We start from the raw sequence: 52,044 nt of genomic DNA on the forward strand, positions 1-52,044 counted from the left end.
GGCCGCGGAAGTCGACCGCCTGCCCGCCGGTGCGCAGCCCCGGAGCGGTCTCCACGATCGTCGGCCGGTGCCCGGAACGGCCCAGCCAGTAGGCGAGCGCCGGGCCGGCGATACCGGCGCCCGAGATCAGGACATCCATGTCGGTCTCCTCCGTCAAAACTGTTTCCATTGGACTCAGTTACTTCTGTGTACGGTAGACGCAGTTGGCGGGGAGGGCAAGATGGATTTCCTGTGGCAGGAGCGGGCCGGCGGCAAGCGCGGGCCGAAGCCGGCGTTCACCCTGCCTGCGATCGCGGATGTGGCGATCGCGGTGGCGGACGCCGAGGGGCTGTCCGCGGTCTCGATGCAGCGGGTGGCCGCCGACCTGGGCTGCACCAAAATGGCTCTTTATCGCTATTTAGACGGCAAATCGAGCCTGGTGGCGGTGATGTTGGAGCGCGGCATGGGTGAGCCCCCCGACCTGCCACCGGGGGATTGGCGCGCCGCGCTGGCCGTGTGGGCGGAATCGCTCATGTCGGTATTCGCCGCTCATCCCTGGTCGCTGGAGGCGTCCAGCGGCAGTCGGCCGGTCGGCCCGCACGAATTGGGCTGGATGGAGGCCGCGCTGGCCCGGCTGCCCGACGGGCTGACCGGCGCCGAGCGGATGGACGCGGTCGCGGTGGTCGCCGGGCACGTCCGCTCCATCGTGGTGCAACCCGGCGAGAGCGGGATGCTCGCCGCGCTCACCGAGCACGCCGCGCGCTTCCCGGCGATCTCCGCGGCGCTCGCCGACATCGCCGTGCGCGGCGGTCACGACCAGGCATTCCGATTCGGACTCGAGCGGATCCTGGACGGTCTTGAACGCCTCGTGACACAACGGAAACAGGCGAGTGTGAAAGATTCTCGATCGGGGTAGTCCCGGGCCGAAACCTGGGAGGTGAGCCCGTGAGCGGACTCCGGCTCGACGTTGATTTCGTCGACTATCTGATCCTCGCGATCTATTTCATCACTGTTCTGGGCGTCGGGTTCGCAGCCCGGCGGGCGATCCGCAGCAGCTCCGACTTCTTCCTCTCCGGCCGGTCGATGCCGGCCTGGGTGACCGGCTTGGCCTTCGTCTCGGCCAACCTCGGCGCCCTCGAGATCATCGGCATGGCCGCCAACGGCGCGCAGTACGGCCTGATGACCCTGCACTACTACTGGGTCGGCGCGGTGCCGGCGATGGTCTTCCTCGGCATCGTGATGATGCCCTTCTACTACGGCTCCAAGGTGCACAGCGTTCCGGAGTTCCTCCGGCGGCGGTTCAACCGGCCGACCCACCTGTTCAACGCGCTCAGCTTCGCGGTGGCCCAGGTGCTGATCGCCGGCGTCAACCTCTACGCGCTGGCCCTGATCCTGCAGGCCCTGCTCGGCTGGCCGCTCTGGCTGTCCATCGTGATCGGCGCGGCGATCGTGCTGTCGTACATCACGCTCGGCGGTCTCTCCTCGGCCATCTACAACGAGGTGCTGCAGTTCTTCGTGATCCTGGCCGGCCTCATCCCGATCACGGTGATCGGCCTGGTCAAGGTCGGTGGCTGGAACGGCCTGGTGGAGAAGGTGCGGGACACCCAGCTGGGCGACGCCGCGTTGCACACCTTCAGCAACACGGCCACCTCGGACAACCCGCTCGGCGCGAACTGGATCGGGATCATCTTCGGACTCGGGTTCGTGCTGTCGTTCGGGTACTGGACGACGAACTTCGCCGAGGTGCAGCGGGCACTCAGCGCCAAGGACATGAGCGCCGCCCGGCGTACCCCGATCATCGGCGCGTTCCCGAAGCTGCTGATCCCGGTGGTCACCGTGATCCCCGGCCTGATCGCCCTGGTCACCGTGCAGGGGCTGGGTGCCGAGGAGGGCGACCTCACCTACAACAACGCCATCCCGTTGCTGATGCGCGACCTGCTGCCGAACGGCGTGCTCGGCGTGGCGGTCACCGGGCTGGTGGCGTCGTTCATGGCCGGCATGGCGGCCAACGTGAGCGGATTCAACACCGTTTTCACGTACGACATCTGGCAGCAGTACATCCGCAGGGACCGGGACGACAAGCACTACCTGAAGGTCGGCCGGATCGCGACCATCGTGGGCGTGGTGATCGGCATCGGCACGGCGTTCATCGCGGCCGGGTTCGACAACATCATGAACTACATCCAGGCCCTGTTCAGCCTGTTCAACGCGCCGCTGTTCGCCACGTTCATCGTCGGCATGTTCTGGAAGCGGATGACGCCGTGGGCCGGTTTCTACTCGCTGGTGCTCGGCTTCCTCGCCTCGCTGACGCTCTACCTGGGCTACCTGGGTGACGTCTTCGCGTTCAACTCCGACCTGGAGGAGAGCTTCTGGGGCGCGGGCACGGCGTTCGTCACCGCCGTGGTGGTGGCCGTGGTGGTCACCCTGTTCACCCGGAGCAAGCCCGAGGACGAGCTGCGCGGCCTGGTCTACGGCCTGGCCGGTCCGAGCACCGGAGTCGACGTGATCGTCTCCGCGGACAAGGTCTGGTGGCGCAACCCGGTCCTGCTGGGCGCCATCGCGGTGGTGCTCGCCGTCCTCCTCTACATCCCCTTCTGGTGAGGTCAAGATGAATCGGCTCTTCGACGTTCGCGCGGTCATCGGCGGGATCTTCGTGGTCTACGGGGTGATCGTCACCGCGCTCGGCATCTTCGACAGCCCGGCCGAGATCGAGAAGGCGCAGGGCGTCCGGATCAACCTGTGGATGGGCCTGGCCATGCTCGCGCTGGGCCTGCTCATGCTGCTCTGGCTGCGCCTGAACCCGCCGCCGCCGGTGGCGGAGGAACCGGCCGGGGAATCGTCCGACCGCGACAGCTGATCTACGGCGGGGGGCTCGACGGGAGCCGTCTGGTTGCACAGGGTCCTCATACCTTTAAGCCAGGTACCTGTGCGACCGATACCGGGGGCATGGAACCCCTCGCCTCAGTCAGCAGCCTCGCCTCCGGCGGCACGCGTGCCGTTGGGTGGCAGGCGCAGCTCCGTGTCGACTTCGTCGTGAACAAAGTGACCCAGACTCACCGTGGTCAGACCGAAGACCAGGTCAAGCAGGCTCTGCAGGACCAACTGCGGGTCTTCGGCGTGGTGCCGAACGCGAAGCAGATGGCCATCTACGCCGCGGCCATCTCGTCCCTGCCCCAGCTCCCGCCGAACACCAAGCGGTAAACGTTCACCGCGCCGGGAAGCGAAGGATCCGGTCGTCGCCGTCACGCGGATCGCCGCGGCCGTCCGAGTTCGACGTGGTCACCCACAGCGAACCATCGGCGGCCACGGCGACCGTGCGGAGCCGCCCGTATTTTCCGTCCAACTCCGCCTGAGCCGTCCCGCCGCCGAGTGGGACGGCCCATAGTCGTTCGCCCTTCAGCGCGGCCACGTACAACGTGCTGCCGGAGACCGCCGCGCCGCTCGGTGACGCCTCGTCGGTGCGCCACTGCACGATCGGGTCGGTGAACTTCGCGTCGCCGGCCTTGCCCTCGACCTCGGGCCATCCGTAGTTCTTGCCGGGCTGGATGATGTTCACCTCGTCCCAGGTGTCCTGGCCGAACTCGATGCCGTACATCCGGCCCTGCGCGTCCCAGGCCAGGCCCTGCACGTTGCGGTGGCCCAGACTCCAGACCGGTGAGCCCGGCCACGGGTTGCCGGGCGCGGCCTTGCCCGCCGGTGTCAGCCGCAGGATCTTGCCGTTCGGGTCGTCCCGGTCCTGGGCCTGTGGCTCCTCGCCGGCGTCACCGGTGCCCACGTAGAGCATCCCGTCCGGCCCGAACGCGAGCCGCCCGCCGTTGTGCCGCGACCCGCGGTCCAGCCCCTTGAAGATCACTTCCGGGTCGCCGCCGCCGGTCAGCTTGAAGCGCACGATCCGGTTGTCGTCCGCGCCGGTGAAGTACGCATACACCCAGTCGCCGGACAGGGCCAGGCCGAGCAGGCCGCCCTCGCCGCCCGGCTGGACACCCGGGACCGTGTAGACCTGCTTCTTCGCCGCACCCGGCCGGACCTGGAAGATGTGGCCGGTCTCCCGCTCGGCGACCAGCGCGCTGCCGTCCGGCAGGAAGGCCAGCCCCCACGGCACCTCGATCCCGGTGGCGACGGTCTGCGGGGTGGCGCTCAGGTCGGGGCTGCCGCTCGGTTTTGCCGCGCCCGCCGACTCGGTCACGGGGGACGAGATCGACGGCACTGGATCGACGGTCGGTGGTGCGGCGCTCTCGTCGGCGGAGCAGGCGGTCAGCAGGGCGGCTCCGGCCGCCGCGATGGCGAGACGCGTGACGGTCGACATCGTTCAACCCTGCCATGATCATCCGGTAGAGAATGCCCCATAAGCCGCAAAAACGGGCAAAATCCGGAATCGTTGCAGGGGTGCGGCCCAAGATGGTGCCGCGTGGTCGAGTCCCACCGCGCAGGGCGGAGATTTGGGTTTTGCGAGCTTTCCGGCGGCCGGGCACGGCCGTGATCCTCACCCTCACCACCCTTCTCGGGTGTCTGCCGTCTCTCCTCGGGCGCGAACCGGCCCGGGCCGAGACGAGACCGGCGGTGACCTGGGCGGTCTGTCCGGAGGACGAGCAGGTGCAGTGCGGCACCATGCGGGTGCCGGCGAACTGGGCCGACCCGTACGGGACGTCGATCGAGCTGTCGATGGCCCGGCGGCCGGCCGAGGACCCGGCGCGCCGGATCGGTGTGCTGATCGTCAACCCGGGCGGGCCCGGCGGCTCGGCCGTCAACATGGCCCTCGACGGCGAGTTCTTCACCCCGGAGCTGCGGAAACGGTTCGACATCATCGGCCTCGACCCGCGCGGGGTGGGCCGCAGCGCCCCGGTGCTCTGCTCGCAGGCCCTGGTCGACGCGAAACCGTCGCCGCTGGTCGCCGACGCGGCCGCGTTCACCGCGCTCGGCGCCTACAACCGGAAGCTGGCCGCCGACTGCACGACCCGCAGCGGCCCGGTCGTCGAGCACGCCGACACCGGCAGCGTGATCCGCGATGTCGAGGCGCTGCGGCGCGCGCTCGGTGAACCGAGGATCAGCATCTTCGGCGCGTCCTACGGCTCGCTGATCGGCGAGCTCTACGGCGAGACCCACCCGGCCACGCTGCGCGCGGTGGTGCTGGACAGCGTGATGGACCACAGCGTCGACGTGGACACGTTCCTCACCCAGGAGACCGCCGCGGTGCAGGACTCGTTCAACGAGTTCGTCGCCTGGTGCGCCCGGGACACCCGGTGCGTGCTGCGTGGCCAGGACATCCCGAAACTCTGGGCCGCGCTGCTGGCCCGCGCGCAGGCCGGCACGCTCGAGGACCCGTACGACCCGCCCGCCAAGCTCGGCGTCTGGGAGCTGATCTCGGCGGCGTTCAGCGCGTTCTACGATCCGCAGTGGTTCTCGTTCGCGCACTACCTGAAGGACGCGGCCGTGCCCGCGGCGGCCACCGGGCGACGGGCGCGCACGGCCGTGCCGCTCGACCTGACCCCGAACAGTTTCCCGGCGGTGTTCTGCGGGGACTGGGCGCTGCCGGTGGGTGACTTCACCGCGTACCGGAAACGCCTCGACGCCCTCGCGGTGATCGCGCCGCAGGTCCGCGCGTCCCCGCTGGCCCTGTCGGCGGCGGCCGGGTGCGTCGGCTGGCCGGTCCCGCCGTCCAGCCCGCAGCGCCGGCTGTCCCCGGCGAAGATGCCGATGTTGCTGGTCAACGCGCGGCACGACCCGGCGACCGGGTACGTATGGGCCCAGCAGACCGCCGCCCAGCTCGGCCCGAACGCCCGGCTGCTGACCTATCAGGGCTGGGGCCACATCGCGTATTCGCACAGCCCCTGCGTCAAGGCCGCGGTCGAGCGCTACCTGGTCGACCTGACCCCGCCGGCGCCCGGCACCACCTGTCCCGCCGTCGAACCCGCGCCGTTCGGTGTCGGCTGATCGTTGTAGCGGTTGTGTCCGGCCGTCTTCAGCGGTAGGCAGGAATCGACAACCGACACTGTCCTGTCTGGAGGGCCGATGCGGTTCATCTCCGCGTTAGCAGCTGTTTCGCTGACCACACTCGGGTTGACAGCGCCCGCGTACGCACATCCGGGTGCTGAGCAAGTCTCCGGTTCGACGGCTTCCGGGTACGGCGGCGCGATCGCCACCGTGGACGCCACCGCCACCGCGGCCGGTCTCGAGGTGCTGCGCCGCGGCGGCAACGCGGTCGACGCCGCGGTCGCGGCCGCCGCCACGCTCGGGGTGACCGAGCCGTTCGCGTCCGGGATCGGCGGCGGCGGTTTCTTCGTCTACTACGACGCCCGCAAGCAGCGGGTCTACACCATCGACGGGCGGGAGACCGGCCCGGCGACGATGACGCCGACATACTTCGTCAACCCGGCCACCGGGCTGCCGTACGTGTTCGACGAGGCCCGGGTCAGCGGCCTGTCGGTCGGCGTGCCCGGCACGCTGGCGACCTGGGAGTCCGCCGCGAAGCAGTGGGGCACCCGGCCGCTGGGCAGCGCGCTGAGCACCGCCGCCGAGGTGGCCGATCGCGGGTACACCGTCGACGGTGAGTTCCGCCGCCAGGTCACCGAGAACGCGGCCGCGTTCGGGCAGTTCGACGCGAGCAAGGCGCTGTACCTGCCGGGTGGCGTACCGCCGGCGGTCGGCACCACGATCCGCAACCCGGACCTGGCCGCCACGTACCGGCAGATCGCCCGGCAGGGGACCGGGGCGTTCTACCGCGGGGCGATCGGCCGGGACCTGCTGAGGACGGTCGCCCAACCGGCCGTCTCGTCCAGCCCGACGTCGCCGTGGGCGTACCCGATCCGGCCCGGCGTGCTCACCGCCCGGGACCTGGCCGCCTATCAGGTGCGGCACCCGGCGCCCACCAGGTCCGATTTCAAGGGCCTTTCGGTGTACGGGATGTCCACCCCGTCCAGTGGCGGCACCGCCGTCGGTGAGGCGCTGAACATCCTCGAGGCGTCGCCGCTGGACTCCGCGACGACCGTCGACAAGCTGCACTACTACCTCGAGGCGTCCGCACTGTCCTTCGCCGACCGGGGGCGGTACGTCGGGGCGTACACCGCGCCGTCCGTACTCAAGGATCTGATCTCGGACCGCTGGGCGAAGGGCCGGGCCTGCGCGATCGACCCGAAGAAGGCCCTGGCCAAGCCGGTCGCGCCGGGACCGGGCTGCACTCCCGCGACGGCGGCCGCCGCCCCGGACAACGGGATGAGCACCACCAACCTCACCGTCGCCGACAAGTGGGGCAACGTGGTCGAGTACACGCTCACGCTGGAGCAGTTCGGCGGCAACGGGATGGTCGTTCCCGGTCGCGGGTTCATGCTCAACAACGAGCTGACCGACTTCAACTTCACCGGCACGCAGGGCACCGCGCCCGACCCGAACCTGCCCGGCCCCGGCAAGCGCCCGCGCAGCTCGATGTCGCCCACGATCGTGCTCAAGGACGGCAAGCCGTTCCTGGCCACCGGCGCGCCCGGCGGCTCGACGATCATCACCACGGTGCTGCAGATCCTGGTCAACCGGCTGGAACTGGGGATGACCCTGCCGCAGGCGGTCGCCGCGCCGCGGGCCGCGCAGCGCAACACCGCCGGGATCCAGGCGGAGCCGGCGTTCCATACGACGTACGGGCCGGAGCTGACCGCTCGCGGTCACGTCTTCGCCGCGGACGCGCCGGAGATCGGCGCCGCCACCGCTATCGAGTTCACCCGGCACGGCGGCCAGCTGGCCGTCGCCGAACCGGTCCGGCGCGGCAGCGGATCCGCCGCCGTGGTCCATCCGGCGAGCTGAGCCGTGGGGAGTTCGGGCGCCGAACCGGTGCCCGAACTCCTTAGGTGCAGATCGGTTGCGACGATGTCACTGGATGTACATGCGGGACCATCGGGGGGCGGTCAGCCATGATCAAGACGGCAGCTTTTCTCATCGGGCTGATGCTCGGCCCGACGCCGGCCTCCGCCGCACTCCCGGTCCCTGCCGCGCCCGCGGCCCCTGCCGCGCCGCTGTTGGTTCGTCATGTTTCGTACGTACGGGACGGCGACGTCTACGTCAGTGCCGGTCCCGCCGAGAAGCGCCTCACTACCGGGGCCGGATACGCCCGCCCGCGCTGGTCCCCCGACGGCAAGCAACTCGCCGTGCTCCGCGACGGCCAGCTCTGGACCATGAAAGCCGACGGCACCGCCCGCCGTCGCCTGACCACCCGCCCGGCGGCCGCCCCGTCCTGGTCCCCGGACGGCAAATGGCTGGCCTTCGCCTCCCTCTCCTGCACCGGCGGCCCCGGCGTCTACCGCATCTCCGCCACCACCGGCCCGCCGGAAGTCCTGTTCCCCGTCGACTGCCGCAGCGAGCCCCTCCCCGAGACGACGTCGATCTCGGCGGTCTCCTCGGCCCCGGCCTCTGTGGTGGCGGTGTCGGCTTCGCTGGTTGATCGGTTGCGGGCCGACGACGCGGTGGCGTGGTCCCCGGACGGCAAACAGATCGCGTTCCGCGGCGGCGAGTGTGACGCGATCTACGACGCCTGCCTGAGCATCGGCACGATCAGCTCCGGCGCGGAACGGACGGTGGCCGCCTACGGCGGCGGCAGCCTGCAGAACCGTGGCTTCGCCGTGCTGCCGGCCTGGCGCCCGGACGGCGCCCGGCTGGCCTTCACCGCCTACCAGGAGGGCGAGACCACCGCACAGAACGAACCCCTGCACGTGGTCGAGTACGACCCGCGCACCGGCGCCAAGCGCACGATCGGCACCGCCCTCGACCGCGAACCGGCCTACCTCGACCCCACCCACGCCCTGATCACCGCCCGCTACCGCAACGGCTCCTGGATCACCCTGCTGGACCTCACCACCGGCACCCGAACCCCACTCCACCCGGGTTCCCAGCCCACCCCCCAACCCTGAACCCACGCCCCACCGCCGGTAGTGCAGCCCCGAGTGTGTGAAGTTGTGGTGCGCTGCGCGCCGAAAGTCCCCACGCTGGGTCGTGCGGCCGCGAGTGTGTGAAGTTGTGGTGCGCTGCGCGCCGAAAGTCCCCACGCTGGGTTGTGCAGCGGCGAGTGTGTGAAGTTGTGGTGCGCTGCGGGCCGAAAGTCCCCACGCTGGGGTGGCTGCTCGCTGTTTTGGCCGGGGCTGCGGGCCGCCGTATCGTGGGCGCTGCCATGACTGAGACCGCCGCCGTGCCCGGAACCGCAGCTGAGACCGTCCCCGCGGACGCTGACCGGCCGATCCGGACCTTCCACCCCCGCCGTGGCCGGATGAGCTCCCGGCACGCCGACGCGCACGCCGCCCTCTGGCCCACTCTCGGCCTCACCGTGCTCGACGGCGACCGCACCCCGCTCGACCTTCCCGAGCTCTTCGGCCGGGACGCCCCGACCGTCCTGGAGATCGGTTTCGGGATGGGCGACGCGACGGCCGCGATGGCCGCTGCCGACCCGGAGCGGAACTACCTGGCCGTCGAGGTGCACACCCCGGGCATCGGCAACCTCCTCGCGCTGGCCGGCGAGCTGTCGCTGACCAACCTCCGGGTGGCCGAGGGCGACGCCATGCAGCTCGTCCACCGCCTGGCGCCGGCTTCGCTGGACGCCGTGCACGTCTACTTCCCCGACCCGTGGCCGAAGGCCCGCCACCACAAGCGCCGCCTGATCCAGCCCGGCAACGTCACCCTGCTCCGCGAACGCCTGCACCCCGGCGGCGTCCTGCACTGCGCCACCGACTGGCCGGAATACGCCGAGGCCATGGCCGAGACCCTGAACGCCGACCCGGGCCTGCGCCGCCTCCCGTCGACACCGCACCCTCGTCCGGAGACGAAGTTCGAACGCCGCGGCACCGAAGCCGGCCGCCCCATCACCGACCTCCGCTACGCCCGCACCTGACCCACCGGCCACACCACCACGAGCGCTCGCCCACCCGTCCTGGCGAGCACGGGTGACCGCCAGAGCCCCGCAATGCCACCGCGCCCGCCGGGGGAGCGGCCGCCCGCGGGCGGAAGGCGCGTCGCGGTCGGGAGTGCGCGCGGCGCGGCGGCCGTACCAAAGGAAACAGTGAGCGGAAGAACCTCGCGGGGAATTGCCGGTTTTAGCCTTTTCGCACCTCTAGGCTTAGCCCTGGAGGTCGGCCATGCGGCGAGAAGACCCCGGCAACGGGGCCGGACGGTCCGAAAGGGCGCGGGCGGCGGAAGCCGCAGCTCTCGCACGCCCGGCCGACCTGTACGGGGGGACGGCCGTCGACGAGCACACCATGTCGGCGGCCGCCACCGACCCGCGGGCGCCGGCCGGCTGGCAGGTGCCCGGCGGAGTGCACCGGCTGCGGGACGTGCTGGCCGAAGCCGCCGCCCGCCCGGCACTGCATCGCGGGGTGCTGACCAGCGGGACCGCCGACCAGCTCGCCGCGCTCACCGCGCGGGGCGCGCAGACCCCGAGCGCCTGCATCCAGTTCATCGAGAGTGACCGGCTCCGCCTGTACGGCAGCTGGGGCGTCGCCGAGGACTGGGAGTCGATCGCCGACATGCCGCTGGACGGCTCACTCGGCGGGATGGTGGTCCGCGGCAGCGGCGCGATCATCGTCGACGACGCGACGGCGGACGACCGGGTCCCGCCCGGGGTGCTCCGCAAACACGGCGGCGCCTACCTGGGGTACCCGGTGCACGACCGGCACGGGCAGGTGGTCGGCGTGTGCTGCGCCTACGACCTGCGGCCCCGGGAATGGGCGCCGGAGCAGATCACCGCGGTGGCCGAGGCGGCCGAGGTGGCCGCCCTGCTGATCGGCGAGCAACTCGCCCGGCACGAGCTGGAACAGCAGCACCGGTTCCTGGACGCGGTGCTGGACAGCCTGCACGACGGGGTGACCGCGTGTGACGTGGCCGGGAAGGTGGTCTTCGCGAACGAGCGGATGCGCCGGATGCGCGCCGACGACCCGTTGCCGGGCGAGCCTGGTTCGTTGCCGGGCGAGCCCGGTTTGTTCCGGGCGCTGAACGGTGAACGGCTCCGGGACGAGCCGGTGGTCCGGCCCGGGCGGACCAAGAAGACCCGGCACTACCTGATGGACGCGCAGCCGATCCTCGGCCCGGACGGGCGGGTGGTCGGGGCGGTGCAGGCGCTGCAGGACGTCACCCGGCAGCGGCGGGCTGAACGTTTCCGGTCGTGCGAGCTGGCGGTCACCACGGCGCTCGCCGAGGCGCCGAGCATCGAGGCGGCCGGCCCGCGGGTCCTCGAGGCGGTGGTCGCGACCCTGGACTGGGTGCACGCCGAACTGTGGCTGGTCGACACGGCGGCCGAGGTGGTCCGGGCCGTCGCGCGCTGGAGCACGCCGGGCTGGCCGACCGGGATCACGGTGCCGGACGAACTGGAGTACGGCCAGGGGCTGGCCGGCCGCTCCTGGCAGGTCGACAAGCCGCTGTGGATCCGGGACGTGGGCCGCCCGCAGAGCCTGATCTCCCCGGACACCGCGGCCGAACGCCTGCACACCGCGCTGGCCATCCCGGTGCACGACGGGACCGGGACGATCGGCGTGCTGACCGTTTTCGCCGACGCGGTCGAGGACCCCGAGGACGAGCTGGTCGCGCTGATGTCCGGTGTCGCCGCGCACCTCGGGCAGTTCGTCGAGCGGCGCCGGGTCGAGAACCTGCAGCGGCAGCTGGTCCGCAGCAAGAACGAGTACCTGGCGCTGATCGGGCACGAGCTGCGCACCCCGCTCACCTCGATCAGCGCGTACACCGAGCTGCTGCGTGAGGCCGACGAGGCGACCCTGGTGCGGGAGGGTCCGCGACTGATCGCCGTGGTGGAGCGCAACGCCCTCACCCTGCGCGAGATCATCAACGAGCTGCTGGAGCTGTCCGCGCTGGACGCCGGGCATGCTGACGTACGCCGTACGCCGATGGACCTGGCCGCAGTGGTCCGTGACGTGGTGGAGCGCACCCGGGTGGCGATCGGCGCCGCCCCGGTGATCATCGACGCGGACCTGCCCGGGGAGCTGATCGTGCCCGGTGACCGGGACCGGCTGCGGCACATCGTGGAGAACCTGCTGGGCAGCGCGATCCGGTACAGCCCGGACGGCGGGCACGTCGAAGTGACCCTGCGCCACACCGGCCGGGCTGCCGAGCTGGCCGTCTCGGACGCCGCCGCCGACGTGCCGCGCGACGAGCGGGAACAGCTCTTCACTGGCCGGTATCGGACAAGCCGCGGCCATGATCGAGTGTTGCCGGGCAGTGGGCTGGGTCTGACCCTGAGCCGGGCTGTGGTGGAGCGGCACAACGGCAGCATCGAGCTGACCGGCGGCGACAGCGGGACCACGGTGCTGGTCCGGCTGCCGCTGGAGGCCCGCTGACGCGGCCTTGTTCCACCGCGGCCCGTCACGCCGGGGTGTGTTGCCCCGCGGATCGCTGTGCCGCCGCTTTTATGCCGGGGCGTGCTGCCCCGCGGACTGCTGTGCCGCCGCCGAGTCGCGGATCAGGCGCAGCACCCGGGCACGGCTGATCAGCACGGCGGTCAGCACGCCCAGCCCGACCACCGCGCGCGCCGCCATCCCGACCAGGATCTTGGTGTGGTCGTCGGAGTCGCGCCACATGCCGAGGATCGAGGCCAGCATCGGCGCCACGATGACGAGCCGCCAGCCGAGGCTCCAGACGTAGGTCTCCTGGTCGGCGCTGTAGGCCTCGGCCAGCCGCCGGGTCCGGTTGTTCCAGACGAACCCCATGATCAGCACGCCCACGATCCCGACCAGCCAGATCGCGCTCGCGACGCTGACCAGCGATCCGCTCCGGCCGGTCAGGCGCAGCACGCCGTTGGCCAGGTCGGCGATCACGGCCAAGGCGATCAATCCGATCAGCGCACCGGTGGCCTCGGCCCAGGCGCCCGGCGGTCTGTCCGGGACGATCGTGGTGGATCGACAGGTGTGCCCCTGCCCGGCGTGCTCGAGTGCGGTACCGCATTTATCGCAACGCATATGTTCCCCCCGTTCGGCCGACTACATTAGCAATGCGTGAGACCACGTTGACCAGCCGTAGCGGATTGTGACCCAGCTCGCACCGATCAAATTTCTTCGGTACGAGGTAAAGCCCGCGACGCCCGCCCCACTCCCGCCCCAAGCGCGAGTCACGACCCTCGGCTGGCCCTCAGCGGTGTCTCCCGACCCGGGAAACACCGCTGAGGGCCAGCCCGCGGAAGTAGGCTGGCCCTCAGGGGTGTCTCACCCCCACTGACACACCCCTGGAACCCAGCCGAGGCCGGAATGAGCTCCACGGCCAGAGCGGAAGCGGCCTCGGCTGGTGCTGGTGGCTGTCTCGAGCGGGTTGAGGCGACCGTGAGCGCCAGCCGCCCGGCCCCGGACGGCTGGTGGTGGCGGCTGCCTCAAGGCCGTCGAGGCGACCGTGAGCACCAGCCGAGGGGCCTGCGCGCGGCGCGGTCAGTCAGTCAGTCACGGGTTCAGGCAGGACGTCTTTGCTGGGCCGGCCGGTGTCCAGGTAGAGGGTGGTCACCGCGCCGAGCAGCAGCAGACCCCCGACGATCGTCGGCACGGCCAACGGCTCGCCGAGCAGCACGACCGCCAGCAGTGCGGCGGCGAGCGGTTCCAGCAGGGTCACGACCACGGCCACGCTGCCGGTGGTGTGCCGCAGTCCGGTGTAGAAGCATGCGTACGCCAGGGCCGTGGTGATTACGCCCAGGTAGGTCAGCAGCGCGAGGGTCTCGCCGCTCGGCGTGAACGTCACGCCCTGCGCCAGCGCGATCGGCGCCAGCGTGATCGCGCCGATCGTGCAGGACAGCGTGGTCAGGACGAGCGGCGGGACACCCTGCGTGGTGCGCCGGCTGAGTGCCGTCGCCCCGGCGTAGACGGTGCCGGACGCGACCGCGGCGAGCAACCCCAGGGTCTCGGCGGAACCCGTGCCGGCGACGGCCGAGATCAGCACCAGGCCGATGATCGCCGCCGCGGTGGCCCCGAGTTCGGCGTTGCCGGGCCGTTGCCGGGTGCGGATCGTCTCCCACGCGCTGAGCAGCACCGGAGCGAGCCCGAGACTGACCACCGTGGCGACGCTGACCCCGGTGAGGCGCACCGCGAGAAAATACAGGGCCTGGTACGCGGCGAGCCCGACCCCGCCCGCGATCACCGCCACCGGGGCGGACCGGAACGCCGCCCCGATCTGCCGCCGGGAACCCCGCCCGAGAATCAGCATGGCCCCGGCCGCGAACAGCAGCCGATAGAACCCGATCGCGACGGCGCCGAGCCCGGTACGCCGGGCGACGACCTGGACGACGACGCCCGCGGTGCCCCAGAGAACCCCGGCGACGGACAACTGCAGCAGGCTCAGCCGAGCACCGGCCGAGGAGCCCGAAAGCCACGGGTGGCGCGAGGGGCGCGAAGGCCGCGGGGAATGCGAGGGGCGCGAGGAATGCGAGGAATGCGAGGAATGCGAGGAATGCGAGGGGCGGGACGGGCGCGAGGGAAAGAACGAGAACACGATTGCTCCGCTGGTGTGAGTCGGTCTGGACCGGCAGCGGAACGCAGCCCAGAACAGCCGTCCGAGCTCAGCCCGGACGGCGCGGCACGCGCTCCACTCAGCGGCGCGGCGGCGACAGAACGCCGGAGAACTGACTCACACCACCCACCCTAACGACCCACCCCGGGCAGCGAGCCCGGGGTGAGCACGGCAGAGGGTGGGACCCGGCCAGGCCGGGCGGCCGGCGTGGCCGGGAGTTGCAGGGTGCCGCGGGAACGGTCAGGCGGCGGTGGTGGACCACATGGCGGTGAAAGCGGCCGCCTCGCCGGCCAGCCAGCTCTCGACGTCGCCCGGCCGGGCGGCCGGGCTCAGGCGGTGGGTGACGCCGCGGCGCAGGTCGACGAGGACCGGCTCGGCGTCCGGGAGGATCTGCTCCATGTGGCGGGCCATCAGGTGGAGCATGGCGGTGAGCAGCTCCGGGTTCGGCGGCTCCTCGTCGAAGTGGATCCGGACCGCCTCGCGGTGGCCGTCGGCGAAGCGCAGCCCGAAGTGCGGGTTGATCTTCACGGCGAGCGGGCCGACGCTGGCCAGGGCGTCGCGGGTCTGGATCAGGGTGATCTGCTCGGGATCGCCGAGGGACGTGAGGTAGGTGCGGGCGCCGGCGCGCAGCGACTCGTACAACGGCTTCCAGCGGTCTTTCACCAGGTCGACGACGCCGCCGAGATAGCTCCCGCCGGTGCGGAACGCGATGTCCGCCTTGAGCGCCTTGACCAGCTGGCTGTGCGGGTTGAAACCGGTGCGCCGCTCCCGCTGCTTGCGCAGCCCGCCGACGAACGTCGCCTTCGCGGGACCGGTGCGGGAGATGTACCGGGTGAAGCCGAGCATGGTGGCGTAGGGCGGGATGACGGGCACGGGGTTGGTCGAGATCGTGGACAGGGTGGACGTGGTCACGTCGGTCTCCTCACTCGCGCTGCACAGCCGGAATCACCCGAAGGATCAGCCGAAGATCAGCAGCTCAGGGCCCCTCTTTCGTACATACATACTAATCGAGGGGTACGACATTCCCAACCGCTCAACCATCGATCAGGGGGGATCTGGGCGGACGGGCGTCGTCCGTGGCAGAGAATGGCGGGGTGGCCCTGATCCGGTGTGATTTCGACTCCGAGGCGCTGGAACTGCGCACCTCGATGACCGTTCTGCTGCCCGACACCCGGGCCGGTGATCCGCCTCCGGTGCTCTATCTGCTGCACGGGCTGTCCGACGATCACAGCGCGTGGAGCCGGTTCACCTCGGTCGAGCGGTACGCCGCCGCGCAGGGGCTGGCCGTGGTCATGCCGCAGGTGCACCGCAGCTTCTACGCCAACGAAGCGTACGGAATGAGGTTCTGGGATTTTCTCTCCGCCGAGCTGCCGGCCAAGGTCGGGGAGTTCTTCCGGGTCTCCGGGCGGCGCGAGGACACGTTCGTCGCCGGGTTGTCGATGGGCGGCTACGGCGCGATGAAGTGGGCGCTGCGCGAGCCGGAGCGGTTCGCGGCGGCGGCGACGCTGTCCGGTGCGCTCGACCTGGCGTACATCCAGGATCATGACCTGCGGCCGCACATGCGCGCCCTGGTGGCGCGGGTCTTCGGTGATCGCGTGGTGGCCGGCGGCGACGAGGACCTGATGCACCTGCTGCGCGAGGCCGACCCGGTACGCCTGCCCCGGCTGATGCTGCGCTGCGGCACCGAGGACCACCTGCTGGCGCAGAACCGGCGGTTCGCCGCCGCGTGCCGGACCAACGGGGTGGAGCTGGACGCGGCGTTCGGGCCGGGAGAGCACGCCTGGGACTACTGGGACGCGCAACTCCCGGCCGTCATCGACTTCCTGTTGAACCGGACGAAAACTCGAAAAGACTGAATTAACCGGAAAAAGCCGGAAAAACTAGTTCTCGTCCCGCGTCTGCTCGGCCAGGAATCGCTCCAGCTCCGCGCCGAGCTCCTCAGCGGTCGGCAGCGCCTGGTCGGAGTCGACGAGCAGGTTGTTCTGCCGGCCGCGCAGGAACGCGTCGTACTGCGCCTCCAGCGAGGTGACCAGCCGGGCCGCCTGCTCGTCGTCGGCGATCTGCTTGTCCACTTCCTCGCGGACCAGCTCGGCCGAGTCGCGCAGCTTGCCGGTCGGCAGGGCCAGCCCGGTCACCCCGGAGACCGAGTCGAGCAGCAGCTCGGCGGCGGCCGGATAGCCGGTCTGTGCCAGGTAGTGCGGAACGTGCGCGGCGTACCCGAGCGCGTCGTGCCCGTTCTGCCCGAGCCGGAACTCCAGCAGGTTGCCCACGCTGGCCGGCACCTGGACCCGCTGCAGCCAGGACTCGTGCTGACCGATCAGGCTGCGGTCGGTGGCGTGCGCGGTGAGGCTGACCGGCCGGGTGTGCGGCACGGCCATCGGTATCGCGTTCAGCCCGACCGTGACCTTGACGCCGAGCTTCTCGATCAGGCCGGTCACGGCCGCGATGAAGCGCTCCCACTGCAGGTCCGGCTCGGGGCCGGCGAGCAGCAGGAACGGGGTGCCCAGCTGGTCCTTGACCAGGTGCAGGGCGAGGACCGGGTCCTCGTAGCTCTCGAAGTGATCAGCCACGAAGATCATCGGAGGGCGGCGGGACCGGTAGTCGAGGAGCTGGTCCAGGTCGAAGGTCGCGACGACCTCGCTCTCCAGGTTCTCCAGGAGGTTCTCCCGGGAGAGCTGGATCGCGCTGCCCGCGTCGACGAACCCGGTGAGCGCCTGGATGAGCACCGGGCCGTCCAGGGCCGGCAGCTCGCCGGCCACGTCGTAGAGCCCGTGTGGGTCGAGCACGCTGCGGACCTCCTCGAAGACGATGCCCGCTGACGCGGGCTTTCCGCTGGGAACAGCGAGGCCGGGGAGTTCATTCCGGACCGCTGCGGGACCATGCCCGAATCATGGCGTACGAACAGCGCCCGTCAGGCGTGCCGCAGTGGATCGTGCCGGATTTCCGACGCTGCCCGCGCTGTGGCGGTGAACACGAAAAGTTCCCGGGTACGAGCAACCGACGTGCGCCCGGTCGCCACTATGGGGGTAGGTCGCCGCCTCGCCCCCCAGGAGTGATCGTTGAGCCAGCACCCGGTACCGGTCTCCCCGCCCACCGACGACACCTCCGTCCCGCCCGGCACCCTCTGGTCCCGGATGAAGGCCGACCCGCAGTACGCCGCCGAGCACCTCGCGCTGGACGCCGTCCGCCGGCTCGGCCCGGAAGCGGCCGGCTGGGCCGCCCGGATCCGCGCCGACCGCCCCGGCATCACCCCGGACGAGCTGGCCGGCCTGGCCGTCAAGCACTTCACCACACTGGCCCGCCTCTCCGGCGCGGTCTCCGGCGCGGCCGGCCTGCCCGGCGCGGTGCTCGACGTCGGTGTGCTGGCCTGGACCCAGGCCCGGATGGTGCTGCACATCGCCGCGGCGTACGACGCCGAACCGGCCGCACCGGAGCGCGCCACCGACCTGCTGGTCCTGCAGCGGGTGCACAAGGTGGCCGAGACCGCGCGGACCGCGCTCGGGGTGGCGGCCGGCCGGGAACGCGCCAGCCGGATCTTCACCGGCTCGCAGGGCGGCCCGCTCGGCGGGACGCTGCTCAAGCTCAGCCTCAAGCTCGCCCAGATGGCCGGAGTGCGCGCGGCCCGCAAGATGTTCGCCAAACTCGTGCCGGGCGCCGGCGTGGTGCTCGGCACCTGGGTGAACTCGGCCGCCACCAAGGACCTGGCCCGCCGGGCACGGGAGCACTACGCGGCCCGGTGAGCGGCGCGGAGTGATCGGGTAGCGGCCGGGTAGCGGCCGGGCGGATGCACTAAGTCCCCGGTGCGTCCGCCCGAACCTGAAGGACGTGCTGGGGATTCGGAAAGCCACCGCCGTCATTCTGCCCATGATCGCCGGGCCGCTGCTGCTGGCGGCCTGCGCCTCGACACCGGCCCCGCAGGCCGCGCCGTCGCCGAGCGGCACGGCCTGGCTGCTGATCGCCACCGGCAGCGTCACCCCGTCGCCCACGGTGACGTTCGCGCCGCGGGCCACCTCGGCCGCCGTCACGCTGTCGCCGACCACGTCGCCGTCGCCCACCCCGCGGCCGAGCGGCACCTCCTGCAACCCGGGTACGTACCTGGGTGGCGCGATCAACGGGATGACGGTCACCACGAGCAAGACCACTGCCGTGGTGAAGTGGTACAACCCGGGCGGCCGGACGCTGGTCCAGTATCGGATCATCGCGGTCAGCGAGGACCTGGTGACCGGCCCGCAGCCGGAGGTGCCCGGGTGGATCACCGTCACCCCGACCGGGTGCGGCTGGATGACCGCCACGGTGACCGGTCTCACCCCGGCGACACCGTACGTTTTCTCGGTCGACGGGGTCTGGACCAGGGAAGGTCTGGACGGCACGTACGCCGCCACGGTGGCACGGTCGAGAGTCACCAGTACGGCCTGAACTAAGGTTTCCGGCCATGGAGAGCATCGTCGACACGGTCGTACTGGTGGCGATCGCGGTCGTCGGGGCGGCTCTCGCGCGCCGGCTGGGTTTCGTGGCGCCCCTGGTCCTGCTGGTGGCCGGGCTCGCGCTGTCGTACGTACCGGAGTTTCCGGAGGCGCACCTGGAGCCGGAGCTGGTCCTGATCGGGATCCTGCCGCCGTTGCTCTACGTGGCCGCCCTGCAGACCTCGGTGCCCGCGTTCCGGCTCGCGCTGCGGCCGATCCTGCTGCTCGCGGTCGGGCTGGTGCTGCTCAGCGCGTTCGTGATCGGGTTCGCCGTCCATTGGCTGCTCCCGCAGGCGCCGCTGGCGGCCTGCATCGCACTCGGCGCGATCGTCGCGCCGCCGGACGCGGTATCGGCCACCGCGATCGCCCGCCGGGTCGGCCTGCCCCGCCGGGTGGTCACCATCCTGGAGGGCGAGAGCCTGCTCAACGACGCCACCGCGCTGGTGCTGGTGCGGGTGTCGGTGGGCGCGCTGTCCGGCATCGGTGTCGGGTTCTGGGACATCACCGGCCAGGTGGCCCTCAAGGCCGGCGGCGGCCTGGCGATCGGCATGGTCGCCGCGGTCGGCGCGGCCAAGCTGCACAAGTGGATCGAGGATTCGCTGCTGGACGACGCGGTGTCGCTGCTCACCCCGTTCGTCGTGGTGATCGTCGCGGAGGAGCTGGGCGCGTCCAGCGTGGTGGCCGTGGTGATCGCCGGGCTGTACCTCGGGCACCGGATCCCGTACCTGCTCTCGGCCACCTCCCGGCTGCAGATGGACGCGGTCTGGCGGCTCACCACGTTCCTCCTGGAGGGGGTGGTGTTCCTGCTGGTCGGCCTGCAGCTGCGGTCGGTGCTGCAGAGCATCGAGACCGACTGGGCCACCACGGTGCAGGTCACCTCGCTGGTCTTCGGCGCGCTGGTGCTGCTCCGGTTCGTCTGGATGTACCCGGCCACGTACCTGGCCCGGCTGATCCCGCGGGTCCGCAACCGGGAGGCCCGCCCGCCGATCACCGTCCCGACCGTGATCGCCTGGGCCGGGATGCGCGGCGTGGTCACCCTGGCCGCCGCGCAGACCCTGCCCCCGCTCACCCAGAAGGACGTCCCGTACTACCCGCGGGAGCTGTTCATCTTCATCGCGTTCGCGGTCATCGTGCTCACCCTGCTGCTGCAGGGCACCACGCTGCCCGCCCTGGCCAAGGCGCTCGGGGTGCGCGAGGACACCAGCGCCCAGGACGCCCTGGCCGAGGCCGGAGTGCAGCACTCGGCCAGCCGGGCCGCGCTCGAGGCCCTCGAGGTGCACGCGGACGGCGCGCCCGCCTCGGTGGTCGACAGGTTGCGTGGTCTGGTGGAGAGCCGGTCCAACAACGCCTGGGAGCGGCTCGGCAATCAGCGTGACGAAACACCCTCGGTGGCGTACGGGCGGCTCCGGCGCGAGATGATCAGAGCTGAACGGCACGTCTTCAAGATCGCCCGGAACGAGGGGCGGATCCCGGAGGAGGTGCTGGTCCGCGCCCAGCGCGAGCTCGACCTGGAAGAATCCCAGCTGCGACGGAGTGAAGAGTGAGCTGCCAGCATCTCAAGGAGTCCGGCGAGCCGGAACCGCAGAGCGCCTACGCCGGGGGCTGCCCGCAGTGCGTGGCCAGTGGTCACGAGGACTGGGTCCACCTGCGGCTCTGCCTCAGCTGCGGTCTGGTCGCCTGCTGCGACTCGTCGCCGCGCCAGCACATGTCCGCCCACCACGCGCAGACCGGTCACCCGGTGATGCGGTCGTTCGAGCCGGGCGAGACCTGGCGCTGGTGCTACGAGGACGAACAGCTCGGCTGAGGCGTCACACGCTCGCGGTGGCGATCAGCTGTTCCAGGGCGGCGGTCGTGACGACGGGCGGGCGGGCCCCGGCGTAGACCGCGGCGGTCTGCGCGGCGATCGCCGGCCAGTTGTAGTCGTCGCGGACCCGGAGCCGGGCCTGCCAGGCCATGGCCCGGGTGTGCTCGCGGTCGGCCAGCACCCCGGCGACCGCGCCGGCCAGCGCTGCCGGATCACCCGGCGGGAAGCGCACCCCGGTCACCCCGTGCTCGACGATCTCGGCCAGGCCGCCGGTCGACGACACCGCGACCGGTGCGCCGGCCGCGGCCGCCTCCAGGGCCACCATCCCGAACGGCTCGTAGACGCTCGGCACCACGTAACAGTCCGACGCCGCCATCAGGGCGGTCAGATCGTGGCCGGTCAGGAATCCGGCGAAGGCCACGGCGGGCCCGGCGAGACGTTCGAGCTCTTTCCGGTACGGCCCGTCGCCGGCGATCACCACCCGCAGCCGTGGGAAGCGTTCCCGCAGCTCGGGTACGGCGGCGAGCAGATGCTGCACACCCTTCTCGTAGACCAGCCGGCCGGCGAAGCTGACCAGCTGCGCGTCCGGCCCGGCGTACGTGGCGCGGGCCGCGGTGACCGCCCGCGGCCGGGCTCGCCAGCGCAGCGCGTCCACCCCGTTGCGGACCACCTCGGTGCGCTCCACCGGCACGCCGAACAGCCGGGTCACCTCGTCCCGCATGTACTCCGAGCAGACGATCACCCGGTCCGCCTCGGCGCACAGCCAGCGCTCGATCTCGTCGATGGTCCGGTTGTGCGCGTCCGGCAGCCAGCCCTGGTGCCGGCCGGACTCGGTGGCGTGGATCGTGGCGACCAGCGGGACGTCCAGGTGGTCGCGCAGGGTCACGGCGGTGTGCGCGACGAGCCAGTCGTGTGCGTGGATCACGTCGTACCGGGTGCGGTGCGCGGCGGCGGACCGGACCGCGTGCAGGGCGGCCCGGGTGAGCGCGTGGTTGAACGCGGTGGCCCAGGTCAGGAAGTCGCCGCCGGTCACCTCGACGGAGGGCGGGTCCTCGGCGGCGCGGATCACCCGGACGCCCTCGGCGTACTCCTCGGAGAGCGCGCCGGGCGCCTGCCGGGTCACCACTGTCACCTCGTGCCCGGCCGTCACCAGGGCGCCGGCCAGCGCGTGCACGTGCCGCCCGAGCCCGCCGACCAGCAGCGGCGGGTACTCCCAGGAGAGCATCAGGATCCGGCTCACGGCGTGTGCCTCGTTTCGACTCGGAGGGTTTCGGCGACCGCGAGGGCGTCGAACGGGCGGCCCAGGGCGCGGTGCGGCGCGTCGCCGTGCACCGCCTCGCCGATCGAGCCGACGCCGCACTCGGTCAGGTGGGCGGCGAGGCCGTCGAGCAGGCCGTCGACCGGGTGGCCGGTGGCCGCGCAGGCGTCCGCGTAGGCGCCGATCAGCCACGGCCGGACCAGGCCCTGTTCGGGGTGGGCGCCGTCGTAGCCGTATTCGTCCGGTGCGAGGGTGCGCAGCCCGAGCGGGGTGAGCAGGGCGTCGCCGGCGGCCCGGACCGCGGTGCCGGCGTTGCCGCGCATCGGCGCGTGCGGCAGGGACCAGCCGAACAGCTGGTAGGGCCGCAGCGTCGGGTCGTCGTGCTGGGTGCCCGCGCCGAGCGGGTACGGCGCCGCCGGCCCCTCGACCACGTCGTGCAGCCACCCCTCGGGCGCCGGGAACCGCCGCAGGAACGACTCCCGCGCCCGGGCGTGCTTGCCCCGCGGCTCGCTGTCGTCCCGCCCGCCGTCCGCGAGCAGATCCGCGAGCGCGGCCAGCGCGTTCACCCACAGCGCGTTGATCTCCACCAGCTTCCCGCTGCTCTGGCTGGTCCTCAGGGGTCCCTCCGGCTGCCGGAGGCACCCCTGGCAGCCAGCCGCTGCCTGGTCCTGACCGCCCGCCGGGTCCCGGCACTGGCTGGTTGTCAGGGGTGTCTCGAGGGGCCGGAGGCACCTCTGAGAGCCGGCCACTGCCTGGTGCGGACCGCTGGCCGGGTCCCGGTGCTGGCTGGTGTTCAGGGGTGCCTCGACGCCGTCGAGGCACCCCTGGCAGCCGGCCGCGAGGGTGAGCAGGCCGTCGGCCGGGTCGAGGGTGAGCGGGGAGTCGCCGCTGAGGGACTGGCGGAGGAGGCGGCCGAGGGGGACGGCGAGGCGGCGGGCCAGGTCGCTGTCGCCGGTGCGGGTGACGTGGCGGTCGGCCGCGTGCACCAGCCAGAGCGGGGCGTCGAGCGCGCTGACCGGGCGCTCGGCCGCGGCGAGCAGCAGGTCCCGGCCCTCGTCGGCGCGGCCGGTGTCCAGGAAGAGGCCCTCGTAGGCGGCGAGCGACGCGGGCGCGCCGGACCACGGATAGCCGTCGGCCAGCGCCGGCCCGTCCGGTCCACGGATCACGAAGGTGTCCGCGGCCAGGGCGAGAGTCCCCGCGTACCCCTCGGCTTTGGCAGTGGTGACCAGGCGATGCGCCCGGTCGCGCGCGGCGGCCAGGACCACCCGCGGCGCCGGCGGCCGGTCGGCGAGGTCACCGGCCCACGCCGAGATCTCCAGGGTCTCGCCGGCGGCGGCCGACCGGTGGAACGAGCCGGCCAGCCAGAGGTCCTCGACCCGCGAGCCGGTACGCGCGCCCAGATGCCACTGCCCGGTGCCCTGCCAGCCCGGCCCGGCCAGCCGGTACGCACCCTCGACGATCACCCCGTCGGCGACCGGTTCGATCCGCAGCGCCGGCCCGTCGGCCCGCCGGGTGCCGGCCGCCTCGCGCCAGGTGCACATGGCGGCGGCGGTGAGGCCGACCGGGCCGGGCGCGCTGAGCACCCGGTGGACCACCGCGAGCGAGGGACGCAGCGCCAGCTCGCGTTCGATCACCACGTCGCCGATCCGCCAGCGCCAGCGCGGCAGCCCGTCGGCCATCGTGAACGTCTCCAGCAGACGGTGCCCGGCCGGGTCGAGCGCCCCGGACTCCCACGCATGGGTGTAGAGCGGCACTTTCGCGCCTGTGTGAAGCGTCACGGTGAGGTCGAGCGCGGCCAGGGCCACGTGCGGTGCCCGGCCGGGTCCGGCGACGGCCAGCAGCGCGTGTTCCGGACGGGTCCGCAGGCCGCTCACGGTGCCGGTGGCCCAGCCGCCGAGACCGTCGGTGACCAGCCATTCCCGGCCGGTTCCGGCGTCTTCGCCAGGGGTGCCGCAGAGCTGCGGCCCGAAGGTCAGGGGATCAATCCGCGGCACGTCGCCTCTATGCTCGAATTCGGAACACGCTAAAGCCCCTTAGGGGGATAAAATGCTCTTAACCGGACAGTCGGGCCGACGGTATCAGTCCCCTCCGCGAGAATGAACCATGACGCGGCCGGGCAGGATTAGACGTTCCTGCGGGTGGGCATCAACCGCGGGGCCGGTCGTGACTGACCGTGGGCCGAGGGGAGCGCAATACATGCAGGTCTGGCCTGGTCACCGGTACCCGTTGGGGGCGACCTACGACGGGACGGGCACCAACTTCGCGATCTTCTCCGAGGTGGCCGAGGCGGTGGAGCTGTGCCTCTTCGACGCCACCGGGAACGAGCGCAAGGTGTTGCTGCACGAGCAGGACGCGTTCGTCTGGCACGCGTACCTGCCCGGCGTGGAGCCGGGACAGCGGTACGGCTACCGGGTCTACGGGCCGTACGAGCCGCACCGCGGGCTGCGCTGCAACCCGCACAAGCTGCTGCTCGACCCGTACGCGCGGGCGATCGACTCGGACATCGTCTGGCACCCGTCGATGTACGCGTACGAGATGGGCAACCCGGACCAGATGTCGGACCTGGACTCGGCGCAGTACATGCCGAAGGCCGTGGTGGTGAACCCGTACTTCGACTGGGGCAACGACCGCCGGCCGGACATCCCGTACCACCACTCGGTGATCTACGAGACCCACGTCAAGGGTCTGACCCAGCGGCACCCGGACATCCCCCGGGACATGCGCGGGACGTACTCGGCGATCGGGCACCCGGCGACCATCGAGCACCTGAAGAGCCTCGGCGTGACCGCCGTCGAGCTGATGCCGGTGCACCAGTTCGTGCACGACAACCGGCTGGACGACCTGGGCCTGCGCAACTACTGGGGCTACAACACGCTGGGCTTCTTCGCGCCGTACCACGGGTACTCGTCGACCGGCACGCTCGGCCAGCAGACCCAGGAGTTCCGCGGCATGGTGAAGGCCCTGCACGCGGCCGGGATGGAGGTCATCCTGGACGTGGTCTACAACCACACCGCGGAGGGCAACCACCTCGGGCCGACGCTCTCGCTGAAGGGCATCGACAACCGGACGTACTACCGGCTGGTCGAGGACCAGCCGCAGTTCTACATGGACTACACCGGCACCGGGAACAGCCTGAACGTGCGCAGCCCGCAGAGCCTGCAGCTGATCATGGATTCGCTGCGCTACTGGGTGACCGAGATGCACGTCGACGGTTTCCGGTTCGACCTGGCGTCCACCCTGGCCCGGGAGTTCTACGACGTGGACCGGCTGTCCACGTTCTTCGAGGTGGTCCAGCAGGACCCGGTGGTCGGCCAGGTCAAGCTGATCGCCGAGCCGTGGGACGTCGGGCCGGGCGGCTATCAGGTCGGCAACTTCCCGCCGAACTGGACCGAGTGGAACGGCAAGTACCGGGACACGGTCCGCGACTTCTGGCGCGGTGAGCCGGCCACCCTGGCCGAGTTCGCCAGCCGGATCACCGGCTCCGCCGACCTCTACCAGGACGACGGCCGCAAGCCGTTCCACTCGATCAACTTCGTCACGGCGCACGACGGGTTCACGCTCAACGACCTGGTCAGCTACAACGACAAGCACAACGAGGCGAACGGCGAGGAGAACCGGGACGGCGAGAGCCACAACCGGTCCTGGAACAGCGGCATCGAGGGTCCGACCGACGACCCCAAGGTGCTCGAGCTGCGCGCCAAGCAGCGCCGGAACTTCCTGGCCACGCTGATGCTCAGCCAGGGCGTGCCGATGATCTCGCACGGCGACGAGCTGGGCCGGACCCAGCAGGGCAACAACAACGCGTACTGCCAGGACGACGAGATCAGCTGGATCGACTGGGAGAACGCCGACGAGCAGCTGCTGGACTTCGCCCGCAAGCTGACCGCGTTCCGGCACCGCCACCAGGTGTTCCAGCGCCGCCGGTTCTTCACCGGCCTGCCGGTCACCGCGCGCGGCGGCGGCGACCCGCTGCCCGACCTGGAGTGGTTCACCCCGGACGGCCGGCAGATGGCCGGCGACGACTGGGGCAACGACTTCGGCCGGGCGGTCGCGTTGTTCGTCAACGGCGAGGGCATCCGGGAACGCGGCCAGTACGGCCAGCGCCACGTGGACAGCTCGTTCCTGCTCTTCTTCAACGCGCACGACGCGCCCATCGAGTTCGCCACGCCTCCCCCGGAGTACGGGGAGAAGTGGGAGAAGGTCATCGAAACCGCCGAGCCGTCCCCGGATCGCCCGTCGGTCGTGGAGGCCGGCCACAGGCTCTGGGTGCCGGACCGGTCCCTCATCGTGCTGGACAGGACGAACTGATGCCCCCGAGAAGTACCTACCGAGTGCAGGTCCGCCCCGACTTCCCGTTGAAGGCCACCGCCGAGCTCGCCGACTACCTGGCCGACCTCGGGGTCAGCCACCTCTACACCGCGCCGCTGCTGACCGCGACGCCCGGCTCGGAGCACGGCTACGACGCCGTCGACCACACCCAGGTCAGCCCGGACCTGGGCGGCGGCGAGGGGCTGCGCTCGCTGAGCACCGCGCTGAAGGCCGCCGGGCTGGGCCTGGTCGTGGACATCGTCCCGAACCACGCCGGCGTCGGCGTGCCGAAGGCCAACCCGACCTGGTGGGACGTGCTCAAGCGCGGCCAGGAGTCGGCCTACGCGGCGTACTACGACATCGACTGGTCGCGCGGGCGGCTGCTGCTGCCGGTGCTGGCCGACGAGCCCGACGCGCTCGACCACCTGAGTGTCGAGGGCGACGAGCTGGTCTACTACGACAAGCGGTACCCGATCGCCGAGGGGACCGGCGGCGGCACGCCCCGCGAGGTGCACGACCGGCAGCACTACGAGCTGGTCAACTGGACCCGGGGCGACAAGGAGCTGAACTACCGGCGGTTCTTCGCGATCGTCGAGCTGGCCGCGCTGCGCGTCGAGGACCCCGAGGTGTTCGCCGCCACGCACGCCGAGATCCTGCGCTGGGTCGACGAGGACATGGTGGACGGCATCCGGGTGGACCACCCGGACGGGCTGCGCGACCCGGCCGGCTACTTCGAGCGGCTGCGCGCGGCGGCGCCGCAGACCTGGCTGGTGGTCGAGAAGATCCTCGAGCCGGGCGAGCAGCTGCCCCGCTGGCCGGTCGACGGCACCACCGGGTACGACGCGATGGCCGAGGTCAACGGCGTGTTCGTGGACCCGGGCACCGAGCCGTTCTTCGACACGCTCGATCACTACCTGACCGGGGCGACCACGTCGTACCAGGATCTGGTGCACCAGACCAAGCACACGGTCGCGACCACGCTGCTCGCGGCGGAGCTCGACCGGCTGGCCACCCTCGCGCCGGAGATCGACGGTGCGGCGCGCGGCCTCGCCGAGCTGGCCGCCTGTTTCCCGGTCTACCGGTCCTACCTGCCGGCCGGTGTCCGGCACCTCGCCCAGGCGCGGTCCGAGGCCGGGCGGCGTCGTCCGCAACTGATCAGCGTGCTCGATCAGCTGACCAGTCGGCTGCGCAACCCGAAGGACGAGCTGGCCATAAGGTTCCAGCAGTTCACCGGCGCGGTGATGGCCAAGGGCGTGGAGGACACCGCGTTCTACCGCTGGACCCGGTTCGTGGCGCGCAACGAGGTGGGCAACGACCCGACCGATTTCGGCGTCACCCGGGACCGGTTCCACGAGGCCGCCGAGACCCGGCAGCGGGACTGGCCGGCCGCGATGACGTCGCTGAGCACCCACGACACGAAACGTTCCGAGGACGTCCGGGCCCGGCTCGCGGTGCTCTCCGAGGTGCCCGGCGACTGGACCGAGGTGGTCCGCCGCTGGACCCGGGTCGCTCCGCTCCCGGACCCCGCGCTGGCCCATCTGATCTGGCAGGTCGCGGTGGGTGCGTGGCCGCTGTCCAAAGAGCGACTTCTTGCGTACGCCGTGAAAGCGGCCCGGGAGGCCGGCGCCGCGACGACCTGGCAACATCCCGACGAGGGCTTCGAGGCCGCCCTCCGCGAGATGGTCGACAAGATCTACGACGACCCCGCGCTGCACCGCGAGGTGTCCGATTTTGCCGCCTCGATCACGCCGCCCGGCTGGTCCAACTCGCTGAGTCAGAAGCTCGTGCAGCTGACCATGCCCGGCGTGCCGGACGTGTACCAGGGCACCGAGCTGTGGGACTACTCGCTCGTCGACCCGGACAACCGGCGGCCCGTCGACTTCGGCGCCCGCCGTGACCTGCTGGCCCGCCTGGACGACGGCTGGCAGCCGCCGGTGGACGAGACCGGCGCGGCGAAGCTGCTCGTGGTCAGCCGCACACTGCGCCTGCTGAAGCAGCGGCCCGAGCTGTTCACCGGCTACCGGCCGGTCTTCGCCGAGGGGGTCAACGGCGAGCACGTGCTCTCCTTCGACCGCGGCGGCGTGGTGGCGGTGGCCACCCGGCTGCCGGTGGGATTGTCACGCCACGGGGGATGGCGGGACACCCACCTGTCACTCGAAGGCCACAGTTGGACGGAAGTGTTCACGAATGCCAGCTACGGTGGCGATCGCCTGGCTGTCGCCGAGCTGCTACAGACCTATCCCGTCGCGCTTCTGGTGAAAGAATGACTACCTTCGAGGTATGGGCGCCGGAGAAGTCGCCCCAGCTGCGCCTGGACGACCAGGTGCACCAGATGGAGTCCACCGACGGCGGGTGGTGGCGACTCGACGTGCCGTCGGCCGGCCCGGGAACGGACTACTCCTACGTCCTGCCCGACTTCGCGACCCCGGTGCCCGACCCGCGTTCGGCCTGGCAGCCGCAGGGTGTGCACGGGCCCAGCCGGGTCTACGACCACGACGCGTTCGCCTGGACCGACCGGGCCTGGACCGGCCGGCAACTGCCCGGCGCGGTGCTCTACGAGCTGCACATCGGCACGTTCACGCCGGCCGGCACGTTCGACTCGGCGATCGAGCGGCTCGACCACCTGGTCGCCCTCGGTGTCGACCTGGTCGAGCTGCTGCCGGTCAACGCGTTCAACGGCCAGCACAACTGGGGCTACGACGGGGTCTGCTGGTTCGCGCCGCACGAGGCGTACGGCGGGCCGGACGGGCTGAAGCGGTTCGTCGACGCCGCACACGCCAAGGGGCTGGGCGTGGTGCTCGACGTGGTCTACAACCACTTCGGGCCGAGCGGGGCGTACGCGCCGATGTTCGCGCCGTACCTGAGCGCCGGCGCCAACACCTGGGGCAGCTCGCTGAACCTGGACGGGCCGGAGTCCGGTGAGGTGCGCCGGTACATCGCCGACAGCGTGCTGATGTGGCTGCGCGACTACCACATCGACGGCCTGCGGCTGGACGCCGTGCACGCGCTGCACGACGAGGGCGCCGAACACCTGCTGGAGCAGCTCGCGGTCGAGGTGGAGTCGCTCTCCACCGCGCTGCGCCGGCCGCTCTCGCTGATCGCCGAGTCCGACCTGAACGACCCCAAGCTGATCACCCCGCGCGAGGCCGGCGGGTACGGCCTGCAGGCCCAGTGGGACGACGACGTGCACCACGCGCTGCACTCGCTGCTCACCGGGGAACGCCAGGGGTACTACGGGGACTTCGGGTCGCTGGACTGCCTGCGTACCGTGCTGGAGGGCGCGTTCTTCCACGCCGGCACGTGGTCGTCGTTCCGCGGCCGCAGGCACGGGCGCCCGGTCGACCGGCAGCGCACCGCAGGCCACCGGTTCGTGGCGTTCCTGCAGAACCACGACCAGATCGGCAACCGGGCGATCGGCGACCGGCTCACCGCCACGCTGTCGCCGGCGCTGCTCAAGGTCGGCGCGACGCTGCTGCTCACCTCGCCGTTCACGCCGATGCTGTTCATGGGCGAGGAGTGGGGGGCGAGCAGCCCCTGGCAGTTCTTCACCAGCCACCCCGAGCCGGAGCTGGCCGCGGCGGTGCAGAACGGCCGCCGGCGCGAGTTCTCCCGGCACGGCTGGGACGAGGCCGACGTGCCCGACCCGCAGGATCCGGCCACCTTCGAGCGGTCCAAGCTGGACTGGTCCGAGCTGGGCAAGCCGGGGCACGCGGACATGTTCACGCTGTACCAGCGACTGATCAAGCTGCGCCGCGAGGTGCCCGACCTGACCGATCCGTGGCTGTCCGAGGTCGAGGTGTGGCACGGCGACCAGTTCGTGGTGATCCGGCGCGGGCGGCACGCGGTGGCGGCGAACCTGGCGTCCACCGCGCAGACGGTGAGCCTGCGGGCGGTGCCGTCGGCGGTGCTGCTGGCGACGGCCGAGGGCGTGGTGCTGGAGCGCGACCGGGTGGTGCTGCCGCCGGAGAGCGCCGTGGTGGTCCGCACCTCCCGCTGACGGGTTTCCGGGGTGTCTCCGCAGCGCGGAGGCGCCCCTGGCGGCGCGCTTCGGGCCCGGTGGCGGGCGGGCCTCGCGTGAGACCACCACGGGACGCGGCTTGTAGCCTGCGGACGGCCGCTCCGTATTCGTACCGAAAAGGGGTTTGGTGGAAGGCGAGCCGCGCGTCGCGCAGCGGGTGGTGACCGGGGCGATCCGCGCGTATCGGAAAGTGTCGCCGCGGCTGCCGACCCGATGCCGATTCGAGCCGACGTGCAGCGCTTACGCACTGACCGCCATCGACCGGTACGGCGTGCGCAAGGGGCTGCGGCTGGCGGCCGGGCGGCTGATCCGATGTGGTCCGCGCGTCCCTTTCGGTACCGGGGACCCCGTTCCGTGACGTGATGGTGGCACCATGGCCCCGACCGCGAGAGTTGGGGGAGGGCCATGGGGGACAGTGCGGAGGATTCCGGGGGAGCCGAGGCTCCTGGTGGCGCCCCGCCGCGGGTGGGCCCGCTGCTGAGCGGTGCGCTGCGCGGTGACGTCCCGCCGCAGATCCGCCGGGTCTGGAAACTGCGCCGGCGGACCGTTGAGGACATCGCGGCCCGGGACATCGCGGTGCAGGAAGCCGTCGACGAGGGACGGATGCCGCAGCCCCTGCCGCTGGCACCGGCCTCGGAGACCGACGCGTCGCCGCAGCCGATGCCGGATCGGCCGGAGCGGTTCACCATGGCCGCGTTCCGGCTGGCGGCGCTCGGGCTGGCGCTGGTGCTGGCGGTCGGGCTGACCATGGTCCGGCTGCTGGTGGGCGGGCCGCCGTCGCTCGCCGAACTGCGCGCGCAGTCCGGGGTGGACAGCTGGCCGGTGCTGACCGTCGGGGTCAAGGACGACCAGTACGGGACCGCCTACCACGACCCGGCGACGGATATCTGGTCCGGGTTCGACATCGACATCGCCTACATGATCGCCGAGGATCTCGGGTTCGGCCGTGACCGGGTGAAGTTCTACGGCATGGAGTCCGAGGACCGGGCCCGGATGCAGGCGACCGACGAGAACGGCGCGCGGGTCCCGGTCAAGATGGTGATCGCGAGTTACAGCATCACCAAGGATCGCGAGGACATGGCCGGGGTGACATTTTCCCAGGCTTACCTCTACACCGAGCAGTCCGTCATCACGCTGAAGGGCCACAAGGCGGTCTCGTCGCTCGAAGACCTGCGGGGCCAGGACGTCTGCACGCTCTCCACCTCGACCAGCGAAGCCGCGCCGAAGCAATTCGGCGCCAACGTGTTCCGGAAGAACCGGGTCCGGGAGTGCTTCGCGATGCTCGACAAGGGTGAAGTCGACGCGGTCAGCACGGACGCGGCGATCCTGGCCGGGTGGCAGGCGAAGTTCCCGAAGAAGTACGAGCACTGGGACTTGGGCCTGGACCCGACCGAGGCGTGGGGCGTCAACGTGGGGGAGAACCCGGCGCTGAAGAAGCTCGTGGACATCACGCTGTACCGGTCGTACCGGGACTCCCGCGACGACCGGTGGGAGAAGGCCTACGAGAACAACCTGCAGGTCGAGGTGGCCGAGAACGGGACCACGCCGATCGCGGTGGCCGAGCAGCCCCGGGTGGTCCGTCCGGACGTGCGGGAACTCCCGTGGGAGGACCTGCTGCAGTGAGCGACATCTTTGTTCCCGGGCCGGTGATCGCGCCGCGGCGGCGGCGGTCGCAGCTGAACTGGCTGCTCACCGTGCTGCCCGCGTTCCCGCTGATGCTGCTGGTGCTGCGGCTCTGGTATCTCAGCCGGCAGGACCTGCCGACCATGCTGCTGCTGGTCCAGTACATCAACCCGCTCGGCATGGTCAGCGCCCTGTTCATCACGCTCAGCTGGGCCGTCCCCGCGGTGATCCTGACCCTGCGGGTGCTCGGCGGCATCCTGCTGGTGAGCAAGCCGGAGGACGCCGGGCGCTCGCCGATCTCGATCGCCGCGCTGCGGATGCCGGACTGGGTGGTGCTGATCGCCATCATGATCGCCGCCTTCACCTGGCAGCTGCGGCTGCTGCCCACCCTGGAACTGATGATCGTCGCGGTGCTCGGCCTCACCGCGGTGCAGCGGCTGCGTGCCGAGCCCTGGCTGATGCGCTGGATCACCCTGGGCGTGCCGATCCTCACCGGCGCGCTCGTCCTGATCTTCGTGTGGCCGGGGGTGGTCGCCGCGGTGCGCGGCGGCGACTACGGCACGGCCCTGATGCTCGCGGTCCCGCCGCTGCTCGGCCCGCTGTTCACCGGCCCGGTGCCGGCCCGCTGGGCGCGGCTGGTCACCCACTGGCCGGCGGTCGGCGCGGCCCTCGCGCTGCCGATCGTGATCGGCGTGACGTTCCTGCGCGCGCCGGTGCTGCCCAGCAGCGCGATCGAGGTCGGCCCGGCGGGCGAACCGGCCCGTGAGGTGATCCGCGGCCAGCTGATCGCGGTCGACGACACCTCGACGACCATGCTGCAGCCCGGCGGCGAGGTGATCTTCATCCCGAACGGCGAGGTGCAGTCCAAGACGCTCTGCCCCGAGCCGGTGAATCCGCCGGAGAGCGCGGTGGCGGTCCGCGGCTGGGCGGTGGAGGAATCAGTACTGGAATGGATCGCGCCGACACGGAAGGTGACTGAAATCGATCCCAGGTGCCTGGGACGGCCCCGTGACCGGGCCGGAGAGTAGTTTGAGCAACGACATGTGCGACATGCCGCCTACCACGTGCAGACAGCCAGCCATCGACCTGGCAGGCTGCACGCCATGACCTTGCACCTGCGGTGGGCGGCCGTCACCGACCAAGGACACGTCCGGAGCAACAACGAGGACGGTCACTACGCCGGTGATCGGCTTCTCGTTGTCGCCGACGGCATGGGCGGCATGGCCGCCGGCGATCTGGCCAGCCGGATCACCGTGGAGTCCATGGAATCGCTCGACGCGCCGATCGACACCGAACATCAGATGGACGCGCTGCACAAAGGGCTGGAACTGGCCAACCGGCGGATCGCCGAGACGGTGGCCGCCGACCCCTCGCTGCAGGGTATGGGCACCACGCTGACGGCAGTGCTCTTCAACGGCGAGCGGGCGGCGATGGCCCACGTCGGCGACTCCCGGGCGTACCTGCTCCGCGACGGACGGCTGAACCAGCTGACCAAGGACGACACGTACGTCCAGATGCTGGTCGACCAGGGCCTGATCAAGCCGGAGGAGGCGGCCGCGCACCCGCGGCGCGCCGTCGTCACCCGGGTGCTGCAGGGCGAGCCGGTCAGCCCGGCGTACGTCATCGTCGAGCCCCAGCCGGGCGACCGGTGGCTGCTCTGCAGCGACGGTCTCACCGGTGTGGTGACGGATGCGACCATCGAAGAAGAGATGCGTACCGTGCCCGACCCCAAGGCCTGCGCGGAGAGGCTCGTCGATCTCGCGTTGCGCGGTGGAGGCCCCGACAATGTCACGGTCGTCATCGCCGACGTGACCGACGGGGACTGAGCCGGTATTTTCATCCGGCCGCGGGCCATCCGCGGCCCGGAGACTGGTGGTGATCACGACGGCGCGCTTGATCGGGACACTGGCGCTCACCCTCGCGGTGGTCGCGGTCGGTGAGCTCGTGGGTGCGCCCCGGCTCTACACCGACACCGCGCAACTCGCCGCGGGCGCGATCGCGGCCTGGGCCTGCCTGATCTCGGCGCGCAGCCGAGCCGGCATCCCACGCCACTGGCGGTGGCTCGCGGCCGGCGGGCTGGCCGCGTGGTCCTCGGTCCGGCTGTGGTGGGTGGTCCAGGACCTGACCGGCCAGGACCCCTTCGCCGACCGATCGATCTTCGACATCGGCTTCGTGGTGCTGCCCGGCTGCATGCTGATCGGGCTGCTCACCGTGGTCCGGACCCGGCCGCGGCCGATACCCACGTCGACCCGGCGCGACCAGGTGGCGTTGCTGATCGACGCCGTCCTGATCACCGGGTCGGTGCTGGCGCTGGGCTGGTCGACGGTCCCGGCCACGCTGCTGGACCGGATAGCCGCGTGGGACACGCTGGCCTGGTGGGCGGCCGCCTACCCGATCGCCGACCTGGTGCTGTTCGCCATGGTGGTGCTGCTGCTGACCACCCGGCCGGACTCGGCAGCCGGACGGCGGCCACTGGTCCTGATCGGGGCGGCACTCGTGGCGTTCGGGACGGCCGACAGCATCCGGCTGTTCGGGCTCGGCCCGTCCTGGCTGGAGGCCGCCGGGCACCTGCTCGGACCGGCGATGATCGCGCTGGCGGCGCTCAGCCCGGCGCGCCAGGTGCCGCTGCCACCGGATCGGACCACGGCGCAGCGGGACTGGTTCCACCTGCTGCTTCCGTACGTGCCGGTGCTGGTCACCGGGGTGGTGCTGCTCGCCCGGACGGCGACCGGGCACCCGCTGACGTCGTTCCAGGCGTACCTGGGCTGGCTCGGGCTGGGCCTGGTGGTGACCCGCCAGATGATCATCATTCTGGACAACGTGGTGCTGCTGAACCGGGTCGCCGAGACCCAGCGGCGGCTGCACCACCAGGCGTACCACGATCCGCTGACCGGGCTGGCGAACCGGGCGCTGTTCCGGGAACGGCTGGTCCTGGCGCTCGACTCCACCCAGCACCGGGGGACGCCGGTGGCAGTGCTCTTCGCCGACCTGGACGATTTCAAGCTGATCAATGACACGTACGGGCACGCGATGGGCGACCGGGTGCTGCACGCGATCGGGGAGCGGCTGCGCGCTTCGGTACGGCCGCAGGACCTGGTGGCGCGCCTCGGCGGCGACGAGTTCGCGGTCGTGCTGGACCAGAGCGACCTGGCGTGGCAGCAGGCGACGGCGGCCACCGAGCGGGGTGCGGTCTCCGCGCTGCGCCGGGTGGTGGGGCGGCGCGGGTACGTGCTGTCCGGCGCCGGGATCCGGGTGACCGGGGACGCCCGGGCCGGAGTGGGCCGGTGGCGTGGTGCCGGACGGGCGCCGGTGCCGCGGTCGCCGGGCCGCCGTCGTACCGATCTGGGGTCGCCGTTGCTTCCGGCGCTCTCCTCCTCGGCTGTCGTGAACGGGTCGGCGCCGGTGAACGCGTTGACCCCCGCGGCCTCGCCCGTCGTGCCTGCCTCGGCGGCCTCGCCTGCCTCGCCTGCCTCGGCGGCCTCGCCTGCGGACCTCGCGCCCTCCACCACGGCGGCCTCGCCGGCGGATCTGGCGGCTCTGGCCATCTCCGCGGAGGAGCGGGCGTGGGCGGCCGAGGCGGACGGGGTCGGCGAACGGGTGCTGGCCGCGCTCCGCGAGCCGTACCTGATCGACGGCCGCTCGGTGAGCGTCGGCGCCAGCATCGGCCTGGTCGCCGCGGAACCCGGCGACCGGCTCTCCGCCGACGTGCTGCTGCGCCGCGCCGACGCCGCGATGTACGCGGTCAAACGCCGCGGCAAGGGCGCCATGATCCGCTACACCGGCCGGGTGCACGGCCCGAACGCCGACCTCCCACGGCTGCTGGCCAACGCGCTCACCGGCGGCAGCCCGGCCGAGTCCGGCTTCGAGGTGCACTACCAGCCGATCGTCCGGCTCAGCGACCGCGCGACCGTCGCCGTCGAGGCGCTGGCCCGGTGGACCGACCCGGTCGCCGGCCCGGTCCACCCCGACGTCTTCGTCACCATGGCCGAACGCACCGGCCTGGTCTCCGCGATCGACGACTTCGTGCTGAACCAGGCCTGCGCGGACGCACAGGCCCTCGCCGACCGCTACGGCCGCCCGATCGCCGTGCACGTGAACGTCTCGGCCGGTCGTCTCGGCCAGCACGGTCTCGAGGACGCCGTCGACGCGGCCCTGGCCCGGCACGCCATGCCGCCGGAACGCCTGGTCGTGGAGATCACCGAGACGCTCCGGATCCCGGACCTGCCCCGCGCCGCCGCGGTGGTGGAACGGCTGCGCGCCCGCGGCGTCCGGGTCGCCCTGGACGACTTCGGCAGCGGCTACAACGCCCTGGCCCAGCTGCACGGCATGGCGGTGGACACGGTGAAGCTCGACTCCACCCTGACCGACGTGGACACGGCGCCGGACCGGGCCGGTGCGCTCTGCCGTTCGGTCATCGCCATCTGCGCCGAGCTGGGGATCACCGTGGTCGCCGAGGGCATCGAGACCGACGAGCGGGCCGCGGCGCTGGACGACCTGGGCTGCCCGCTCGGCCAGGGCTACCTCTTCGGCCCGCCGGCCCGCCTCGCGGACCTGGGCTGAGGCCCGGGTCGGTCGGCTGGTGCTCAGGGGTGCCTCACGTCCCGTGAGACACCCCTGAGCACCAGCCGGGGGGTCCTGGTCTTGGCTGGTCGTGAGGGGTGCCTCAGAACTCCTGAGGCACCCCTCACAACCAGCCGGGACCGCGCGGCGCGGGACCGCGCGGCGCGGGACCGCGCGGCGCGGGGTCAGCGGGAGCGGGGGTTCAGGCGGCGGGTCGGCGGGGCGGTCAGTGGGTCCTCGGGCCACGGATGGCGCGGATAGCGCCCGCGCAACTCCGCCCGGACCTGCGGATAACCCTGCCGCCAGAACGAGGCGAGGTCGCTGGTGACGGCGACCGGCCGCCCGGCCGGGGAGAGCAGGTGCAGCCGCACCGGAACCCGGCCGTCGGCCAGCCGGGGCGCGTCCTTCCATCCGAACGCCTCCTGCACCTTCACCGCCAGCACCGGCGCGGCCGGATCGGAGTAGTCGACCCGGACCTGCGAACCGCTGGGCACCGGCAGCCGTTCCGGGGCGACGTCGTTCAGGCGGCCGGCCACCGACCAGGGCACCCGCCGGCGCAGCGCCGAGGCCACGTCGAGTTTCGCCAGGTCGGCGCGGCGGCGTGCGGTGCCGAGATCCAGCCAGTCCTCCGCGTCGGCGAGCAGGGCCTCGTCGGAGACGTCCGGCCACGGCTCGCCGAGCGCGGCGTGCGCGAACGCCAGCCGGGCCCGCAGCTCCTCGGTGGCCCGGCTCCAGGTCAGCAGGCTGAGTCCGGTCGCCCGCAGCCCGGTGAAGAGTGCCTCACGCAGCGCGGCCGGCTTCGGGTCGGCGATCCGCCGGGTGGTCAGCGTGATCGCGCCGAGCCGCTGCACCCGCCGGGCCACCACGTCGCCGTCGATCCAGCCGATCTCGGTGTCCTCGCGGTACAGCGCGGCCGCCACCTCCCGAGCGGTGTCCTCGTCCAGAGGCGCGGCGCTGCGGATCCGCGCGGTGCGCGCCCCGGCGGTCCGGTCGGCGGAGGCGACCGCGAGCCAGGGCGTCCCGGCGAGCGCACTGGCCGGCGGAAGGTCGGCGGCGGTGCCACCGGCCATCAGGTATTCCCGGGCGCCCGGCTCCCGGGCCAGCGCGACCCGCTCGGGGAACGCCAGCCCGACCACCAGCCCGGTGGCCAGGTCGTCGGGAATCCGCGCCGCCGCGGAGTGCGTGGCTCTGCCGGCCCGCCCGGCCTCTCCCGGCGGCGCGGTCTCGGGCGGCGCGGCGGGGCCGGCGGTGGTCGCGGCTGGATCGGGGCTGGTGGCGGCGGTCAGGCGGCGGACCTCGGCCCGCCACGGCGACGTGTTCGCGGCGCGTGCCTGGCGCACCGCCCGCACCAGGTCGTCGGTGGTCGAGCCGGGATCGTCGAGGACCGCGATGATCTCGGCGGCCCGCCGGGCACCGACCAGGGTCGCGCCGTCCAGCAGGGCACGGGCCAGCCGCGGGTGCAGACCGGCACCGGCCAGCGCGCGGCCCCGCGCGGTGACCCGGCCCTCGTCGTCGACCGCGCCCAGGTCGTGCAGGGTGGCCACGGCGGCGCGCAGCGCCCCCGCCGGCGGCGGGTCGGGCAGCGCCAGCCCGGCGCCGCCCGGGTCACCCCAGAGCGCCAGGTCGAGGGCGAAGCCGGTCAGGTCGGCCGCCGCGATCTCCGGCTCGGGCTGTGCCGCCAGCCGGTCGTGCTGAGCCTGTGACCAGCACCGATAGGCCCGTCCGGGCGCCTCGCGGCCGGCCCGGCCGGCTCGCTGGACCGCCGACGAGCGGGACACCGCGACGGTGACCAGCGCGCCCAGGCCGCGCGAGTGATCCATCCGCGGGACCCGGCTGAGCCCGCCGTCGACCACCGACCGCACCCCGGGCACGGTCAGGCTGCTCTCCGCGATCGTGGTGGCCAGCACCACCCGGCGGCCCGGCCCGGGACGCAACGCGGCGTCCTGTGCCGCGCCGGACTGGCGGCCGTGCAGCGGCAGCACCTCGGCGTCGACCCCGCGCAGCCGACCGGCCACCGTGTCGATCTCCCGCGCGCCGGGGAGGAAGACCAGCACGTCGCCGTCGCCCTCGGCGAGCGCCCGCCGGGTGGTGGCGGCCACGTGGTCGAGCAGTTTCGGATCGACCCGCAGCCCGAGCGGCGGCGCGATCGGGACGGGCGGCGGCGACCACAGCACCTCGACCGGATAGGTGCGGGCATATGCGGTGATCACCGGCGCGGGGCGGCCGGTCTCGCCGAGCACCGCGGCCAGCCGGTCGGAGTCGGCGGTCGCGGACGTCGCCAGCAGCTGCAGCTCGGGCCGCAGCACGCCGCGCACCTCGATCAGGAAGGCCAGCGCGAGGTCGGAGTCGAGGTGCCGCTCGTGGCACTCGTCCAGGATCACCACCGACGTGCCGGCCAGCTCGGGATCACGCTGCAGCCGGCGCAGCAGCAGCCCGGTGGTGACCACCTCGACCACGGTCTGCCGGGAGACCTTCCGCTCGCCGCGCACCGCGTAACCGACCCGCTCGCCGACCTGCTCGCCGAGCAGTGCGGCCATCCGGCGGGCGGCGGCCCGGGCGGCGACCCGCCGGGGCTCGGCCACCAGCACCCGGCCCGGCCCGGCCAGGGCGAGCGGGACGAGCGTGGTCTTGCCGGTGCCCGGCGGCGCGACGAGCACCGCGGCTCCCGCGGCGGCGAGCGTGGCGGTGACCTCCGGCAGCAGGTCGCGGACCGGGAGATCGGGCAGGGCGTCGGCGGGGATCAGCACGCGGACAGTCTGGCCGATGCCACCGAAGCCGGCTCTACCGAAGCGGCTCCCACCGAAGCCGATCTTGCCGAGCCTCACCGGACCGCGGATCGGCAGTGTTTCCGATTGAGGATCGTGGCAGGGTGACCGTGTTAATTCTTCGCTCCGCCGGTGCACCTGGCGGAGTCGGCCTGCTTGACTGATCAACATCGAGGAGGGGGTGACCGATGAGCGCGGTGGAGACGTTCAACGCGCTGCCGGCCGAGCGCCTGACCGACCAGTTGCTGGCCTGCCTGGCAGCGCCGGCCTGGGGCGCCACGATCGCCGCCGGCCGGCCGTACCCGGACCGGGCCGCCGTCGTCGCCGCGGCCGATGCCGCGGCGCGCGCGTTGACCTGGGAGGACGTGGTGCTGGGCCTGTCCGCGCACCCGCGGATCGGCGAGCGGGCGGCCGGCGCGTCGCAGGAGGCGGCCTGGTCCCGGGTGGAGCAGTCGGCCGCCGCGCAGAGCGCCGACGACGCGACGAAGGCCGCGCTGATCGAGGCCAACCGGGCGTACGAGGACCGGTTCGGCCACGTGTTCCTGATCTTCGCGAGCGGGCGGAGCCAGGCCGAGATCCTGGCCGCGGCCCGCGAGCGGCTCGGCAACGACGAGGCGGCCGAGCGGGTCATCGTGGCGGAGGAGCTCCGCAAGATCGCCGGGCTGCGGCTGGAGCGGGTGCTCGATGCCCTCTGACGGTCTGGCGGCCGAGTTCCACGCCCGGATCTCGACGCACATCCTGGACACCATCACCGGCGAGCCGGCCCGGGACGTCTACGTCCGGCTGGAACGCCGCGACTCGGACGGCTGGTCGACCGTCGGCGAGGGCCGCACCGACGACGACGGCCGGCTGCGCTATTCGGTGCCGATGCGTGACTGGCAGGCCGGCGGGTACCGGCTGTTCTTCTACGTGGAGCCGTACCTCGGCAAGGAGTGCTTCTTCCCGGAGATCACCATTGCCTTCCACGTGCACGATCCGGAACGTCACTACCACGTGCCGCTGCTGCTCAGCCGGTACGGCTACACCACTTATCGAGGGAGCTGAACGTTGGCGATCGTGCTCGGGCCCAACCGGTACGGCAAGGCGGAGACCCGGCTGGTCCGCGTGCACCGGGACGGCGAGACGTATGGGCTGGTGGACTTCAACGTCAGCGTCGCGCTCTCCGGTGACCTGGCGGCCACCCACCAGACCGGCGACAACTCGGGGGTGCTGCCGACCGACACGATGAAGAACACCGTGTACGCGTTCGCCAAGCAGCACGGCGTCGGCGAGCCGGAGGCGTTCGCGCTGCTGCTGGCCCGGCACTTCGTCAAGACGCAGGGCCAGGTGGACTCCGCGAAGGTCAGCGTCGAGTCGTACGCCTGGGACCGCCTCGGCCCGCACTCGTTCCAGAAGCGTGGCGACTACACCCGCACCACCGTCGTCACGGTGAGCCGCGAGGCCACCCAGGTGGTCTCCGGGATCTCCGGCCTGGTGCTGCTGAACACCACCGCGTCGGAGTTCCACGGTTTCGTCAAGGACCGCTACACGACGCTGCCGGAGTCGACCGACCGGATCCTGGCGACCGCCGTGGACGCGAAGTGGCGGCACCTGGGCGACGCCGCCGACTGGGCCACGTCGTTCCAGGGCGCGCTGGACGCGATGACCGGCGCGTTCGTGAACACCTACAGCTACTCGCTCCAGCAGACCCTGCTGTCGATGGGCACCATGGTGCTGACGAACCGCCCGGAGCTCGCCGAGATCCGCCTGACGCTGCCGAACAAGCACCACTACCTGGTCGACCTGTCGCCGTTCGGGCTGGAGAACGACAACGAGGTGTTCATCGCCGGCGACCGGCCGTACGGATTGATCGAAGGAACCGTGACCCGCGACGACGCGGCGCCGGCCAGCGCGGAGTGGTACCTGTGATCCGCCTGGAGAACGTCACGGTCGCGACCGTCGACGCGGCCGGCACGGAGTATGCCGACGGCCACGTGGTGGTCGGCGACGACGGCCGGATCGCGGCTGTCGGCGCTGGCCCGGCGACCGGTTTCGATCACGCCGAGCGGATCGACGGCAAGGGTGGCCTGGTCACCCCGGGCCTGGTCAACACCCACCACCACCTGTACCAGTGGGCGACCCGCGGCCTGGCCCTGGACGAGACGCTGTTCGGCTGGTTGACCACGCTCTACCCGATCTGGGGCCGACTGGACGCCGAGATCGTCGGCGCGGCGGCCGGTGCCGGGCTGGGCTGGCTGGCCCTGTCCGGCTGCACCACCAGCATGGATCACCACTACGTCTTCCCCCGCGACGGCGGCGACGTGCTCGGCGCCGAGATCGAGGCGGCCCGGCGGATCGGGCTCCGGTTCCACCCGACCCGTGGGTCGATGGACCTGAGCCGCAAGGACGGCGGACTGCCGCCGGACCACGTGGTCGAGGACACCGACGAGGCCCTGGCCGCGACCGAGGCGGCGATCGACAAGTGGCACGACCCGTCGCCGGACGCGATGCTGCAGATCGCGGTCGCGCCGTGCTCGCCGTTCTCGGTCACCACCCGGCTGATGGAGGAGGCCGCGGTGCTGGCCCGGCGCAAGGGCGTCCGGCTGCACACCCACCTCGCCGAGACCGACGACGAGGAGGCGTTCTGCCTGGAACGGTTCGGCTGCACCCCGATCGAGTACGCGGAACGGGTCGGCTGGCTGGGCCAGGACGTCTGGCTGGCGCACGGCGTGCACTTCGACGACGCGGCGATCGCCAAGCTCGGCGCGACCGGCACCGGGGTGGCGCACTGCCCGAGCTCCAACGCCCGGCTCGGCGCGGGCATGGCGCGGGTGCGTGAACTCGTCGACCACGGCGTGCCGGTGGGTCTGGGTGTCGACGGCGCGGCGTCGCAGGAGGTCTCGCACCTCGGCGCCGAGCTGCGGCAGGCGCTCTACACGGCGCGGCTGCGCGGCGGGCCGACCGCGATGACCGCGCGCGAGGCGCTGCGGCTCGGCACCATCGGCGGGGCGCGCTGCCTGGGCCGGCAGGACGACATCGGCTCGCTCGAGGTGGGCAAGCTGGCCGACCTGGTGATGTGGCGGCTGGACGGGCTGGGCCACGAGGGGATCGACGACCGGGTGGCGGCACTGGTCTTCGGCCCGCCGGCGCCGGTCGAGCTGGCGCTGGTCGGCGGCGAACCGGTGGTCAACCGGGGTGAACTGGTCAATGCGGACGAGGAGACCCTGACGAGGGAGGCGCGGCAAGCACACCGTCGCCTGCTGAACGCGGAACGTTAGGGATTGATGACGGTCGTGTGCCAAGTGTGATCTTCTTGGCTCTCGCGGCCGCTGACGTGGGGCGGCACCCCCATTACGCTACGCGGGAGTAATAACACCGAGAGGAGCCGTCAACGATGACCGAGATCCTGTCCGATGAGGCCGTGGCGTTCGTCGCCGACCTGAACCGGCGGTTCCGGCCGCGCCGGAACGAGCTCCTCCAGGCGCGTGCCGCCCGGCGGGCCGAGATCGCCGCCGGCGCGAGCCTGGGCTTCCTGGCCGAGACCGCCGACATCCGCGCCGCCGAGTGGTCGGCCCCGCCGGCCCCCGCCGACCTGCGGGACCGCCGCGTCGAGATCACCGGGCCGACCGAGCGGAAGATGACCATCAACGCGCTGAACTCGGGCGCCAAGGTGTGGCTGGCCGACCTCGAGGACGCCAACACCCCGCACTGGTCCAACGTGGTCGACGGCCAGCAGAACCTGTACGACGCGATCCGGCGCACGATCACGCTGGAGACCGAGAAGAAGACGTACGCGCTGAACGACGGCCCGTACCCGACGATCGTGATGCGCCCGCGCGGCTGGCACCTCGACGAGCGGCACCTGCCCGTCGACGGCGAACCGGCCGTCGGCGCCCTGGTCGACTTCGGGCTCTACTTCTTCCACAACGCCGCGGAGTTGCTCGAGCGTGGCAGTGGGCCGTACTTCTACCTGCCGAAGATGGAGTCGCACAAGGAAGCCGCGCTCTGGAACGACGTCTTCACGTATGCGCAGGAGACGTTGAACATCCCGGTCGGCACCATCCGCGCCACCGTGCTGATCGAGACGATCCCGGCCGCGTTCGAGATGGAGGAGATCCTCTACGCGCTCCGCCCGCACATCTCGGGCCTGAACGCCGGCCGCTGGGACTACCTGTTCAGCATCATCAAGTACTTCCGGGACAACCCGCGGATGATCCTGCCGGACCGCGCCTCGGTGACGATGACCGCGCCGTTCATGCGGGCGTACTCGGAACTGCTCGTGGCCACCTGCCACAAGCGCGGCGCGTTCGCGATGGGCGGGATGGCCGCGTTCATCCCGAGCCGCCGCGACCCGAAGGTCAACGAGGTGGCCCTCGCGAAGGTCAACGAGGACAAGGAGCGCGAGGCCGGCGACGGCTTCGACGGCTCCTGGGTGGCACACCCCGACCTGGTTCCGGTCTGCCAGGCGATCTTCGACCGGGTGCTCGGCGACAAGCCGAACCAGCTCGGCAAGCTGCGCCCGGACGTCTCGGTCGACGCCCGTGACCTGCTCGACGTCGCCTCGCTCGACGCGCAGGTCACCGAGGCCGGGCTGCGCAACAACGTCAACGTGGCCCTGCAATACCTGGAAGCCTGGCTGCGCGGCAACGGCGCGGTCGCGATCCACAACCTGATGGAGGACGCCGCCACCGCGGAGATCTCCCGCTCGCAGATCTGGCAGTGGATCCACAACGGCGTCAAGCTGCCGGACGGCACCCCGATCACCGCCGAGCTGGTGGCCCGGATCGAGGACGAGGAACTCGTCAAGATCAAGGAGGCGGCCGGTGGCGAGGGCCGCTTCGAGGACGCCCGCAAGCTGTTCGAGCGGGTCGCGCTGGCCGACGACTTCGCCGACTTCCTGACCAGCGCCGCCTACGACTCCATCGACTGAGGAAAATCGTCACATGCGCCTGTCCGATCATGACTATGCCGAGATCGACGGGCGCCTTGCTGCCCACGACGCGTTCCTCCGGGCCCGGTACCCGGGGGAGCGCGCCGGGCGGCAACCCGTGCACACCGTCTACGTGCCCGCCGACAAGCTCGACGGGTTCCGCGACTGGGGCACGATCGCGCTGACCGCGATGGATCAGCACGATTTCCCGTGGCCGGACGACGCGGTGCGCGCCAAGCTGGCACGGGAGCCGATCGAGGACCTGCGGGTGGACTTCGAGGACGGTTACGGCGTACGAGATGATGATCAGGAAGACGCCGCGGTCCGCAAGGCGGCGGCGATCCTGGCCGACGGACCGCGCCCGCCGTTCCTCGGCCTGCGGATCAAGTCGCTGGAGGCCGCGACCCGGCACCGCGCGCTGCGCACCCTCGATCTTTTCCTGGACTCCTACCAGGACACCTTCACCATCACCCTGCCCAAGGTCAGCGGTACGGACCAGGTCGCGACGATGGTCGCGCTCTGCGAAAAACTCGAGCTTTCGTACGGCCTGAGCACCGGCGCGCTCACCTTCGAGATCCAGGTCGAACTGCCCTCGGCGGTCCTCGCCGCGGACGGCACGGCCACGGTGGCCCGGCTGATCACCGCGGCCGACGGGCGCTGCACCGGCCTGCACTACGGCACCTACGACTACAGCGCGGCGGCCGGAGTGGCCGCGGCCTACCAGTCGATGGAGCATCCGGTGGCCGATTATGCCAAGGCGGTGATGCAGGCGGCCGCGGCGCAGACCGGGGTACGGCTCTCCGACGGGTCGACGAACATCCTGCCGGTCGGCGGCCGCGACGACGTGCACGCCGCGTGGCAGCTGCACCACCGGCTGGTCCGCCGTTCCCTGGAACGCGGCTACTACCAGGGCTGGGACCTGCACCCGGCGCAGCTGCCGAGCCGGTACGCGGCGACCTACGCGTTCTTCCGGGACGGCCGGGACGCGGCGATCACCCGCCTGCACCGGTACCTGGACCGGCAGGACAGCGGGATCATGGACGAGCCGGCGACCGCGCGGGCGCTGGCCGGGTATCTGTTGCGGGGGCTGGACTGCGGTGCGTTGACCGACGCGGGGTTCCCCCGGGAACAGCTGACCGCTCTCGTCTGATCGGGATCAGCTCTTGTCTGATCGTGATCAGCCACCGGGGCAGCTCTGGCTCCCGCCGCTGTAGACCACGCAGGTGTTCTCCGTCGCCGGCTCGCGGTCACCGCGGTCACCGTGGTCGTCGGTGATGCGGTGCGTCGCGGCGGTCACCAGCACGGTGGCGACCGCCAGCAGGACCAGCAGACCGGACCGCCGGCCGCGGCGGCTGTTGATCACCGCTAGGCCGGCCAGCACCGCGGCGACCAGACCACCGGTGATCACCGTGGTGGACGCGCCGGCGGCGGTGAGCCAGCCCGGGACCAGGCTGACCCCGGAGGCGGGACTGACGACGAGCAGGACGACCAGGGCCACCGCGGCCAGCGCGAGTCCGATCACGACGACGGTGAGCACGGTCAGCCCGGTCACCCGGCGTGGTTGGTCTGCTTCGTCCATACCGTGACACATTAGCGTCCGTCGAATTGCCGATGACCTCGAACCGCGGCGCGCCGGATACGTACAACAGGGCATCAGCCCGAACGCCGGGAGGCGAACGTGCGACACGAACCGGTACGCGCCTGGTACAAGCCGTGGACGAGACGATGCTCCTGCGGGTGCGCCTGGTACCCGTGCCCGGACGCGGTGACCGTCGCGCCGCCCGCGGTCATCCGGAGCCTGCACCTCGACGAAGTGCCGGATCCGCTCACCCGGCCCGGCCGGGGTGGCCGGCTGCGGGCCGTACCGGTCAGGCGGTCCGGAGGCGCTCGCGCAGCCAGCGCGGATCGGGGTTGACGAAGCCCTCGCCGCCGATCACCACGGTCGGCACGGTCTCGTCGCCGCCGGTGATGCCGCGGACCACGGCCGCCCCCGCCGGGTCCTGCCAGATGTCCACCCAGGTCAGGCGGGCGCCGTCCGCGCCGAGCTGGGCACGCAGCCGCAGGCAGAACGGGCAGCCGGGACGCCAGTAGACCACCGGCGCGCCGTCCGGCGCGGCGGTGGCGCCGGGGAAGATCAGTGGCGACGCCACCAGCGACATGACCAGGAAGAACGCCAGCATGGCCAGGGCCGTGCCGGTGCGGCCCCGGGCCAGTTCGAGGCCGCTGACGGCCACACCGCAGGCCAAACAGATCACAGCGAGTCGCCACCGTCGTGCCATGGCCGAAGGGTACGTGACGGCGTCGAAATGTGCTTCCGCCTGGAAGGGCATCCCGCGTAACAAAGCGCGGTTAGGGTCGATCCATGTTCGATCTTGTGGTGCGATCCCGGCGGGCGATCACGCCCGAGGGCCAGGTGGCAGCGTCGGTTGCGGTCGTGGGTGGCACGATCGTCTCGATTCATCCGTACGACGCGGAGCTGCCGGCGGTCAACGACGTCGATCTCGCTGACACCGTGCTGCTACCCGGGCTGGTGGACACCCACGTGCATGTCAACGAGCCGGGCCGCACCGAGTGGGAGGGCTTCGCCAGCGCGACGCGCGCCGCCGCGGCCGGCGGGGTCACCACCATCATCGACATGCCGCTCAACAGCCTGCCGCCCACGGTCGACGCCGCGGCGCTGCGGGTCAAGCAGGCCGCCGCCACCGGCCAGTGCCACGTCGACGTCGGCTTCTGGGGCGGCGCCATCCCCGGCAACGCGGCCGACCTGCCCGCGCTGCACGCCGCCGGGGTGTTCGGCTTCAAGTCGTTCCTCGCCGACTCCGGTGTCCCGGAGTTCCCGCCGGTCGACGCCGCCCAGCTCGGTGCGGCGATGCGGGCCGTCGACGCGCTGTTCGTGGTGCACGCCGAGGACCCGGATCACCTGCACGACGCGGCCAGCTCCGCGACGTACGCGGACTTCCTCTCCTCACGCCCGGCCGACGCCGAGCACGCCGCGGTCGCCACCGCGATCGAGGTGGCCCGGACCGCCGGCCGGCGGGTCCACATCCTGCACCTGTCGTCCGCGTCCGCGCTCCCGCTGATCGCGAAGGCGAAGGCGGAGGGGGTGCGGGTCACCGCCGAGACCTGCCCGCACTACCTCACGCTGGACGCCGGCCTGATCCCGGACGGCGCCACCGAGTTCAAGTGCTGCCCGCCGATCCGGGACGCCGCGAACGCCGACCTGCTCTGGGCCGCGCTGGCCGACGGCCTGATCACCTGCGTGGTCAGCGACCACTCGCCGTGCACCCCGGAACTGAAACGTCAGGACACCGGCGACTTCGCGGCCGCCTGGGGTGGCATCGCGTCGGTGCAGCTCGGCCTGCCGGTGATCTGGACCTCCGCGCAAGCGCGTGGGTTTTCGCTCGCCGATGTGGTGAGCTGGATGGCGAGCCGTCCGGCCGGCCTGGCCGGGCTGGCCGGCAAGGGCCGGATCGCGGTCGGTGCGGACGCCGACCTGGTGGCGTTCGACCCGGATGCGGAGTTCGTGGTCGACGCGCACGCGCTGCACCACAAGAACCCGGTGACGCCGTATGCCGGGAAGACCCTGCGCGGCGTGGTCCGCACCACGTGGCTGCGCGGCTCGCCGGTGACCGGCGCCGAGAAGGCCGGACGATTCCTGACGAGGGAGAACTGATGGAGGACTTCACCGCACTGCCCGACCTCGCGTCGCGGGCCTTCGGTGGTGGTGTCGTGCACGCCAACGACGAGTTCTTCGCCACCGCCGACCACCTCGTGCTCCCGTCCGCGCCCGGGCACGCGCCGAAGACCTTCGACCACAAGGGCCAGGTGTACGACGGCTGGGAGACCCGCCGCCGCCGCAGCCCCGGGCACGACTTCGCGATCGTCCGGCTGGGCGCGCCCGGCGTGATCCACGGGGTGGACGTGGACACCGCGTTCTTCACCGGGAACTTCCCGCCGTACGCGTCGGTCGAAGCGGTCGCCCTGCCCGGCTATCCGGGCCCGGCCGAGCTCGCCGAGGCCGAGTGGACCGAGATCCTGCCGCGTGCCGAGCTCAAAGGGGACTCGAGAAACCTCTTCGGGGTCACCGACGGCCGGCGTTACACCCACGTGCGGCTCACCATCTACCCGGACGGCGGGGTGGCCCGGCTGCGCGTGCACGGCGAGGTGGTCCCCGACCCCGCGCTGCTGCCGAAGATCTTCGACGTGGCCGCCGCGGAGTACGGCGGTCGCGTCGTCGACTGCAGCAACGTCTTCTACGGCCACCCGCAGCGGATGCTGATGCCCGGCCTGGCGCAGAACATGGGCGACGGCTGGGAGACCTCCCGCCGCCGCGACGACGCCAACGACTGGGTGCTGGTGCAACTCGCCGCCCCGGCCAGGTTGCGTTTCGCCGACCTGGACACCAGCCACTTCAAGGGCAACGCCCCCGGCTGGGCCACGCTGACCGGGCTCACCGCCGACGGCGACCAGGTCGAGCTGCTGCCCCGGACAGCGTTGCGCCCGGACACTCCGCACCGGTTCCCGCTGGTCAAGGGCCCTGCGGTCACCCACGCGCGGCTGGACATCTTCCCCGACGGGGGAATGGCCCGGCTGCGTCTGCACGGGCGGGCCGATCAGGATCACCTGTGGGCGAGAATGAGGTCATGCCTCGAACCGTGACCCTGGTGCTGGTCGATCCGGCCGGTGACCTGCTCGGCGCGCTGCCGCCGTTCACCGTTCTCGGCCCCTGGTGGCAGGAGGTCGCCGAGGTGGTCGCCGGGGCCGGGGTCGAGGTCACCGTGCTGCGGTTGCTGCACGCCGACCGGGAGGCGCCGCCCGGTGGGCACGTCACGTACCTCGCCGAGACCCCGGACCGGCCGGCCGGGCTGACCCCGCTCGGCGCCGACCTGGTCCCGCACGCCCGGCGCGCGCCGTGGGCCGAGCCGGGCGGGCCGTCCGCGTCCCTGGCCTGGGCGGCCGGCGCGCTGGACCGGCTGGGTTTCCCCGGCGCGACCGCTCGTCAGCAGCGGACCTGGAACCTGTCCGCGATCTGGCGGCTCGACGGCCCGGACGGCGGGCCGGTGGCCTGGCTCAAACAGGTGCCGGAATTCTTCGCCCACGAGCCCGCGGTGCTCGGCCTGGTCGCCGAGGTCGCCCCGGAGCTCGTCCCATACCTGCTGGCCGCCGGCCAGGCCGGGCGGATGCTGCTCGCCCACGTGCCCGGTGACGACCGCTATGGCGCGGGTCCCCGGCTGTGCGCCGAGATCGCCGAGATGTTCCACCCGGTCCAGGCCCACTACGCCACCCGGACCGACCGCCTGCTCACGGCCGGCGTCCCGGATCGCCGCCTGACCCACTCCGCCTCCCCGGCCGCCGCCTCCCCGGCCGGCCGCTTGCCGGCCGACACCGTGCCGGGCGACGCCGCGCTCCCGACCCGCGGTCTGGACGCGGCCCGGTTCGCCCGGGTGGCCGCGCCGTATCGGGATGACATCCCCGGGCTGGCGGAGCTGATCGACGGGCTGCCGGAGCGGCTGGCCGCGGTCGCCGCCTGCGGGCTGCCGGACACGCTGCTGCACGGCGACCTGCACCCGGGCAACGTGCGCACCGACGGCGAGGCCGGTCTGGTGATCATCGACTGGGGCGACTCCGGAGTCGGTCACCCGGCCTTCGACCTGCTGCGGCTCACCGACGGCCTGGACAATCCGGAACCGCTTGTCGCGGCGTGGGCGCAGCGCTGGCGGGAGACCGCGCCGGGCTGCGAACCGGAGCGCGCGGTGGAACTGCTGCGCCCGGTGGCCGGGTTGCTGGGCGCCGTCACCTATGCCGGGTTCCTCGCCCACATCGAGCAGTCGGAGTGGCCCTATCACGCGGGTGACGTGCCGGAACGCCTGACCGCGGCGGTCGCGGCCGTGGGCCCGGCGCCGTCCCCGGTGCCCGGTTCGGTGCGCCCGGCTGCCCCCGCCCACCATTGACGGTCCGCGGTCGTCAGTGGGCGAGGGACACCGGCGACTGGTGATCATCGAGGGGGAGGTCGCCGCCGGCGATGGCGAAGATCTCGGTCTGGTTCAGGATGACCGAGCCGGACAGGGTGCTGGCCAGCGCGGTGTCCGCCGCGTCCCGGCCGGTCGCGATCCGGATCAGGGTGGGACGCGGTGCAAGCCGAGTGGCGTCCCAGACCGTCCACCGCCCGTCCACCACGGCCTCGGCGACCAGGTGGAAGTCCATGGGGGACAGTCCCGGTGCGTAGACCGCGGCGACCCGGGCCGGGATCGAACTGGCCCGGCACAGGGTGACGACCAGGTGGGCGTAGTCCCGGCAGACTCCGGCCCCGGACAGCATGGTGTCGATGGCGTCGGTGCTGGGACCACTGCTGCCACCCTGGTAGAAGAGCCGCTGGAACACCCACGCGGCGATGGTGGGAACCTCTGGCGCGGTCCCGAACTCACCGGCCGCGAAACCGCCAAGCCTGTCCGAGGGACAGTACCGGCTGGGCCGCAGAGCGACGATCCGGTCGAGGTCGGTGACCGGCCGCACCGCTGTCCTCGGTGGCACCGTGGCCTGATAGGTCACGGTGAGCGGGCCGGCCGGGGCGTGGACCAGGTGCTGCCGGTCGACCTCAACGGACTCGATCGGGCCGTCCGCGCCGGTGACCTGCAGCGTTTCTCTGGACGGGCCGGCCACGGCGATCTGCAGGGCGATCTCGGAGGGCTCAAGGACGTCGAATTCCAGGGTGCAGCCGACCACTGAGTCATCCACGGGCGACACGCTAGCCGGGTCAGGTTACGTACCGTGGCAGTCATGGCGGATGCTCGGCGGGACTTTCTCGATCAGATCAGGCTGGACGGGGTGCGGCTGACGCCGGAACTGGCCGCCGCGTTCGCCGGGGTGCGCCGGGAGCTGTTCGTACCGGAGGGTTTCCATCGGAGGGACGGCAGCCGCGTCGAGCCGGGCGACCCGGCCTTCCTGCCCTCGGTGTACCGCAACGACGTGCTGGTCACGAAGCTGAACGGGGACAAGCCGGTCAGCTCGTCCAGCCAGCCGTCGCTGATGGCGATGATGCTCGGCGCGCTGGACGTCCGGCCCGGGATGCGGGTGCTCGAGATCGGTGCCGGGACCGGGTACAACGCCGCGCTGATGGCGGCGCTCGGCGCCGAGGTGACAAGTGTGGACGTTCAGGAGGACGTGGCCGCCCGCGCGAGGTCCGCGCTGGATCGGGCCGGCGCCGCCGGGGTGCGGGTCGTCGCCGGCGACGGTTATCTGGGGGTTCCCGATTTCCGGTACGACCGGATCATCGTGACCGTCGGCGTCGCCGGGTTCTCCCCGCACTGGTTCGGCCAGCTCGCCCCGGGTGGCTTCGTGATGGCGCCGGTCGAGCACGCCGGTCACCATCCGGTCCTGGCCGCCCGGCCGGGTGATCCGATGACCGCCACCGTGGTCTGTTCCTCGGGCTTCATGGCCGCGGCCGGCCCGCTCGGCGCCCGGCACTCCGGCAGCCACCCGCCGTCGGCCGGGACCCTCGCCGCGATGGCCGAGACCGCCCCGCCCCGGTGGGCCTCGCCGCTGGACGCGATCGTCTACCGCGACCTCTGGTACGCCGCCGGGGCCTGGGACCACCGCGCCACCCTGGCCGGCCTGCCCGGCCGCGAACAGAACCACCTGGCCCTGCTGGACGCGACCGGCACCGGCGGCGCGGTGATCCCGGCGGACGGCTCGGTGCTGGCCGGCGGCCCCGAGGCGGAGCGCTACACCGCGGACGCCGTCGCCCTGATCGACCGCTGGTGGTCCCTGGGCCGCCCGCCGATGAGCGCCTGGCAGGTCAGCCTGGCCCTGGACGGCGACCCCGCCGCCCCGATCCAGGGCCCCCGAACCTGGCCCCTTCCCCCCACCCGCCGCTGACAGCCCCCCCCCCCGGTCCATCCTGCAA

General features: G+C 72.0%; 43 protein-coding genes and 1 pseudogene (1 of these 44 cut by a window edge). 32 read left to right on the forward strand and 12 right to left on the reverse strand.

Going from position 1 to position 52,044, the window contains the following annotated elements; all coding sequences use genetic code 11:
• Positions 1–139, reverse strand: the beginning of a protein-coding gene (locus ADL15_RS19600; protein ID WP_067693061.1) for an FAD-dependent monooxygenase. Its footprint begins 1,028 nt before the window's first position; only the first 139 of its 1,167 coding nucleotides appear in the window; it begins with the start codon at positions 137–139; its stop codon lies off the left edge, out of view.
• Positions 140–220: 81 nt separating this feature from the next.
• Here ADL15_RS19600 and ADL15_RS19605 point away from each other — a divergent pair, with 81 nt between their 5' ends.
• The 4 genes from ADL15_RS19605 (at position 221) to ADL15_RS55415 (ending at position 3,180) form a co-directional block, all read left to right on the forward strand.
• The gene (locus ADL15_RS19605; protein WP_067692922.1) at positions 221–895 is read left to right on the forward strand and encodes a TetR/AcrR family transcriptional regulator C-terminal domain-containing protein; all 675 of its coding nucleotides are present in this window, start codon (positions 221–223) and stop codon (positions 893–895) included.
• 29 nt (positions 896–924) lie between these two features.
• A complete protein-coding gene (locus ADL15_RS19610; protein WP_157441466.1) occupies positions 925–2,580 on the forward strand; it encodes a sodium:solute symporter family protein in 1,656 nt (551 codons plus the stop codon).
• A 7-nt stretch (positions 2,581–2,587) separates the two neighbouring features.
• Positions 2,588–2,836 (forward strand): hypothetical protein, encoded by a 249-nt coding sequence (locus tag ADL15_RS19615; RefSeq protein WP_067692927.1) that lies wholly within the window; start codon positions 2,588–2,590, stop codon positions 2,834–2,836.
• Between the two features lie 185 nt (positions 2,837–3,021).
• A complete protein-coding gene (locus ADL15_RS55415) occupies positions 3,022–3,180 on the forward strand; it encodes a hypothetical protein (RefSeq protein ID WP_232344217.1) in 159 nt (52 codons plus the stop codon).
• Between the two features lie 4 nt (positions 3,181–3,184).
• Here the strand turns inward: ADL15_RS55415 and ADL15_RS19625 are convergent, their stop codons facing one another.
• Positions 3,185–4,285, reverse strand: coding sequence for a PQQ-dependent sugar dehydrogenase (locus ADL15_RS19625; protein WP_067692936.1), 1,101 nt, complete (start codon positions 4,283–4,285; stop codon positions 3,185–3,187).
• 140 nt (positions 4,286–4,425) lie between these two features.
• Between ADL15_RS19625 and ADL15_RS19630 the strand changes: the two genes are divergently transcribed.
• The 5 genes from ADL15_RS19630 to ADL15_RS19650 all read left to right on the forward strand — a co-directional run bounded on the left by ADL15_RS19630 (position 4,426) and on the right by ADL15_RS19650 (position 12,287).
• On the forward strand, positions 4,426–5,910 hold the full coding sequence (locus ADL15_RS19630) for an alpha/beta hydrolase (protein ID WP_067692940.1): 1,485 nt from the start codon (positions 4,426–4,428) through the stop codon (positions 5,908–5,910).
• A 78-nt stretch (positions 5,911–5,988) separates the two neighbouring features.
• A complete protein-coding gene (gene ggt / locus ADL15_RS19635) occupies positions 5,989–7,767 on the forward strand; it encodes a gamma-glutamyltransferase (RefSeq protein WP_067692943.1) in 1,779 nt (592 codons plus the stop codon).
• 107 nt (positions 7,768–7,874) lie between these two features.
• Complete coding sequence (locus tag ADL15_RS19640) at positions 7,875–8,867, forward strand: hypothetical protein (RefSeq protein ID WP_232344218.1); 993 nt, start codon at positions 7,875–7,877, stop codon at positions 8,865–8,867.
• A gap of 257 nt (positions 8,868–9,124) precedes the next feature.
• Complete coding sequence (gene trmB, locus ADL15_RS19645; RefSeq protein WP_067692946.1) at positions 9,125–9,838, forward strand: tRNA (guanosine(46)-N7)-methyltransferase TrmB; 714 nt, start codon at positions 9,125–9,127, stop codon at positions 9,836–9,838.
• Between the two features lie 244 nt (positions 9,839–10,082).
• Positions 10,083–12,287 carry a sensor histidine kinase gene (locus ADL15_RS19650; RefSeq protein ID WP_067692949.1) on the forward strand — a complete coding sequence of 735 codons (2,205 nt, stop codon included), beginning with the start codon at positions 10,083–10,085 and terminating at the stop codon, positions 12,285–12,287.
• A gap of 69 nt (positions 12,288–12,356) precedes the next feature.
• On the opposite strand, the gene ADL15_RS19655 is transcribed toward ADL15_RS19650, so the two are convergent.
• The 3 genes from ADL15_RS19655 to ADL15_RS19665 all read right to left on the reverse strand — a co-directional run bounded on the left by ADL15_RS19655 (position 12,357) and on the right by ADL15_RS19665 (position 15,279).
• Positions 12,357–12,905, reverse strand: a complete 549-nt coding sequence (locus ADL15_RS19655) for a hypothetical protein (RefSeq protein WP_067692954.1) — start codon at positions 12,903–12,905, stop codon at positions 12,357–12,359.
• 463 nt (positions 12,906–13,368) lie between these two features.
• Positions 13,369–14,250 (reverse strand): DMT family transporter, encoded by an 882-nt coding sequence (locus tag ADL15_RS19660; RefSeq protein ID WP_232344219.1) that lies wholly within the window; start codon positions 14,248–14,250, stop codon positions 13,369–13,371.
• Positions 14,251–14,673: 423 nt separating this feature from the next.
• Positions 14,674–15,279, reverse strand: a complete 606-nt coding sequence (locus ADL15_RS19665; RefSeq protein WP_067693071.1) for a hypothetical protein — start codon at positions 15,277–15,279, stop codon at positions 14,674–14,676.
• Between the two features lie 248 nt (positions 15,280–15,527).
• Between ADL15_RS19665 and ADL15_RS19670 the strand changes: the two genes are divergently transcribed.
• A complete protein-coding gene (locus tag ADL15_RS19670) occupies positions 15,528–16,289 on the forward strand; it encodes an alpha/beta hydrolase (RefSeq protein WP_067692957.1) in 762 nt (253 codons plus the stop codon).
• 24 nt (positions 16,290–16,313) lie between these two features.
• Here the strand turns inward: ADL15_RS19670 and ADL15_RS19675 are convergent, their stop codons facing one another.
• Positions 16,314–17,219, reverse strand: coding sequence for a proteasome assembly chaperone family protein (locus ADL15_RS19675; protein WP_067692960.1), 906 nt, complete (start codon positions 17,217–17,219; stop codon positions 16,314–16,316).
• Positions 17,220–17,492: 273 nt separating this feature from the next.
• On the opposite strand from ADL15_RS19675, the gene ADL15_RS19680 reads away from it, so the two are divergent.
• The 4 genes from ADL15_RS19680 (at position 17,493) to ADL15_RS19695 (ending at position 20,700) form a co-directional block, all read left to right on the forward strand.
• Positions 17,493–18,173, forward strand: coding sequence for an EcsC family protein (locus ADL15_RS19680; protein ID WP_067692963.1), 681 nt, complete (start codon positions 17,493–17,495; stop codon positions 18,171–18,173).
• 85 nt (positions 18,174–18,258) lie between these two features.
• A complete protein-coding gene (locus ADL15_RS19685) occupies positions 18,259–18,849 on the forward strand; it encodes a fibronectin type III domain-containing protein (RefSeq protein ID WP_157441467.1) in 591 nt (196 codons plus the stop codon).
• A 16-nt stretch (positions 18,850–18,865) separates the two neighbouring features.
• Complete coding sequence (locus tag ADL15_RS19690; RefSeq protein ID WP_067692972.1) at positions 18,866–20,440, forward strand: Na+/H+ antiporter; 1,575 nt, start codon at positions 18,866–18,868, stop codon at positions 20,438–20,440.
• The gene (locus tag ADL15_RS19695) at positions 20,437–20,700 is read left to right on the forward strand and encodes a UBP-type zinc finger domain-containing protein (protein ID WP_067692975.1); all 264 of its coding nucleotides are present in this window, start codon (positions 20,437–20,439) and stop codon (positions 20,698–20,700) included. Before ADL15_RS19690 ends, ADL15_RS19695 begins: the two co-directional genes overlap by 4 nt.
• Before the next feature lie 4 nt (positions 20,701–20,704).
• Here the strand turns inward: ADL15_RS19695 and ADL15_RS19700 are convergent, their stop codons facing one another.
• Both ADL15_RS19700 and ADL15_RS55420 read right to left on the reverse strand, forming a co-directional pair.
• On the reverse strand, positions 20,705–21,925 hold the full coding sequence (locus ADL15_RS19700; protein ID WP_067693074.1) for a glycosyltransferase family 4 protein: 1,221 nt from the start codon (positions 21,923–21,925) through the stop codon (positions 20,705–20,707).
• Positions 21,926–21,936: 11 nt separating this feature from the next.
• Complete coding sequence (locus tag ADL15_RS55420) at positions 21,937–23,952, reverse strand: glycogen debranching enzyme N-terminal domain-containing protein (protein ID WP_083971462.1); 2,016 nt, start codon at positions 23,950–23,952, stop codon at positions 21,937–21,939.
• Between the two features lie 202 nt (positions 23,953–24,154).
• On the opposite strand from ADL15_RS55420, the gene glgX reads away from it, so the two are divergent.
• From glgX to ADL15_RS56475, 8 genes are all read left to right on the forward strand, one after another.
• Positions 24,155–26,266, forward strand: coding sequence for a glycogen debranching protein GlgX (gene glgX, locus ADL15_RS19710; RefSeq protein ID WP_067692977.1), 2,112 nt, complete (start codon positions 24,155–24,157; stop codon positions 26,264–26,266).
• On the forward strand, positions 26,266–28,533 hold the full coding sequence (gene treY / locus ADL15_RS19715; protein ID WP_067692980.1) for a malto-oligosyltrehalose synthase: 2,268 nt from the start codon (positions 26,266–26,268) through the stop codon (positions 28,531–28,533). The genes glgX and treY overlap by 1 nt, the downstream gene beginning before the upstream one ends.
• Positions 28,530–30,263, forward strand: coding sequence for a malto-oligosyltrehalose trehalohydrolase (treZ, locus tag ADL15_RS19720; protein WP_067692983.1), 1,734 nt, complete (start codon positions 28,530–28,532; stop codon positions 30,261–30,263). The genes treY and treZ overlap by 4 nt, the downstream gene beginning before the upstream one ends.
• 145 nt (positions 30,264–30,408) lie before the next feature.
• Positions 30,409–30,642, forward strand: a complete 234-nt coding sequence (gene yidD / locus ADL15_RS19725) for a membrane protein insertion efficiency factor YidD (protein WP_067692985.1) — start codon at positions 30,409–30,411, stop codon at positions 30,640–30,642.
• Positions 30,643–30,689: 47 nt separating this feature from the next.
• Positions 30,690–31,907: a transporter substrate-binding domain-containing protein gene (locus ADL15_RS19730; protein WP_083971463.1), complete on the forward strand. Its 1,218-nt coding sequence runs from the start codon at positions 30,690–30,692 to the stop codon at positions 31,905–31,907.
• Positions 31,904–32,935: a hypothetical protein gene (locus tag ADL15_RS19735; protein WP_067692991.1), complete on the forward strand. Its 1,032-nt coding sequence runs from the start codon at positions 31,904–31,906 to the stop codon at positions 32,933–32,935. The genes ADL15_RS19730 and ADL15_RS19735 overlap by 4 nt, the downstream gene beginning before the upstream one ends.
• A 75-nt stretch (positions 32,936–33,010) precedes the next feature.
• Positions 33,011–33,733, forward strand: a complete 723-nt coding sequence (locus tag ADL15_RS19740) for a PP2C family protein-serine/threonine phosphatase (RefSeq protein ID WP_067692994.1) — start codon at positions 33,011–33,013, stop codon at positions 33,731–33,733.
• Positions 33,734–33,800: 67 nt separating this feature from the next.
• A complete protein-coding gene (locus ADL15_RS56475; RefSeq protein WP_269748362.1) occupies positions 33,801–36,467 on the forward strand; it encodes a putative bifunctional diguanylate cyclase/phosphodiesterase in 2,667 nt (888 codons plus the stop codon).
• A 185-nt stretch (positions 36,468–36,652) separates the two neighbouring features.
• Here ADL15_RS56475 and hrpB read toward each other — a convergent pair whose 3' ends face one another.
• Positions 36,653–39,208, reverse strand: a complete 2,556-nt coding sequence (gene hrpB, locus ADL15_RS19750; protein ID WP_067693076.1) for an ATP-dependent helicase HrpB — start codon at positions 39,206–39,208, stop codon at positions 36,653–36,655.
• Between the two features lie 212 nt (positions 39,209–39,420).
• On the opposite strand from hrpB, the gene uraD reads away from it, so the two are divergent.
• The 6 genes and pseudogenes from uraD (at position 39,421) to ADL15_RS19780 (ending at position 45,291) form a co-directional block, all read left to right on the forward strand.
• Positions 39,421–39,927 (forward strand): 2-oxo-4-hydroxy-4-carboxy-5-ureidoimidazoline decarboxylase, encoded by a 507-nt coding sequence (uraD, locus tag ADL15_RS19755; protein WP_067693000.1) that lies wholly within the window; start codon positions 39,421–39,423, stop codon positions 39,925–39,927.
• Positions 39,917–40,276 carry a hydroxyisourate hydrolase gene (uraH, locus tag ADL15_RS19760; RefSeq protein ID WP_067693003.1) on the forward strand — a complete coding sequence of 120 codons (360 nt, stop codon included), beginning with the start codon at positions 39,917–39,919 and terminating at the stop codon, positions 40,274–40,276. The genes uraD and uraH overlap by 11 nt, the downstream gene beginning before the upstream one ends.
• A gap of 12 nt (positions 40,277–40,288) precedes the next feature.
• A complete protein-coding gene (gene pucL / locus ADL15_RS19765) occupies positions 40,289–41,140 on the forward strand; it encodes a factor-independent urate hydroxylase (protein WP_232344223.1) in 852 nt (283 codons plus the stop codon).
• The gene (locus ADL15_RS19770; RefSeq protein WP_067693009.1) at positions 41,137–42,489 is read left to right on the forward strand and encodes an 8-oxoguanine deaminase; all 1,353 of its coding nucleotides are present in this window, start codon (positions 41,137–41,139) and stop codon (positions 42,487–42,489) included. The genes pucL and ADL15_RS19770 overlap by 4 nt, the downstream gene beginning before the upstream one ends.
• A gap of 113 nt (positions 42,490–42,602) precedes the next feature.
• Positions 42,603–44,141 (forward strand): annotated as a pseudogene (aceB, locus tag ADL15_RS19775) (malate synthase A); the annotation flags it as partial.
• Positions 44,142–44,154: 13 nt separating this feature from the next.
• Entirely contained in the window at positions 44,155–45,291 is a 1,137-nt protein-coding gene (locus ADL15_RS19780; RefSeq protein WP_067693015.1) for a DUF6986 family protein, read from the forward strand.
• Between the two features lie 27 nt (positions 45,292–45,318).
• Here the strand turns inward: ADL15_RS19780 and ADL15_RS19785 are convergent, their stop codons facing one another.
• Together ADL15_RS19785 and ADL15_RS19790 are read right to left on the reverse strand one after the other, a co-directional pair.
• Positions 45,319–45,720 (reverse strand): DUF1109 family protein, encoded by a 402-nt coding sequence (locus ADL15_RS19785; protein WP_157441468.1) that lies wholly within the window; start codon positions 45,718–45,720, stop codon positions 45,319–45,321.
• Between the two features lie 289 nt (positions 45,721–46,009).
• Positions 46,010–46,420 (reverse strand): glutaredoxin family protein, encoded by a 411-nt coding sequence (locus ADL15_RS19790; RefSeq protein ID WP_067693079.1) that lies wholly within the window; start codon positions 46,418–46,420, stop codon positions 46,010–46,012.
• 83 nt (positions 46,421–46,503) lie between these two features.
• Between ADL15_RS19790 and allB the strand changes: the two genes are divergently transcribed.
• From allB to ADL15_RS19805, 3 genes are read left to right on the forward strand one after another with little or no spacing between them, the layout of a single operon-like run.
• Entirely contained in the window at positions 46,504–47,814 is a 1,311-nt protein-coding gene (allB, locus tag ADL15_RS19795; protein WP_067693020.1) for an allantoinase AllB, read from the forward strand.
• A complete protein-coding gene (gene alc / locus ADL15_RS19800) occupies positions 47,814–48,800 on the forward strand; it encodes an allantoicase (RefSeq protein WP_067693023.1) in 987 nt (328 codons plus the stop codon). Before allB ends, alc begins: the two co-directional genes overlap by 1 nt.
• Entirely contained in the window at positions 48,785–50,092 is a 1,308-nt protein-coding gene (locus ADL15_RS19805) for a phosphotransferase family protein (protein ID WP_067693026.1), read from the forward strand. The genes alc and ADL15_RS19805 overlap by 16 nt, the downstream gene beginning before the upstream one ends.
• Before the next feature lie 13 nt (positions 50,093–50,105).
• On the opposite strand, the gene ADL15_RS19810 is transcribed toward ADL15_RS19805, so the two are convergent.
• Positions 50,106–50,876 (reverse strand): transglutaminase-like domain-containing protein, encoded by a 771-nt coding sequence (locus ADL15_RS19810; RefSeq protein WP_198170893.1) that lies wholly within the window; start codon positions 50,874–50,876, stop codon positions 50,106–50,108.
• 42 nt (positions 50,877–50,918) lie between these two features.
• Between ADL15_RS19810 and ADL15_RS19815 the strand changes: the two genes are divergently transcribed.
• On the forward strand, positions 50,919–52,016 hold the full coding sequence (locus tag ADL15_RS19815; RefSeq protein WP_067693032.1) for a protein-L-isoaspartate O-methyltransferase family protein: 1,098 nt from the start codon (positions 50,919–50,921) through the stop codon (positions 52,014–52,016).
• Positions 52,017–52,044 lie beyond the last annotated feature (28 nt).

Source organism: Actinoplanes awajinensis subsp. mycoplanecinus, from assembly GCF_001509495.1.
Lineage (GTDB): Bacteria > Actinomycetota > Actinomycetes > Mycobacteriales > Micromonosporaceae > Actinoplanes > Actinoplanes palleronii.

Bases quoted from the DNA above. Each gene is read 5' to 3' on its own strand.
- ADL15_RS19605 (WP_067692922.1), top strand. From the start codon at position 221: ATGGATTTCCTGTGGCAGGAGCGGGCCGGCGGCAAGCGCGGGCCGAAG.
- ADL15_RS19615 (WP_067692927.1), top strand. From the start codon at position 2,588: ATGAATCGGCTCTTCGACGTTCGCGCGGTCATCGGCGGGATCTTCGTG.
- ADL15_RS19625 (WP_067692936.1), bottom strand. From the start codon at position 4,285: ATGTCGACCGTCACGCGTCTCGCCATCGCGGCGGCCGGAGCCGCCCTG.
- ggt (WP_067692943.1), top strand. From the start codon at position 5,989: ATGCGGTTCATCTCCGCGTTAGCAGCTGTTTCGCTGACCACACTCGGG.
- ADL15_RS19640 (WP_232344218.1), top strand. From the start codon at position 7,875: ATGATCAAGACGGCAGCTTTTCTCATCGGGCTGATGCTCGGCCCGACG.
- trmB (WP_067692946.1), top strand. From the start codon at position 9,125: ATGACTGAGACCGCCGCCGTGCCCGGAACCGCAGCTGAGACCGTCCCC.
- ADL15_RS19650 (WP_067692949.1), top strand. From the start codon at position 10,083: ATGCGGCGAGAAGACCCCGGCAACGGGGCCGGACGGTCCGAAAGGGCG.
- ADL15_RS19655 (WP_067692954.1), bottom strand. From the start codon at position 12,905: ATGCGTTGCGATAAATGCGGTACCGCACTCGAGCACGCCGGGCAGGGG.
- ADL15_RS19665 (WP_067693071.1), bottom strand. From the start codon at position 15,279: ATGCTCGGCTTCACCCGGTACATCTCCCGCACCGGTCCCGCGAAGGCG.
- ADL15_RS19690 (WP_067692972.1), top strand. From the start codon at position 18,866: ATGGAGAGCATCGTCGACACGGTCGTACTGGTGGCGATCGCGGTCGTC.
- ADL15_RS19700 (WP_067693074.1), bottom strand. From the start codon at position 21,925: ATGCTCTCCTGGGAGTACCCGCCGCTGCTGGTCGGCGGGCTCGGGCGG.
- glgX (WP_067692977.1), top strand. From the start codon at position 24,155: ATGCAGGTCTGGCCTGGTCACCGGTACCCGTTGGGGGCGACCTACGAC.
- treY (WP_067692980.1), top strand. From the start codon at position 26,266: ATGCCCCCGAGAAGTACCTACCGAGTGCAGGTCCGCCCCGACTTCCCG.
- treZ (WP_067692983.1), top strand. From the start codon at position 28,530: ATGACTACCTTCGAGGTATGGGCGCCGGAGAAGTCGCCCCAGCTGCGC.
- ADL15_RS19730 (WP_083971463.1), top strand. From the start codon at position 30,690: ATGGGGGACAGTGCGGAGGATTCCGGGGGAGCCGAGGCTCCTGGTGGC.
- ADL15_RS19740 (WP_067692994.1), top strand. From the start codon at position 33,011: ATGACCTTGCACCTGCGGTGGGCGGCCGTCACCGACCAAGGACACGTC.
- uraD (WP_067693000.1), top strand. From the start codon at position 39,421: ATGAGCGCGGTGGAGACGTTCAACGCGCTGCCGGCCGAGCGCCTGACC.
- uraH (WP_067693003.1), top strand. From the start codon at position 39,917: ATGCCCTCTGACGGTCTGGCGGCCGAGTTCCACGCCCGGATCTCGACG.
- ADL15_RS19780 (WP_067693015.1), top strand. From the start codon at position 44,155: ATGCGCCTGTCCGATCATGACTATGCCGAGATCGACGGGCGCCTTGCT.
- ADL15_RS19785 (WP_157441468.1), bottom strand. From the start codon at position 45,720: ATGGACGAAGCAGACCAACCACGCCGGGTGACCGGGCTGACCGTGCTC.
- ADL15_RS19790 (WP_067693079.1), bottom strand. From the start codon at position 46,420: ATGGCACGACGGTGGCGACTCGCTGTGATCTGTTTGGCCTGCGGTGTG.
- allB (WP_067693020.1), top strand. From the start codon at position 46,504: ATGTTCGATCTTGTGGTGCGATCCCGGCGGGCGATCACGCCCGAGGGC.
- alc (WP_067693023.1), top strand. From the start codon at position 47,814: ATGGAGGACTTCACCGCACTGCCCGACCTCGCGTCGCGGGCCTTCGGT.
- ADL15_RS19805 (WP_067693026.1), top strand. From the start codon at position 48,785: ATGCCTCGAACCGTGACCCTGGTGCTGGTCGATCCGGCCGGTGACCTG.
- ADL15_RS19815 (WP_067693032.1), top strand. From the start codon at position 50,919: ATGGCGGATGCTCGGCGGGACTTTCTCGATCAGATCAGGCTGGACGGG.